General features: G+C 62.9%; 60 protein-coding genes. 42 read left to right on the forward strand and 18 right to left on the reverse strand.

Annotated elements, in window-relative coordinates:
• Window positions 1–104: 104 nt before the first annotated feature.
• Window positions 105–1,004: a lipid A hydroxylase LpxO gene (gene lpxO, locus DXK93_RS01400; protein WP_054451172.1), complete on the reverse strand. Its 900-nt coding sequence runs from the start codon at window positions 1,002–1,004 to the stop codon at window positions 105–107.
• Between the two features lie 140 nt (window positions 1,005–1,144).
• On the opposite strand from lpxO, the gene dnaE reads away from it, so the two are divergent.
• From dnaE to DXK93_RS01435, 7 genes are read left to right on the forward strand one after another with little or no spacing between them, the layout of a single operon-like run.
• Window positions 1,145–4,639, forward strand: a complete 3,495-nt coding sequence (gene dnaE, locus DXK93_RS01405) for a DNA polymerase III subunit alpha (protein ID WP_054451173.1) — start codon at window positions 1,145–1,147, stop codon at window positions 4,637–4,639.
• Window positions 4,636–5,736, forward strand: coding sequence for a glycosyltransferase family 4 protein (locus DXK93_RS01410; RefSeq protein WP_054451174.1), 1,101 nt, complete (start codon window positions 4,636–4,638; stop codon window positions 5,734–5,736). Before dnaE ends, DXK93_RS01410 begins: the two co-directional genes overlap by 4 nt.
• Window positions 5,733–6,581, forward strand: a complete 849-nt coding sequence (locus tag DXK93_RS01415) for a polysaccharide deacetylase family protein (protein WP_119449140.1) — start codon at window positions 5,733–5,735, stop codon at window positions 6,579–6,581. Before DXK93_RS01410 ends, DXK93_RS01415 begins: the two co-directional genes overlap by 4 nt.
• Entirely contained in the window at window positions 6,578–7,330 is a 753-nt protein-coding gene (locus DXK93_RS01420) for a glycosyltransferase family 2 protein (protein ID WP_054451176.1), read from the forward strand. The genes DXK93_RS01415 and DXK93_RS01420 overlap by 4 nt, the downstream gene beginning before the upstream one ends.
• A complete protein-coding gene (locus DXK93_RS01425) occupies window positions 7,327–8,436 on the forward strand; it encodes a glycosyltransferase family 4 protein (RefSeq protein ID WP_119449141.1) in 1,110 nt (369 codons plus the stop codon). Before DXK93_RS01420 ends, DXK93_RS01425 begins: the two co-directional genes overlap by 4 nt.
• Before the next feature lie 24 nt (window positions 8,437–8,460).
• The gene (locus tag DXK93_RS01430; protein ID WP_119449142.1) at window positions 8,461–9,186 is read left to right on the forward strand and encodes a polysaccharide deacetylase family protein; all 726 of its coding nucleotides are present in this window, start codon (window positions 8,461–8,463) and stop codon (window positions 9,184–9,186) included.
• A complete protein-coding gene (locus DXK93_RS01435) occupies window positions 9,161–10,309 on the forward strand; it encodes a glycosyltransferase family 4 protein (protein WP_054451179.1) in 1,149 nt (382 codons plus the stop codon). Before DXK93_RS01430 ends, DXK93_RS01435 begins: the two co-directional genes overlap by 26 nt.
• A 30-nt stretch (window positions 10,310–10,339) precedes the next feature.
• Here the strand turns inward: DXK93_RS01435 and DXK93_RS01440 are convergent, their stop codons facing one another.
• The 3 genes from DXK93_RS01440 to DXK93_RS01450 are packed head-to-tail and all read right to left on the reverse strand — an operon-like array spanning window position 10,340 to window position 12,374.
• On the reverse strand, window positions 10,340–10,630 hold the full coding sequence (locus DXK93_RS01440) for a YkgJ family cysteine cluster protein (RefSeq protein ID WP_119449143.1): 291 nt from the start codon (window positions 10,628–10,630) through the stop codon (window positions 10,340–10,342).
• On the reverse strand, window positions 10,621–11,385 hold the full coding sequence (locus tag DXK93_RS01445) for a YdcF family protein (RefSeq protein ID WP_054451181.1): 765 nt from the start codon (window positions 11,383–11,385) through the stop codon (window positions 10,621–10,623). Before DXK93_RS01445 ends, DXK93_RS01440 begins: the two co-directional genes overlap by 10 nt.
• A 20-nt stretch (window positions 11,386–11,405) precedes the next feature.
• Window positions 11,406–12,374: a glycosyltransferase family 9 protein gene (locus DXK93_RS01450; RefSeq protein WP_119449144.1), complete on the reverse strand. Its 969-nt coding sequence runs from the start codon at window positions 12,372–12,374 to the stop codon at window positions 11,406–11,408.
• 107 nt (window positions 12,375–12,481) lie between these two features.
• Between DXK93_RS01450 and msbA the strand changes: the two genes are divergently transcribed.
• From msbA to DXK93_RS01470, 3 genes are all read left to right on the forward strand, one after another.
• Window positions 12,482–14,257: a lipid A export permease/ATP-binding protein MsbA gene (msbA, locus tag DXK93_RS01455; protein ID WP_054451341.1), complete on the forward strand. Its 1,776-nt coding sequence runs from the start codon at window positions 12,482–12,484 to the stop codon at window positions 14,255–14,257.
• 173 nt (window positions 14,258–14,430) lie between these two features.
• A complete protein-coding gene (locus DXK93_RS01460) occupies window positions 14,431–16,233 on the forward strand; it encodes a monovalent cation:proton antiporter-2 (CPA2) family protein (RefSeq protein WP_119449145.1) in 1,803 nt (600 codons plus the stop codon).
• Window positions 16,234–16,740: 507 nt separating this feature from the next.
• On the forward strand, window positions 16,741–18,213 hold the full coding sequence (locus tag DXK93_RS01470) for a sensor domain-containing diguanylate cyclase (protein WP_199728264.1): 1,473 nt from the start codon (window positions 16,741–16,743) through the stop codon (window positions 18,211–18,213).
• A gap of 69 nt (window positions 18,214–18,282) precedes the next feature.
• Here the strand turns inward: DXK93_RS01470 and DXK93_RS01475 are convergent, their stop codons facing one another.
• Window positions 18,283–18,984 (reverse strand): DUF3053 domain-containing protein, encoded by a 702-nt coding sequence (locus DXK93_RS01475; protein ID WP_119449148.1) that lies wholly within the window; start codon window positions 18,982–18,984, stop codon window positions 18,283–18,285.
• Window positions 18,985–19,185: 201 nt separating this feature from the next.
• Entirely contained in the window at window positions 19,186–20,079 is an 894-nt protein-coding gene (locus tag DXK93_RS01480; protein WP_119449149.1) for a LysR family transcriptional regulator, read from the reverse strand.
• A 219-nt stretch (window positions 20,080–20,298) separates the two neighbouring features.
• On the opposite strand from DXK93_RS01480, the gene DXK93_RS01485 reads away from it, so the two are divergent.
• The 4 genes from DXK93_RS01485 to DXK93_RS01500 are packed head-to-tail and all read left to right on the forward strand — an operon-like array spanning window position 20,299 to window position 24,047.
• Complete coding sequence (locus DXK93_RS01485; protein ID WP_225589142.1) at window positions 20,299–20,838, forward strand: TRAP transporter small permease; 540 nt, start codon at window positions 20,299–20,301, stop codon at window positions 20,836–20,838.
• Entirely contained in the window at window positions 20,835–22,106 is a 1,272-nt protein-coding gene (locus tag DXK93_RS01490; protein ID WP_082400714.1) for a TRAP transporter large permease, read from the forward strand. Before DXK93_RS01485 ends, DXK93_RS01490 begins: the two co-directional genes overlap by 4 nt.
• 56 nt (window positions 22,107–22,162) lie before the next feature.
• Complete coding sequence (locus DXK93_RS01495) at window positions 22,163–23,155, forward strand: TRAP transporter substrate-binding protein (RefSeq protein ID WP_119449150.1); 993 nt, start codon at window positions 22,163–22,165, stop codon at window positions 23,153–23,155.
• Window positions 23,156–23,213: 58 nt separating this feature from the next.
• Window positions 23,214–24,047: an NAD(P)-dependent oxidoreductase gene (locus DXK93_RS01500; RefSeq protein WP_054451190.1), complete on the forward strand. Its 834-nt coding sequence runs from the start codon at window positions 23,214–23,216 to the stop codon at window positions 24,045–24,047.
• Window positions 24,048–24,154: 107 nt separating this feature from the next.
• Here the strand turns inward: DXK93_RS01500 and DXK93_RS01505 are convergent, their stop codons facing one another.
• From DXK93_RS01505 to DXK93_RS01555, 11 genes are all read right to left on the reverse strand, one after another.
• Window positions 24,155–24,409 (reverse strand): helix-turn-helix domain-containing protein, encoded by a 255-nt coding sequence (locus DXK93_RS01505; protein WP_119449151.1) that lies wholly within the window; start codon window positions 24,407–24,409, stop codon window positions 24,155–24,157.
• On the reverse strand, window positions 24,409–24,705 hold the full coding sequence (locus DXK93_RS01510) for an ASCH domain-containing protein (protein ID WP_119449152.1): 297 nt from the start codon (window positions 24,703–24,705) through the stop codon (window positions 24,409–24,411). Before DXK93_RS01510 ends, DXK93_RS01505 begins: the two co-directional genes overlap by 1 nt.
• 48 nt (window positions 24,706–24,753) lie before the next feature.
• The gene (locus tag DXK93_RS32235; protein ID WP_233564483.1) at window positions 24,754–25,287 is read right to left on the reverse strand and encodes a hypothetical protein; all 534 of its coding nucleotides are present in this window, start codon (window positions 25,285–25,287) and stop codon (window positions 24,754–24,756) included.
• Window positions 25,284–25,514 carry a hypothetical protein gene (locus tag DXK93_RS01520; RefSeq protein WP_119449153.1) on the reverse strand — a complete coding sequence of 77 codons (231 nt, stop codon included), beginning with the start codon at window positions 25,512–25,514 and terminating at the stop codon, window positions 25,284–25,286. Before DXK93_RS01520 ends, DXK93_RS32235 begins: the two co-directional genes overlap by 4 nt.
• A gap of 10 nt (window positions 25,515–25,524) precedes the next feature.
• On the reverse strand, window positions 25,525–27,519 hold the full coding sequence (locus tag DXK93_RS01525) for a ParB/RepB/Spo0J family partition protein (RefSeq protein ID WP_119449154.1): 1,995 nt from the start codon (window positions 27,517–27,519) through the stop codon (window positions 25,525–25,527).
• A gap of 8 nt (window positions 27,520–27,527) precedes the next feature.
• Window positions 27,528–27,746: a hypothetical protein gene (locus DXK93_RS01530; protein ID WP_119449155.1), complete on the reverse strand. Its 219-nt coding sequence runs from the start codon at window positions 27,744–27,746 to the stop codon at window positions 27,528–27,530.
• Window positions 27,743–28,255, reverse strand: coding sequence for a hypothetical protein (locus DXK93_RS01535; protein WP_119449156.1), 513 nt, complete (start codon window positions 28,253–28,255; stop codon window positions 27,743–27,745). The genes DXK93_RS01530 and DXK93_RS01535 overlap by 4 nt, the downstream gene beginning before the upstream one ends.
• Window positions 28,256–28,268: 13 nt before the next feature.
• Window positions 28,269–28,487 carry a hypothetical protein gene (locus tag DXK93_RS01540; RefSeq protein WP_147400205.1) on the reverse strand — a complete coding sequence of 73 codons (219 nt, stop codon included), beginning with the start codon at window positions 28,485–28,487 and terminating at the stop codon, window positions 28,269–28,271.
• A gap of 5 nt (window positions 28,488–28,492) precedes the next feature.
• A complete protein-coding gene (locus tag DXK93_RS01545; protein ID WP_119449158.1) occupies window positions 28,493–28,816 on the reverse strand; it encodes a hypothetical protein in 324 nt (107 codons plus the stop codon).
• Between the two features lie 2 nt (window positions 28,817–28,818).
• The gene (locus DXK93_RS01550; protein ID WP_119449159.1) at window positions 28,819–29,133 is read right to left on the reverse strand and encodes a hypothetical protein; all 315 of its coding nucleotides are present in this window, start codon (window positions 29,131–29,133) and stop codon (window positions 28,819–28,821) included.
• Between the two features lie 221 nt (window positions 29,134–29,354).
• On the reverse strand, window positions 29,355–29,720 hold the full coding sequence (locus DXK93_RS01555; protein WP_199728265.1) for a helix-turn-helix transcriptional regulator: 366 nt from the start codon (window positions 29,718–29,720) through the stop codon (window positions 29,355–29,357).
• A gap of 85 nt (window positions 29,721–29,805) precedes the next feature.
• On the opposite strand from DXK93_RS01555, the gene DXK93_RS01560 reads away from it, so the two are divergent.
• A complete protein-coding gene (locus tag DXK93_RS01560; RefSeq protein WP_119449161.1) occupies window positions 29,806–30,066 on the forward strand; it encodes a YdaS family helix-turn-helix protein in 261 nt (86 codons plus the stop codon).
• A gap of 7 nt (window positions 30,067–30,073) precedes the next feature.
• Here the strand turns inward: DXK93_RS01560 and DXK93_RS31755 are convergent, their stop codons facing one another.
• Window positions 30,074–30,280, reverse strand: a complete 207-nt coding sequence (locus DXK93_RS31755; protein ID WP_147400206.1) for a hypothetical protein — start codon at window positions 30,278–30,280, stop codon at window positions 30,074–30,076.
• Between the two features lie 149 nt (window positions 30,281–30,429).
• Here DXK93_RS31755 and DXK93_RS01570 point away from each other — a divergent pair, with 149 nt between their 5' ends.
• From DXK93_RS01570 to DXK93_RS32245, 27 genes are all read left to right on the forward strand, one after another.
• Entirely contained in the window at window positions 30,430–30,990 is a 561-nt protein-coding gene (locus DXK93_RS01570) for a phage regulatory CII family protein (RefSeq protein WP_119449163.1), read from the forward strand.
• A gap of 314 nt (window positions 30,991–31,304) precedes the next feature.
• Complete coding sequence (locus DXK93_RS31760; protein ID WP_147400207.1) at window positions 31,305–31,685, forward strand: hypothetical protein; 381 nt, start codon at window positions 31,305–31,307, stop codon at window positions 31,683–31,685.
• 316 nt (window positions 31,686–32,001) lie between these two features.
• The gene (locus DXK93_RS01580; RefSeq protein ID WP_119449165.1) at window positions 32,002–32,478 is read left to right on the forward strand and encodes a hypothetical protein; all 477 of its coding nucleotides are present in this window, start codon (window positions 32,002–32,004) and stop codon (window positions 32,476–32,478) included.
• Entirely contained in the window at window positions 32,475–32,858 is a 384-nt protein-coding gene (locus tag DXK93_RS01585) for a hypothetical protein (RefSeq protein ID WP_076814316.1), read from the forward strand. Before DXK93_RS01580 ends, DXK93_RS01585 begins: the two co-directional genes overlap by 4 nt.
• Before the next feature lie 716 nt (window positions 32,859–33,574).
• Window positions 33,575–34,228 (forward strand): hypothetical protein, encoded by a 654-nt coding sequence (locus DXK93_RS01595; RefSeq protein WP_147400208.1) that lies wholly within the window; start codon window positions 33,575–33,577, stop codon window positions 34,226–34,228.
• Window positions 34,229–34,567: 339 nt separating this feature from the next.
• The gene (locus tag DXK93_RS32240) at window positions 34,568–35,053 is read left to right on the forward strand and encodes a hypothetical protein (RefSeq protein WP_233564484.1); all 486 of its coding nucleotides are present in this window, start codon (window positions 34,568–34,570) and stop codon (window positions 35,051–35,053) included.
• Between the two features lie 176 nt (window positions 35,054–35,229).
• Window positions 35,230–36,768 (forward strand): terminase large subunit, encoded by a 1,539-nt coding sequence (locus DXK93_RS01600; protein WP_233564485.1) that lies wholly within the window; start codon window positions 35,230–35,232, stop codon window positions 36,766–36,768.
• Window positions 36,768–38,060 (forward strand): phage portal protein, encoded by a 1,293-nt coding sequence (locus tag DXK93_RS01605; RefSeq protein WP_119449169.1) that lies wholly within the window; start codon window positions 36,768–36,770, stop codon window positions 38,058–38,060. Before DXK93_RS01600 ends, DXK93_RS01605 begins: the two co-directional genes overlap by 1 nt.
• Entirely contained in the window at window positions 38,050–38,739 is a 690-nt protein-coding gene (locus tag DXK93_RS01610) for an HK97 family phage prohead protease (protein WP_119449170.1), read from the forward strand. Before DXK93_RS01605 ends, DXK93_RS01610 begins: the two co-directional genes overlap by 11 nt.
• An 11-nt stretch (window positions 38,740–38,750) precedes the next feature.
• Window positions 38,751–40,037, forward strand: a complete 1,287-nt coding sequence (locus DXK93_RS01615) for a phage major capsid protein (protein ID WP_233564486.1) — start codon at window positions 38,751–38,753, stop codon at window positions 40,035–40,037.
• Window positions 40,038–40,090: 53 nt separating this feature from the next.
• Window positions 40,091–40,372 carry a hypothetical protein gene (locus DXK93_RS01620; RefSeq protein ID WP_147400209.1) on the forward strand — a complete coding sequence of 94 codons (282 nt, stop codon included), beginning with the start codon at window positions 40,091–40,093 and terminating at the stop codon, window positions 40,370–40,372.
• Window positions 40,356–40,664 (forward strand): head-tail connector protein, encoded by a 309-nt coding sequence (locus DXK93_RS01625; protein ID WP_119449172.1) that lies wholly within the window; start codon window positions 40,356–40,358, stop codon window positions 40,662–40,664. Before DXK93_RS01620 ends, DXK93_RS01625 begins: the two co-directional genes overlap by 17 nt.
• A complete protein-coding gene (locus tag DXK93_RS01630; RefSeq protein WP_119449173.1) occupies window positions 40,665–40,997 on the forward strand; it encodes a phage head closure protein in 333 nt (110 codons plus the stop codon).
• Window positions 40,990–41,454 (forward strand): hypothetical protein, encoded by a 465-nt coding sequence (locus tag DXK93_RS01635; protein ID WP_119449174.1) that lies wholly within the window; start codon window positions 40,990–40,992, stop codon window positions 41,452–41,454. Before DXK93_RS01630 ends, DXK93_RS01635 begins: the two co-directional genes overlap by 8 nt.
• A 9-nt stretch (window positions 41,455–41,463) precedes the next feature.
• Window positions 41,464–42,078, forward strand: coding sequence for a hypothetical protein (locus tag DXK93_RS01640; protein WP_119449175.1), 615 nt, complete (start codon window positions 41,464–41,466; stop codon window positions 42,076–42,078).
• Window positions 42,065–42,256 carry a DUF2635 domain-containing protein gene (locus DXK93_RS01645; protein ID WP_119449176.1) on the forward strand — a complete coding sequence of 64 codons (192 nt, stop codon included), beginning with the start codon at window positions 42,065–42,067 and terminating at the stop codon, window positions 42,254–42,256. Before DXK93_RS01640 ends, DXK93_RS01645 begins: the two co-directional genes overlap by 14 nt.
• Window positions 42,253–43,746: a phage tail sheath subtilisin-like domain-containing protein gene (locus tag DXK93_RS01650; protein WP_119449177.1), complete on the forward strand. Its 1,494-nt coding sequence runs from the start codon at window positions 42,253–42,255 to the stop codon at window positions 43,744–43,746. The genes DXK93_RS01645 and DXK93_RS01650 overlap by 4 nt, the downstream gene beginning before the upstream one ends.
• A gap of 68 nt (window positions 43,747–43,814) precedes the next feature.
• Window positions 43,815–44,162, forward strand: a complete 348-nt coding sequence (locus tag DXK93_RS01655; RefSeq protein ID WP_119449178.1) for a phage tail tube protein — start codon at window positions 43,815–43,817, stop codon at window positions 44,160–44,162.
• Window positions 44,159–44,506 carry a phage tail assembly protein gene (locus DXK93_RS01660; protein WP_119449179.1) on the forward strand — a complete coding sequence of 116 codons (348 nt, stop codon included), beginning with the start codon at window positions 44,159–44,161 and terminating at the stop codon, window positions 44,504–44,506. Before DXK93_RS01655 ends, DXK93_RS01660 begins: the two co-directional genes overlap by 4 nt.
• 89 nt (window positions 44,507–44,595) lie before the next feature.
• Window positions 44,596–46,899, forward strand: coding sequence for a phage tail tape measure protein (locus tag DXK93_RS01665; protein ID WP_119449180.1), 2,304 nt, complete (start codon window positions 44,596–44,598; stop codon window positions 46,897–46,899).
• A 1-nt stretch (window position 46,900) separates the two neighbouring features.
• Window positions 46,901–48,223 (forward strand): DNA circularization protein, encoded by a 1,323-nt coding sequence (locus DXK93_RS01670; RefSeq protein WP_119449181.1) that lies wholly within the window; start codon window positions 46,901–46,903, stop codon window positions 48,221–48,223.
• Window positions 48,207–49,331 (forward strand): phage baseplate assembly protein, encoded by a 1,125-nt coding sequence (locus DXK93_RS01675; protein ID WP_119449182.1) that lies wholly within the window; start codon window positions 48,207–48,209, stop codon window positions 49,329–49,331. Before DXK93_RS01670 ends, DXK93_RS01675 begins: the two co-directional genes overlap by 17 nt.
• Complete coding sequence (locus DXK93_RS01680) at window positions 49,328–49,861, forward strand: phage baseplate assembly protein V (RefSeq protein ID WP_119449183.1); 534 nt, start codon at window positions 49,328–49,330, stop codon at window positions 49,859–49,861. Before DXK93_RS01675 ends, DXK93_RS01680 begins: the two co-directional genes overlap by 4 nt.
• The gene (locus tag DXK93_RS01685) at window positions 49,861–50,271 is read left to right on the forward strand and encodes a phage GP46 family protein (protein ID WP_119449184.1); all 411 of its coding nucleotides are present in this window, start codon (window positions 49,861–49,863) and stop codon (window positions 50,269–50,271) included. The genes DXK93_RS01680 and DXK93_RS01685 overlap by 1 nt, the downstream gene beginning before the upstream one ends.
• Window positions 50,261–51,304 carry a baseplate J/gp47 family protein gene (locus tag DXK93_RS01690; RefSeq protein WP_119449185.1) on the forward strand — a complete coding sequence of 348 codons (1,044 nt, stop codon included), beginning with the start codon at window positions 50,261–50,263 and terminating at the stop codon, window positions 51,302–51,304. Before DXK93_RS01685 ends, DXK93_RS01690 begins: the two co-directional genes overlap by 11 nt.
• On the forward strand, window positions 51,295–51,891 hold the full coding sequence (locus DXK93_RS01695; RefSeq protein WP_119449186.1) for a YmfQ family protein: 597 nt from the start codon (window positions 51,295–51,297) through the stop codon (window positions 51,889–51,891). The genes DXK93_RS01690 and DXK93_RS01695 overlap by 10 nt, the downstream gene beginning before the upstream one ends.
• Before the next feature lie 8 nt (window positions 51,892–51,899).
• Window positions 51,900–52,596: phage tail protein (locus DXK93_RS32245; protein ID WP_233564487.1), on the forward strand; the 697-nt coding region annotated here is incomplete at its 3' end.

Genomic DNA, 52,596 nt, shown 5'->3' on the forward strand with positions numbered 1-52,596 from the left:
AGATGTGTATAAGAGACAGGGCATACGCGGTGTCTTGCGTTGTGGCGGTGGGCGCTTGCGCGATCTGGCTGACGGGGGGCGCCCGGATGTCCGGGCGCCTTTTCTTACAGGGCCAGGAAGCCCACGACCACCAGGGCGATCAGGCCGTACTTGGTGGCCTTGTAGACATTGCGGTTCCAGGCCTTGAAGGCCTTGCGCTTCTGGTCGATGACCCAGTGGGCGTGGGTCAGCTTGTTGATGGCGCCGGTCTGGTCGCCGCCGTCGTTGGGCGAGCTGGCGGCGGACATGACGACGCGGCCGAACCAGCGGTTGAAGGCTTCGGCCCAGCGCCACTTCAGCGGGCGTTCGACGTCGCAGAACAGGATGATGCGGTTCTGGTCGGTGTGGTTGTAGGCTTCGTGCACGTAGGTTTCGTCAAAAACCACGCTTTCGCCGTCGCGCCAGCTGTAGTGTTCGCCGTCGACGATGATGTGGCAGCCGTCGTCGTTCGGGGTGACCAGGCCCAGGTGGTAGCGCAGGGACCCGGCGAACGGGTCGCGGTGCGGGTTCAACTGGCCGCCCGGCGGCAGTTCGGCGAACATCGCGGCCTTGACCTTGGGCAGGGTCTTCAGGATGGCGACGGTCTTGGGGCAGAGTTCTTCGGCGGACGGGTGGCGCGCGTCGTACCACTTCAGGTAGAAACGCTTCCAGCCGTACTTGAAGAAAGAATTGAAGCCGATGTCGTTATGAGTGTCGGCGGCCTTGATGCGGCGCAGCTCGGCCATCTGTTGGGCTTCTTCGCGGATCGTTTCCCAGTTGTCGTCCAGCACCTTGAGTTCGGCGATTTCGCTGGTCGTCAGGTAGGGCGTGGTGGGAACCCGCGAGGTCAGCACCATGAAGGCGTTGACGGGGGCTAGCAGTACGGAATGGTCCAGCAATTGGCGGCCCAGCGGCAGCTTGACGCGGCCGCGGAAGTGCGCAAACAGGATGGCGCTCAGCCAGATCCCGGGAATTAGCCATTTCATAGGTGAATCTCGTGCGTAAATCTCATGTCAACAATGGAAGATGACGTGCAACGTGTATTGTTACACAGGCGCTTGCGTAGTCCTTTGCGCGAGCGCACAGGCCTCGGCTTGGACCGCATTGACTAGGTACAATTCCCTTTATGTCCGAAGAAGCCGTAACGACCCCGTCCCCATTTGTTCACCTGCGCGTACACTCCGAATTTTCGGTCGTGGACGGCATCGTGCGCATCCCCGACCTCATCAAGCGCGTGGCCAAGCTGGGCCAGCCCGCCGTCGCCTTGACGGATCTGTCGAACCTGTTCGGCCTGATCAAGTTCTACAAGGGCGCGCGCGGCGCCGGCATCAAGCCGATTGCCGGCTGCGATGTCTGGCTGTCCAACGACGACGACCCCGCCAAGCCTTTCCGCTTGCTGCTGCTGGTGCGCAACCACCAGGGCTACCTCAATCTTTGCGAACTGCTGACCAAAGCCTTCCTGACGAACCAGGGCAAGGGCCGCGCCGAAATCCGCCGCGAATGGCTGCAGGGGCAGGAGGGCCTGATTGCCCTGTCGGGCGGGCGCGGCGGCGACGTGGGCCAGGCGCTGGACGCGGGCAATGCCGTGTCGGCGCTGGCGCTGGCGCGCCAGTGGGCGCACCTGTTCCCGGGCAGCTACTACATCGAGTTGCAGCGCGCCGGCATGGACGGCGACGAAGCCTACACCCAGGCCGCCATGCGCCTGGCGAGCGAGGCCGGCCTGCCGGTGGTGGCGACGCATCCGGTGCAATTCCTGGACGAATTCGAATTCCAGGCGCATGAGGCCCGCGTCTGCATCGCCGAAGGCGAAATCCTGGCCAACCCGCGCCGCGTGCGCCGGTTCAGCAAGGAGCAATACCTGCTCAGCTCCGAGGAAATGGCGCGGCGCTTCGCCGACGTGCCCTCGGCGCTGGCCAACACGGTGGAAATCGCCAAACGCTGCAACCTCAGCCTGGTGCTGGGCAAGCCGCGCCTGCCCAATTTCCCCACGCCGGACGGCGTGAGCCTGGACGACTACCTGGTCCAGCTGTCGGAAGAGGGCCTGGAAAAGCGCATGGCGTTCCTGTTCCCGGACGAGGCCGAACGCCAGTCCAAGCGCGAGCAGTACTACGAACGCCTGCGCTGGGAATGCAAGACCATCATCCAGATGGGCTTCCCCGGCTACTTCCTGATCGTGCAAGACTTCATCAACTGGGGTAAGAACAACGGCGTGCCGGTGGGTCCGGGCCGGGGTTCAGGCGCGGGCTCGCTGGTGGCCTATGCCCTGGGCATTACCGACCTGGATCCGATCCGCTACGACTTGCTGTTCGAGCGCTTCCTGAATCCCGAGCGGGTCTCCATGCCCGACTTCGATATCGACTTCTGCCAGGACAACCGCGAACGGGTCATCGACTACGTCAAGGAAAAGTACGGCCGAGCCGCCGTGAGCCAGATCGCGACCTTCGGCACGCTGGGCGCCAAGGCCGTGGTGCGCGACGCCGGCCGGGTGCTGGACATGCCGTACATGTTCTGCGACGGCCTGTCCAAGCTGATCCCGTTCAATCCGATGGATCCCTGGTCGCTCGAACGCACCCTGAAGGACGAGCCCGCCTTCAAGGACCGCTACGAGCAGGAAGAGGAAGTGCGCGCGCTGGTGGACCTGGCGCAGCCGCTGGAAGGCCTGACCCGCAACATCGGCATGCACGCCGGCGGCGTGCTCATCGCGCCGGGCAAGCTCACTGACTTCTGCCCGCTGTATTGCCAGCCCGGCCAGGAAAACAGCGCGGTTTCGCAGTTCGACAAGGACGACGTCGAGGCCGCCGGCCTGGTGAAGTTCGACTTCCTGGGCCTGCGCAACCTGACCATCCTGGATTGGGCCGTGCGCTACGTGCGCCAGTTCAACGAGGACAAGCGCGACTTCGACGTCATGGCCCTGGCGCTGGACGATCCGGCCGCCTACAAGATCCTGTGCGACGCCAACACGACCGCCGTGTTCCAGCTGGAATCGCGCGGCATGAAGGAACTGCTGAAGAAGCTGCGGCCCAACACCTTCGAAGACATCATCGCCATGCTGGCCCTGTATCGACCGGGGCCGCTGGAATCGGGCATGGTGGACGACTTCGTCAACCGCAAGCACGGCCGCGCTGCAGTGGATTATTTCCACGACGACCTGGAGAACACCCTCAAGAGCACCTACGGGGTCATCGTCTACCAGGAACAGGTGATGCTGATCTCGCAGATCATCGGGGGCTACTCGCTGGGCGGCGCCGACCTGCTGCGGCGCGCCATGGGCAAGAAAAAGCCCGAGGAAATGGCCAAGCATCGCGAATTGTTCGAGCAGGGCGCCAAGGAAAAGGGCCACGATCCGGACCTGGCGGTCAAGCTGTTCGACCTGATGGAGAAGTTCGCGGGCTACGGCTTCAACAAGTCGCACTCGGCTGCGTACGCGCTGATCTCGTATCAGACGGCCTGGCTCAAGGCCTACCATCCGACCGAGTTCCTGGCCGCGACCATGTCCTCGGACATGGACGACACCGACAAGGTCCAGATCTTCTGCCGCGACGCCCAGGACAACGGCGTCGAAGTGCTGCCGCCTGACGTCAATTTCTCGGGCTACCGCTTCGAGCCGGTCGCCGACAAGCACACTGAAAAAGGCAGGCCGCCGCGCACCATGCGCTATGGCCTGGGCGCCGTCAAAGGCACGGGGCAGGGCGCGGTCGAGGAAATCCTGCGCGCGCGCAAGGAAGCCGGCCCGTTCCAGAACCTGTTCGACTTCTGCCGCCGCGTCAATAAGCACGCCGTCAACCGGCGCACCATCGAAGCCCTGATCAAGGCCGGCGCCTTCGACACCATCGAGCCCAACCGGGCCGCGATGCTGGCTTCGGTGCCCACAGCCATGGAAGCCGCCGAGCAGGCGGCCCGCAGCGCCAACCAGGCCTCGCTCTTCGGCGACGACAGCGGCGACGTAGTGGCGGGCGAACTGGCCAAGGTCGCACCTTGGGACCTGCACAAGAAGCTGACGGAAGAAAAGTCCGCGCTGGGCTATTACTACAGCGGCCACCTGTTCGACGCTTGGCGCGACGAAGTGCGCCGCATCGTGCCCATGCAGCTGGTGCGGGTCGAGCCGCAGCGCGACCTGCAATGGATGTGCGGCGTGCTGGCCAGCGTGCGCGTCATGATGACCCGCCGCGGCAAGATGGTTTTCGCGGTGCTGGACGACGGCACCGCGCAGGTGGAAATCTCGGTCTTCAACGAGCTCTACGAAAAGCACCGCAACCGCCTGCGCGAGGACCAGCTCGTCATCGTCCAGGGCAAGGTCAGCAATGACGACTACTCCGGCGGCATGCGCATCGTCGCGGAACAGCTCTACGACCTGCAGCTGGCGCGCGAAGCCCGGGCCAAGTCCCTGCGCGTCAAGCTCAATGGCAGCGCCGACGCGGCGCGCCTGAGGCAGATGCTGAATCCGTTCCGGGCCGAACCCGAAAACGGCATTCCCGGCGTGCCGGTCGATATCGTCTATACCAAGAATAATTTCCTGTGCACGGTCCGCCTGGGCGAGGAGTGGCGCGTCCGCATGGCCGACACGCTGCTCGCCAACCTGAATGAATGGACCAAGCCGGATGGCGTGGAGGTCACCTATTGATGCCGATGCGTATCGTTCACTCGGAAGCCGCAACCAGCTTTGGCGGCCAGGAAGGCCGGATTTTCAAGGAGATGACCGCCATGCGCGCGCGCGGCCATCACATGGAAGCCATCTGCCAACCCAAGGCGCTCTTGGCTGAACGCCTGTCGGATGCCGGTTTTCCCGTGCACACCCTGGAAATGGATGGCGCGGTGAATTACCTGAAGGGCATCGCCACCATCCGTGGCATCCTGCGCGAAGGGCGCTTCGACGTGCTCAATACCCACAGCCGGCGCGACACGGTCATCGCGGCCGCCGCCGGCCGTCTGGCGGGGACGCCGCTCATCGTGCGGACCCGGCACCTGTCCAACAAGGTAGGGTCGCTATGGTCCTACACCTGTCTGCCGCACAGGGTCACGACGGTCAGTGATCATGTGCGCCAACACCTCATCGACCGCGGCGTGCCTGCTGGCAAGGTAGCCACCGTCTATTCCCCCATCGTGCTGCCGCCGCCCGTGGAACGCTCCACGTTGCGCGAAGAACTCGGCCTGGCCGATGACGACATCGTGGTCGGCTGCGTGGCCGTCATGCGCGCCACCAAGGGCCACAAGGACCTGATCGACGCGATCGCGCCGCTGATGGCCAGCCGGCCCAAGCTGCACCTGGTGTTCGTCGGCGGCGGTTCGCCGGTGTTCGAGCAGACCCAGGCCTATGTGGCCGAACTGGGCCTGCAGGACCGCATCCATCTGATGGGCATGCGGCGCGACGTGCCCAACCTGCTGGCCGGCTTCGATCTCTTCGCGCTGGCCACGCAGCAGGAAGCGTCCGGCACCGTCTACGTCGAGGCGCAGGCCAGCGGCCTGCCCGTCATCGGCACGGACGTGGGCGGCGTGTCGGAAATGTTCCGCGACGGCGAAACCGGCATCCTGGTGCCGCCCAAGAACCCCGAGGCGCTCACCGCCGCCCTGGTGCGCCTGATTGACGACGCCGGTTTGCGGCGGAGCATGGGCGAGGCCGGCCGCAAGATGGTCTGGGACGAGGGCGTGTTCTCGCCCGCCCGCCTGGCGGAAACCACCGAAGCCGTCTATGCCAAATGGCTGGCGGAGCGCGCGGGATGAATGCACCCAACGTTCCGGTGCTGATGTATCACCACGTCACGCCGGCCGGCGGCATGATCGCCGCCACGCCCGATGTGTTCGAGGCGCAGATCTCGCGCCTGGCCCGCGCCGGCTACCAGTCCTTGTCGGCCGATCAGTTCGCGGCCTACCTCGCCGGCGGCGCCGCGCCCGAACGCTCGGTGCTGATCACCTTCGACGACGGCTACCTGAACAACTGGGTGCATGCGCACCCGGTGCTGGCGCGCCACGGCATGCGCGCGGTGCTGTTCACGATCACCGGCTGGATCGGCGACGGGCCGGTGCGCCCGCATGCGGGCCAGGGCGTCCCCTTGCCCGCCACGCCCGACCACGACGCTTGCAAGCAACTGGTGGCGGCAGGCCGGACCGACGAGGCCATGTTGCGCTGGAGCGAGATCGAGGCCATGCAGGCGGCAGGCACGTTCGAATTCCATTCCCACACGCATACCCATACCCGCTGGGACAAGGTCTGCGGCACGGACGTCGACGCCAAGCGCGCCCGCATCGCCCAGGAATTGCAGGATTCCCGCGAGACGCTGACAAGCCGCCTCGGCTCGGTCAGCGACCACCTCTGCTGGCCGCAAGGCTATTTCGACGCGGACTACGTGGCCGCGGCGCGGGCCGCCGGGTTCCGGCACTTGTACACTACCGACCCTTTCGGCCAGAACACCCCCGGCGCGGACCCCGAACACATCTATCGTTTCGCGGTGCGCAACCAGGGCGGCTCCTGGCTGAACCGGCGCATCTGGCTGTCGCGCGATCCCTTCTGGGGGCCGCGCTTTCATGCCTGGAAAGCCTGGAAAAAGCGTCTCAGGAATCGCGGATGAAGCTATCTGTCATCATCATCACCAAGAACGAGGCGGCCAACATCGCCGCCTGCCTCAAGTCCGTGGCGTTCGCCGATGAATTCATCGTGGTGGACTCGGGCAGCACCGACGGCACCGTCGAAGTCGCGCGCGCCCTGGGCGCGAGGGTGGAAGTCACCCCGGACTGGCCCGGCTTCGGGCCGCAGAAGAACCGCGCGCTGGATCTGGCCACGGGCGACTGGGTGCTGTCCATCGACGCCGACGAGCGCGTCACGCCGGAACTGGCCCAGGAAATCCAGGAAGCGCTGCGCGCGCCGCGCGCCGACGCCTACGAGATCGCGCGCCTGTCGAATTTCTGCGGCCGCGACATCCGTCACAGCGGCTGGTGGCCCGATTACGTGCTGCGCCTGTTCAAGCGCGGCACGGCGCGGTTCAACGACGTGGCCGTGCATGAACGGGTGGTGCCGGCCAACGGCAAGCCGCTGCAGATGCGCGGCTATTTCCACCACTATCCCTACGACAACCTGGATGCGCTGATCACCAAGGTCAACCGCTATTCGTCCGATGCCGCCGCCATGATGTACGCCAAGGGCCGGCGCACCTCGGTCTTCGGCGCGCTGGGCCATGGCTTCTGGACCTTTGTGCGGATCTACCTGATCCGGCGCGGCTTCCTGGACGGCAAGCACGGCCTGGTGCTGGCCGTCGTCGCCTCGGCCGGCAGCTTCTTCCGCTATTCGAAGCTGATGTTCCTGGCCGAGAAGAAGAAGTGAAGATCCTCTACACCAACTTCCACGGCGGCAACGGCGGCGGACACGTCACCTACATCATCAATCTGGCCAAGGCCCTGTCCAAGGACCACCAGATCACGATCGCGGCGCCGGCCACCAGCCGCCTGTACCGCTACGCCAAGGCGATTCCGGGCGTGATGGTGGAGGACATGCAATACACCACGCGGCCTTCGTCCTGGTTCAAGGACCGCGCGCAGTTGCGCCGGCTGATCAAGGCCGGCGGTTTCGACATCATCCACGCCAACGGTTCGGCCGACCACAAGCAGGTCATGCTGGCCACGCTGGGCATGCGCCGCCGCCCGCGCATCGTCTTCACCAAGCACAACGACCATCCGCTGGCGAGCCTCGGCCACAAGTTGCGGGTGGCGCTGGCCACCGACCATGCCATCGCGGTCAGCGACTACGTCCATGGCCTGATGCAGCAATCGCCGTATGGCAAGCGTCCCATCACCACCATCCGCCACGGCATCGACACCAATTTTTTCGCGCCGCCGCCGCCGGAAAGCCTGGACAAGCTGCGCGCCATCTTCTTCGGGCCCGACTGGCAGGGCAAGCTGCTGCTGGGCAGCGCGGGAGGCACCGACTACGACAAGGGCTGGCTGGACCTGGTGGCAGCGGTCGCCGCCTTGCCGCCGGAGGACCGCAAGCGCGTGCTGCTGATGGTGGCGGGCGATCCGCCCAACGAGGCCAAGCTTGCCCGGGTGCGCGAGTTGGGCATGATCGACCAGGTCCGTTTCCCCGGTCTGCTCGATGACGTACGGGCGGCGCTGGCGTCCTGCCATGCGGGTTTCGTGCTGTCCTACCGCGAAGCCCTGTCGTTCGCCTGCCGCGAGATCATGGGTTTGGGATTGCCCGCCCTGGTCAGCGACGCGGGCGGACTGCCCGAGAACGTCACCGATGGCGTCGACGGCTGGATCGTGCCCGCGCGCGACGTGCCCGCCATCACGGCCAAACTGCGTTTCATGCTGGACCATCCCGATGCCGTGCGCGCCATGGGCGCCCAGGCACGGGAAACCAGCCTGCGGGACTTCAATCTGGAACGTTTCGCCGCCGCCACACTGGACGTATATCGACGCGCGCTGGGATAAGACCGGGCTTTATAATCTGTCCCTATGTCTATCCCCATACTCATGTACCACCAGATCGGCGAGCCCAATCCCAAGGGCACGCCGTTTCGCGGGCTGACGGTGCACCCCGACAGCTTTGCCCGGCAGATGCGCTGGATGCGCAGGCTGGGCTATCGCGGCCTGTCCATGCGCGACGTCATGCCCTATGTCCGTGGCGAACGCCAGGGCAAGGTATTCGGCATTACGTTCGACGACGGCTATCGCAACGTGCACCACAACGCCATGCCGGTGCTGAACGAACTGGGTTTTACCGCCACCAACTATTTCGTGGCGCACCAGTTCGACGGCGGCAATGTGTGGGATCTGGAAAAGGGTATTCCGTTTTCGGCGTTGATGACCGTGAACGAAATGCGGGAATGGGCGCAGGCCGGCCACGAAGTCGGCTCGCACACGCTGGACCATGTGCACCTGCCCCAGATGTCGCCCGACGAGGCCCGCCGCCAGATCGTCCAGTCCAAGGACGAGCTGGAACAGGCGCTGGGGGCGCCGGTCACCGCCTTCTGCTATCCCTATGGCGACCACGGTCCCGAACACCGCGCCATGGCGCGCGAAGCCGGCTACGACAACGCCACGCTGACCCAGCGCGGCCTGGCCGCGGCCTCGGATGATCCCTACGGGCTGCCGCGGGTCACTGTGTCGCGCTCCACCAACATCATCCGCTTCCTGCAGAAGTGCCTGACCCGGTATGAAGACTCCCGCCGGCGCGGTTGAACGGCGGCTGCGCATCGCGCTGCTGGTCGACCGCTTCGGCAATCGCTTTGGCGGCGCCGAAGCCTATGGCGTGGAACTGATGCGGGTGCTCGGACAGCGCCATGACGTATCCATCGTGGCGCGCGACTTCGACAGCGACCTGCCGTTTCCCTTCCTGCCCGTGCGTTTTCCTGGCTGGCTGCCCAGCTGGATGCGCGTGCTGTACTTCGCCTGGCGCGCCGACCGGCTGACCCGCGGCCGCTATGACATCGTGCATTCCCACATGAATGGCTGGGCCGGCGAAATCCAGGTCATGCACGTGACGCCGGTGCGCTATAACCGGCTGACCCGCGTCAAGCCGTTGCAGCGCCTGACCGCTTGGCTCTCCCCACGGCTGGCCACCTATCTGCTGCTGGAAAAGCTGCGCGTGCGCCAGGCGCCCGCAAGGCGCGTGGTGGCGGTGTCAGGACTGATCATGGACCAGCTGCACCGCAGCTACGGTCCGCAGCTGCCGGTGGACATCATCGCGCCCGGGGTCAAGCTGCCGACCGCGGCGCAAATGGAAGGCCGCGAGGCCACCCGAGCCAGCCTGGGCTGGGGCGCGGATACCATCGGCTGTCTGCTGGTCGCCCGCAATCCCTTGCGCAAGGGATTGCCGGCGCTATTGGACGCGCTGGCGCAACTGCCGCCGCAGTACCGGCTGCTGGTCGTGGGCGCGGACGAACCTACCCGCGAACGCGTGCGCGCGGCAGGCGCCATCGCCAGCCGCGTCACCCTGATCGATCCCACGCCCGACGTCGCCCGCTACTTCAGCGCCGCCGACATCTACGCGCATCCGACGCTGAACGACAGCTACGGCATGGCGCCGCTGGAAGCCATGTCGCACGGACTGCCGGTCGTGGTGAGTTCGCCCGCTTACTGCGGCTTCGCGCAGTACCTGTCGGCGGGCAAGGACGCGCTCATCCTGCAGGATCCGCGCGACGGCGCCCAACTGGCGCAGGCGCTGGAACGGCTGGGCTCCGAACCCGTGTTGCGGGCGGCACTGGCCGAACGCGGCCTTGAGATCGCGCGCGAGCAAAGCTGGGAAACGGTGGCGGCGCGCTACGAGGCGCTGTACCGCCAGGTGCTGCAAGAACGCAGCTGAGAGCTGGGTCGAGCTGGCGCGTGGCCCGGCTCAATGGCCGGGCGCCGTCGCCTGTTCGAGTTCACCCAGCCAGTGGATCGCGTGGTCGCGGTCGGCGCCGCACATCTCGGCCTGAGGCTGCAGCCCGCCGCAGAAATCCGGGCGCGACGGCTGGCCGAAAATCGCGCAGCGCATGTCAGGCAGCAGCTGGATACAGGGTACGCCAGCGGGTTTGCCCTGCGGCATGCCGGGTATAGGCCGGGTGATTGACGGCGCGATGCAACAGGCGCCGCAGCCGGGCCGGCACTCCAGCGCGGCGGGCGCCTGCGGATTCAGACCCATCCGCGCAGCCAATAGATGAACAGGCCGGCGTATTCCTTGAGGATGGAACGGCTGGCGTCATAGGCCCGCTGATTCGGGATCCACAGGGGCACGGAGCCGTCGGCGGGCTCCACGATCTGCGGTGGCGCGGGGGCGGCTATCGCCTCCACGCCCTGCTTGGAAAAGGCCGCCATCGCGCGCGGCATATGCAACGCGGAAGTCACCAGCAGCACCTTGCCGATGCCGCGCGCCTTGAGTTGATCCTCGGTCAAGGCCGCGTTCTCATACGTGGTGCGGCTGGAGTTTTCCAGGATGAGCGCCGTGTCCGGCACGCCCTGCTGCCGGATGGCGTGCGCCATGCCGCGGGCTTCGCTGACGTCGCCTTCCAGCGCGCCGCCCGACAGCAGCACCTTGGGAGCGCGTCCGGCCAGATAAAGCTGCGCCGCCGTGTCGATCCGGACCACGGCGGTTTCCTTGTCATACGGCAGGAACCAGTTGGCGCGCCCGTTGGCGGTGTTGCCGCCCAGCACCACGATGGCGTCGGCGGTCGGGGATTCGGCTGGCGGCAGATGCGGATAACGGTGTTCCAACGCGCCGCCGGCCCAGATCGACGTCGCGGGTAGAGACCAGGCCAGCGACCACAAAAGACCGGCGACGATGAGCGAACCGCCGGTCTTGCGGAACCGGAACAGACCCAACACCAGTCCGATGGCTACCAGGGTCAGGCTCAAGTTGTAAGGAATGATCAGATTTGTGAGATAGCTGGACAAGGGCATCTTGAAAAAAATCCTGATTACTACGTCTCGTCCAGCAGGAGGCGGGCTTGCTGTTCCACCTCCTCGCCGGACGGCCATGCATGCTCCGTGCCTACGCAGACGGCGCGTGGCGACCACGGGCCGGTGCGTCCCGGACGCGTGACGCCGAACAGCGTCAGTTCGCTGGCGTTGGCGGCTGCGGCGACGTGCGAGACACCAGAATCGTTACAAATCACCAGCGCCGCCCGCGCCGTCAACGCTGCGAATGCGCCCAGGGACAGGGGAGGCAGCAGCAGCGCCGTAGGGGCATTGCGCCGCGCCTCCTCGGTTTCGGCCGGAGGAGGGCACATTACCACGGTATGACCGCGGGCCTGCAAGGCCCGGGTTAGTGTATCGAATCCCGGCCACACCTTGATCTTGCCCTTGTGCAGGCCCGTGGCCGTCGGCGCGATCAGCACGAAACGTTGGCCTGCCAGCCCGGCGGCTTCCAGCGCCAGAGCGGCGGCGCTCTGGTGGGCGGACGTCAGTGGCAGGTCCAGGGTCGGACCGGGTTCGGCCGGGCCGCTGGGCAGGCCCCAGCGGGTCAGGGCTTCGCGGGTCAGGTGATGCCAGGACTGGACCGCATGCAGCGTGTCGCTGGGTTTGGCGAAGGGCCAGCGCAACAGGAAGCTGCGCCCGTCGTCGCGATAGCCGGCCGACGGCAGTCCGGCCAGCCGGAATACCAGCGCGCTGGACAGCGAGTCCGGTAGCAGCAATCCGCGGGCGCGGCGCCCCTGGGCGCCCAGGCTGCGCCGGTGGGCGCTGACCGCGGCCCGGTCCGGGCCGACCTTGCCGCGCATGGGGATGAAATCCTGCTTGGCCACGCCGTCCAGCAGGTCGCGGGCCCAGGGGCGGGCGCAGATCACCAGGGGCAGGCCGCTGGCGTGCAAGGCGCGCAGGCTGGGCAGGCTCATGCAAACATCGCCCACCCAATTGGGTAACCGGACGTACAAGCAGCTGATATCGGACATGGAAGGGCGCTGGGCGCGTTAAGGCTGAAGGGGACATGGCCCGGGCGGCGACTTGTCGCGCAGCCGGTACAATTCTGGCCACAATTGTATAAAAGCGAGTGATTCCTTTGAATTCTGCCGCACGCAACGCGCCCGCGAGTTCCCAACCTGTCAAAGCCGAACTCTGGAGTCGGATCTACAGCCGCGTGGGCTCCTACTGGAAGGGATTGTTGCTTGCCGTCCTGCTGATGGCCGGCGCGGCCGCCACGCAGCCCGTCCTGGCAGTCATCATGAAGCCCTTGCTGGACGGCGGCTTTTCGGGCGCCAAGCCATACTACGTCTGGGCGTTGCCGCTGGCGGTGGTCGGCCTGATCCTGCTGCGCGGCATCTGCAACTTCTTCAGCGATTACCTGCTGGCCTGGGTCGCCAACAACGTCCTGCTGGGCATGCGCAAGGATATGTTCGAGCGCCTTCTGGGCCTGCCCGACGCCGACTTCAAGCAGGGCGACACCGGCCGCCTGCTCAATCGCTTCACCATCGATGCCGGCAACGTCACCGGCTACGCCACCGACGTCATCACCGTGCTGGTGCGCGAAACCCTGGTCGTCGTCGCGCTGATCTGCGTGCTGCTGTACATGTCCTGGGTGCTGACGCTGATCATCCTGATCATGCTGCCGGTGTCGGTGCTGATCTCGCGCTTCTTCATCAAGCGCCTGCGCCGCATCAATCGCGAAACCGTCAACATGAACGCCGAACTGACCCGCGTGGTCGGCGAAGGCATCGACGGCCAGCGCGTCATCAAGCTGTTCGACGGCTATGAAGTCGAACGCGGCCGTTTCGATTTCGTCAGCCGCCGCCTGCGCCGCTTCGCCATGCGCACGGCCACGGCGGACGCCGCCCTGACGCCGCTGACCCAGGTCTGCATTTCCATCTCGGTGGGCGCGGTCATCGCCGTGGCGCTCAGCCAGGCCAACCACGGCGCCTTGACCGTGGGCAGCTTCGCGTCCTTCATGGCGGCGCTTGCCCAGATTTTCGACCCCATCAAGCGCCTGACCAACGTCGCCGCCCGCATGCAGAAGATGCTGGTGTCGGCCGAAAGCGTGTTCACGCTGATCGACCAGGTACCCGAAAACGATACCGGCACCAAGGAACTGGCCGAGCCCGTGCGCGGCAAGGTGGAATTCCGCAGCGTCTCGCACCGGTTCCCCGATGCCGACCGCGATACCGTCAATGGCATTTCCTTCACAGTGGAACCCGGCCAGACCGTGGCCCTGGTAGGACGCTCGGGCAGCGGCAAGACCACTCTGGTCAACATGCTGCCGCGATTCGTGCTGGCCGATAGCGGCTCCATCCTGGTGGACGACACGCCGATCGACGAGCTGACGCTGCGCAGCCTGCGCTCGCACCTGTCGCTGGTGAGTCAGGACGTGGTGCTGTTCGACGACACCATCGCAGCCAACGTCGGCTACGGCGCGCTGGGCAAGTCGAGCGAACAGAAGGTGCGCGATGCGCTGGCGGCCGCCAATCTGCTGGAGTTCGTCGAAGGCTTGCCGCAAGGGCTCAATACGCCGGTGGGCGAAAACGCCGCCCGCCTGTCCGGCGGCCAGCGCCAGCGCCTGGCGATCGCCCGCGCGCTGATCAAGAACGCGCCCATCCTGATCCTGGACGAAGCCACTTCCGCACTCGACAACGAATCCGAGCGTCAGGTCCAGGCCTCGCTGGAGCGCCTGATGAAGGGCCGGACCACGCTGGTCATCGCCCACCGCCTGTCCACCGTGCAGAACGCCGACCGCATCATCGTGCTGGATGCCGGCAAGATCGTCGAGCAAGGCCCGCACGCCGAGCTGCTGGCCGCCAACGGCCTGTACGCCTCGCTCTACAAGATGCAATTCCGCGACGATTGATCCGGTCAACCGCCTGTCCCGGGCGGTTGTTCGTTCCTGTCGCATTTCCGGATTGCCAAGCGCCCGGATTGCCGGAAAATGGAGCCGGGCCTGCCGGCAGGCCCGGCTCCCGCCCGCTGCGGGCGGAGCGGCGCCCCGAGGCGCTTTGGTCCGCCGTGCATCTGGAGCGTCCCATGTCCCTGCCTGCCGAAGGCAATCAGCTAGTCAATGTCGTCGTCCTGCTGGGGGCTGCGGTCGTCGCGGTTCCGCTGTTCAAGCGCCTGGGGTTGGGGTCCGTCCTGGGATACCTGGCCGCCGGCCTGGTGATCGGGCCCTTCGGCCTCGGCTTGTTCTCCGATCCCAAATCCATCCTGCACGTAGCCGAATTGGGCGTGGTGATGTTCCTGTTCATCATCGGCCTGGAAATGCAGCCCTCCCGGTTGTGGAAGCTGCGCGGCGAGATCTTCGGCCTGGGCGTCGCGCAGGTGCTGGCCTGCGGCGGGCTGCTGACGGCGGTGGGCCTGCTGGCGGGGCTGTCGGGCCCGGCGGCTTTCATGGCCGCGATGGGCTTCGTGCTGTCGTCCACGGCCATCGTCATGCAGATACTGGGCGAGCGCGGCGACACCGCCAGTGCGCAGGGCCAGCGCATCGTCTCGATCCTGCTGCTGGAAGACCTGGCCATCGTGCCGCTGCTGGCCCTGGCCACCCTGCTGGCGCCGGCCGACACTTCCAGCCGTGGCGATCCGTGGATTCAGTCGGCCATCGCGGTGGCCTGCATCCTCGCATTGCTGGCCGCCGGCCGCTGGCTGCTCAATCCGCTGTTCCGGTTATTGGCCGCCGCACATGCGCGCGAGGTCATGACGGCCGCCGCATTGCTGGTGGTGCTGGGCGCGGCGCTGCTGATGGAACTGGGCGGCCTGTCCATGGCGATGGGCGCTTTCCTCGCGGGCGTGCTGCTGTCCGAGTCCACCTTCCGCCATCAGTTGGAAGCCGAAGTCGAGCCGTTCCGCGGCATATTGCTGGGCCTGTTCTTCCTGGGCGTGGGCATGTCGCTGGACCTGTCGGCGGTGGCGCGCGAATGGCCGCTGATCCTGGCCGCGGTGGTGGTGTTCATGCTGGTGAAATCGGTGGGCGTGTACGTGGTGGCGCGAGTGCTGCGCGCGACCCACGCCGAGGCCATGACGCGCGCGGCCCTGTTGGCGCAGGGCGGTGAATTCGCCTTCGTGCTGTACGGGGCGGCCGCCGCCGCCGGCATCTTCGATGCCCACACCGGCGCCGTGCTGGCTGCGGTCGTCATCATTTCCATGGCGCTCACGCCCTTGTGCGTGCTGGCGTTGCGCTGGCTCCTGCCCAAGCCGCAGCCCTCAATGGAAGACGTGGATGTGGCCAAGGATCTGGAGGGCTGTGCGCTCATCGTGGGCTTTGGCCGTTTCGGCCAGATCGTGACCCAGGCGATGCTGGCCCGCGACCTGACGGTCTCCATCCTGGATACCGACACCGACGCGATCCGGGCAGCGGCCAAATGGGGCGTCAAGGTCTATTACGGCGACGGCACGCGCATCGACATGCTGCGCACCGCTGGCGCGGAAAATGCCTGCGCCATCCTGATCTGCATCGACGATCCGAAGGCGGTCAACCACATGGTCAAGCTGATCAAGGCCGAATTCCCGCTGGTGCGGGTGGTGGTGCGCGCCTATGACCGCATCCATTCGTTGGCGCTGGCCAAGGAAGGGGTCGACTATCAGGTGCGCGAAACCCTGGAGTCGGCGCTGGCCTTCGGCGAGGCCGCGCTGCGCGTGATCGGAGTGCCTCCTGATGAAGCCGCCGAGGTGGTGCAGGATGTGCGCCGGCGCGACACCGAGCGTTTTGACCTGGAGGTGGCGGGCGGCCTGTTCGCCGGCCGCTCGTTGCTTTACGGCAATATGACCAGCGCCCCGGACGGCCGCAACGACCAGCCCGACCGGGAAACCGAGAGGGCGGCCAGCCCGATCGCGTAACCGACTATTTCCACATCGTTGCATTACTTTTCGCATCATGTCATGCGCAGGCGCTGGCGGCTGAGGTAGATTTATCCGCACTGACTCTTCATCCACGACGAGCATTTGCCAGGGGGCTGCCATGCTGCAATCGGATCGGATTTCCACGACGCCGCACGCTGTTGGAGTAGAACTGGCCCGGCGGCAGGCCCGGACCCTGCGCTGCGGATTTTCGGCGGGCTCGATGCGCCAGTTGGTGTCGCATACGGGCGAAGCGGGCCCGGCATGGTCCATCGGCGCGCACCGCGAAGCCGGCAGGGCCAGAGGCGCCAAGGCCTTTCCCTTCCGCATTGCGGCGGTCGCGGCGACTTGAGGAAGCCGTCGCGCAGAAGGCGCCATGCGGGCGTTGCTCGGGTTTTTTTAGGGGCGGATCTTGCGCGGCATGTCCGGCGGCGGCATCATCTGCGGCGTAAATCTCTGCCGGAGTGATCCGCGTCCCCCGGACGTCCCCGGCGTAGGAGCGCCGTATTGAAGTCTCGCGGGTTTGTGCAACGCGCCCTGTATGCGTTGGGGGTGCTCGTCGCAATCGGCATCTGCGCGGCCGCGGTCGCGCTGCTCTGGATCGACCGCCGCGCCACCTGGGAGGCCGCCCACGCTTCGGCGCGCAACATTACCGGCGTGCTTTCCGCGGACATCAGCCGCACCCTGCATGTCTACGACCTGTCGCTACAGGGCATGGCCGAACGCCTGCGCGAACCGGGCCTGGCTCAGCTGGCTCCTGAAACCCAGCGCCGTTTCCTGTTCGACCGGCCATCCACCGCCGAATACCTGGGCGCCGTCGTGGTGCTGGATAAGAACGGCGATATCCGTTACCACTCCGGGGACCTGGACACGCCGGATGTGAGTTTCGCCGACCGGGATTTCTTCCAGGTGCACCGCGATGCCGATGACGTCGGCATGTATGTCAGCAAGCCCTATCGCAGCCGCCTGCGCGGTGGCGACGAGAGCATCGCCGTCAGCCAGCGCCTTTCCAATCCGGACGGCAGCTTCGCCGGCGTGGTGGGCGGTTCGCTGCGCCTGGCGTATTTCCGCGACCGCTTTGCCGAGCTGTCGATCGGCGAGCGCGACGAGATCAGCGTCTTCCGCAACGACGGTCTGGTGCTGCTGCGCGCCCCATATTCCCGGAGCGACCTGGGCAGCGACATCGGCATGGCGCTGGATTTCCAGCAGTTCCTGATCCGCCGCGAAGGCTCGTTCGTTGGGGAGCTGTCGCCGGACGGCGTGAACCGCTACTACACCTTCGCCAGCATCGAGGATACGCCGCTCATCATCGACGTGGCCATGGACGTGGATGAGCTGATGGAGCCCTGGGACCGCCGCGCGTTCTTCATCATCCCCGTGACCACGGCGCTGCTGCTGTCGGTCGTGGCGCTGATCGTGCTGTTCAGGCGCGAGATGACCCTGCGCAAGGCGGTCGAGACGCAGCTGGCTATACAGGCGCGCACGGATGGGCTCACTGGCCTGGCCAACCGGCGCGCGTTCGACGAAGCGCTGGAACGCGAATGGCAGAATGCGCGCCGAGAGCGCGTGCCGCTGTCGCTGCTGTTCCTGGATGCCGACCATTTCAAGCGCTACAACGACCGCTACGGCCATCAGCAGGGAGATCAACTGCTGGCGGCGCTGGCGCGAGTGCTCAAGAAAAAGGCCCGGCGTCCCCGCGATCTGGCGGCGCGCTATGGCGGCGAGGAATTCGTCGTGTTGCTGCCCAATACCAGCCGCCAACGCGCCGCGGAGATTGCGGAAGGCATCAGGCGGGCGGTTGCCGCCCTGAAGGTGCCGCATGCAGACGCCGCCGCCGGTATCGTCACCATCAGCGTCGGGGTCGCGACGGCGGTGCCGCAGGCCGACGACGCGGTCGCCAGCCTGGTAGAGGCGGCCGATGCGGCCGTCTACCAGGCCAAGGAGTCCGGCCGCAATCGCGTGGCAGTGGCCGGGACCTGAGCTTGCGCCGCATTAAAAAACCCCGCCGCGCTCATCGCGCGGCGGGGTTTTTTTTAAGCGCTGCGTGGCTTAGCGGCCGACCATGACGGCCTGCATGCGCGTTTGCGCCTGCTGCACGTTCTTGGCTTGCGCGTTCAGGTCCTGCAGCAGCTTGTTCAGCTCGGTCTGCACGGCGGGATCCTGGACCTTGACGATGGGTCCGGAAATATCGATCTGCGCGGCGTGCGCGGCGACGTAATCGGCGATCTTCAGGCTGCTGTCGAAGGTCGCGTTCAGCTGCGGCAGCACGTCGCGGAAGGTGTCGGCCGGCAGGCTCACGGTCTTCTCGTAGGCCTTGTCGTACACCGCCTTCAGGTCTTCCGGCTGCTTGAGCTGAGCGCGCGCGGCGTCAGCCTTGGCCTGCTGTTCCTTCAGCGCCACGCCCATTTCATTGAGCGAGGCTTGCACGGCCTTGAGGTCGTCGCGACGCGTCACGATATCGTTCAGCGAACGCATGGAGCCCTTCTGCATGATGCCCGACAAGGGCTTCACCGAAGCATCCATGCCCGCATTGAAGTCGGTGATCACCGCATATTGCGCGGCGTAGTCGCCGAAGGACTTCTTCTCTTCATCCGTCAACTGCGGGACGCGCACGCCGGGCTTGTCGACGATGCGGGTCTGCAGGAACTGCGTGAACGCTGCACGCTGTTCGGGTTCCTTGTTGCCGCAAGCGGCCAGCATCAACGGCAGCGCTGCGGCCAATACCAGGAACGGACGGAAAAGGGACTTCATCGCATCGAACTCCTAAAAGCGAAAGAAAGAAATTTTCAGGGTATACCCTGAAGGCGCCCGCAGCTTATCGGGTCGTCCTCGTTGCCGCCATCGCTTTCAGAATTGTTTGCAATCGAATCTTTAAGACACAAAATTCACACATAATGAAGTGAAGTTGCGTCCGCCACCTGTTACGCGTGCGCGCGCGTTTCCGTGTTTCCGCTATTCCTGGACGGCGATTTCCCGCAATGCCGCAGTCAGCAGTTCCGCGGACCTCGACAGCGAGCGGCCCGCGCGCCGCAGGATCCCGATGTGCCGATATAACGGCGGGCTGCTGATCGAAACGCAACGCAGGCGGTTGGTATCGCCTTCGCGGGCAGCCAATTCAGAAAGAATGGCGACGCCCAGTCCCTGTGCCGCCATCGCCAGCACGGTCGAGTTGTAGACGACCTCATAGGCCGCCGGCAGCGAGATTTTCAACTTGTCGGCCGCCGCCTCGATGTGCGTGCGGATGCTGCTCTCCCGCACCGGCAATATCAACGGATGCTCGGCCAGATCCTTGAGCGTCACGGTGTCCGGCGCAGCCCAGGGATAGTCATGCGCCATGTAGGCGCAAAAGCGGTCGGTCACCAGTTCCTCCCAGACCAGCTCCTGATCGCGCTTGATCGGACTGCCGATCCCAAAATCGACCTCGCCGCTGCGGGTCATGTCGTTGACGCGCGAGGCCACGGTGTCCCGCACGCAGACGGTGATCCGCGGGTAGTCGCGGTTCAGCCTGTGGATCGCTTGCGGCAACAGGCCGGCGGCTAGGGAGGGCAGCACGGCAACGGTCACCGTGCCGCGCTCACGATCGCTGGTGTCGCGGGCCTGGGTCACCAGGTCTTCGATTTCAGCCACCAGTTTCTCGATGCGCGGATAGAGCTCCTGGCCCCGTGGCGTCAGGCTGACGCTGCGGTGGTTGCGGTCGAACAGCCGCGTACGCAGATGGGACTCGAGCTGCTGGATCTGTATGGTCAGCGCCGACTGGGAAATATTCAGTTCGTGAGCCGTCCTGGTGAAGTTGCCTAAACGCGCGATCGTGAGGAAAGCGCGTAACTGCTTGAGATCACTCAACATTATCGAAACTCCGGTTCAAGGCGCGAGGGCTCGGCGATCGTTTTTTTTGAAAAGAATGTTCCGTTATTTGAATTTTACGAATCGCATGCCGCTGAGTATATTTCCTATCGAACGCCTGGCTCAAAAAGGCGGCAAATAAATAAATGAGACAAAGAGGGAGGGCTCCGCATGGCCGGGTATTGTGCCTCACACCAGAGGCTTCAATCGCTGCAGCGAATAATGGATTCGATAAATGCTGCGGCTGAAAAGTGCGCCGGACTGTTTCTTATAGGAATGGTCCTGGCTATTTCAATTTCTGTATTTGTACGGCTGCTTTACACCTACACCGGCATTCCATTTTCCACGCCCTGGGCGGAAGAACTGGGCCGTTTCATGATGGTCGGCAGCGTCTTCATTGGCGGCGCGGTCGCGACTTACCGCCTGCGCCTGATCGGCGTCGACGCCTTCATCGGCATGGTGCCGGAGTCGGTCGCGCGCTGGCTGCGTGTTGTTGCCCATATCCTGACCTTGATGCTGGCCGTGCTGCTGGCCTGGAAGTCGATCAGATTGATCGAACTCGGCATGAGGCAGACCTCGCCCGCGATGGAAATGCCCATGGCGTACATCTATGTGTTCATGTTCATCGGTTGCGTGCTGATGAGCCTGAATACCTTCGCGCACGTCATCAAGGAATTGATGAGCGTTGAAGCATCGCAGCAGGGCGGCGAGACGGAAAGAGCCGCCGCCGCCATGCAAAATAGTGAAGGAGGGGCGCTGTGATCCCGGTCCTGTTTTTATCGTTTACGGCGATCCTGATAATCGGCGCGCCCATCGTCACCGCGCTGGGCATGTCCGCCGCGTTCGCCCTGCAGGCGGGCGACCGTTCGCTGCTGATCGTGGCGCAGATGGCGTTCCAGTCGCTCGATTCGTTCAGCCTGATGGCCGTGCCATTCTTCATCCTGGCCGGGCATCTGATGTCCTCGGGCGGCGTCGCTGCCAGGCTGGTGCAACTGGCCAATGCCTTCGTCGGCTGGATCCGCGGCGGGCTGGGCGCGGTCGCGGTGCTGACCTCGCTGCTGTTTGCGACGGTTTCCGGCTCCTCGTCCGCAACGACCGCCGCGATCGGCTCCGTGCTGATCCCGGAAATGGAAAAGAAGGGCTACCCCAGGTCGTTCGCGGCTTCCATTGCCGCATCCTCCGGCGAGCTGGGGGCGATCATCCCGCCCTCGATTCCCATGATCGTGTATGCCCTGACGGCGAACGTGTCGGTCGGCTCGCTGTTTCTCGCGGGCATCCTGCCGGGTCTGCTGATCACCGTGTCGCTGATCCTCACGGTCTGCCTGGTTGCCCGTTTCCAGGGCTTTGACGAAGTCACTGCGGTGAGCTTCACCGCATGGCTGAAGGGTGTGCTGGTCGCCCTGAAGGACGCGACGCTGGCGCTGATGATGCCGGTAATCATCCTGGGCGGGATCTACGGCGGCTTGTTTACCGCGACCGAGGCCTCCTGCATCGCCGTGCTGTACGGGCTTGCGCTCGGGCTGTTCGTCTACAAGGAAATTACGGTCAAGGATCTGCTCGGCATTTTCGCGCGCTCCGCGGTGATGTCCTCCATCATCCTGCTGATCGTGGCGTTCGCGGCCGTGTTCGCCTACCTGCTGACGATCAATCAGGTGCCGCAGCAGGTCGCTGCGATGCTCGGCTCGGTGACGACTAATCCGATCGTGTTCCTGTTGCTGGTGAACGTCATGCTGTTCCTGGTCGGCATGTTCATCGAGGCGCTGGCGGCGATCCTGATTATCGTGCCCATCCTGGCGCCCATCAGCGTGGCTTTCGGCATCGATCCCATCCACTTCGGCATGATCGTCATCACCAACCTGGCGGTCGGCATGGTGACGCCTCCGGTCGGTGTGAACCTGTTCGTGGTGTGTGAAGTCGCCCAATTGAAAATGCACCAGTTGGCGAAGTATCTGGTCATCTTCCTCGCCGTCCTGGTGCTCGACGTCCTGATTATTTCTTACGTGCCCGCCATTAGTACCTTTTTCTTATAAAAACTAGATCGGCTGCCCGAGGACAGTGTCTTCCGGGCGGCTGGAAAACCGAGGAGATGGAAGTGAAGCTATTCAAGAAGATGTTTGGCGCCGGCGTCCTGAGCGCCCTCATGTTTTCTGCGCCGTCGCACGCGTTGAACATGGACGTCGGGCATACGCTCACGACGGACAGCCCTTTTCACGTGGGAGCGCAGAAATTCGCCGAAGTGCTGAAGGCGAAATCGAACGGGAAGATCACGATTTCCGTGTTCCCGCATTCGCAGCTGGGCGGCGAACTGACCATGATCCAGGGCGCGGTAGCGGGTGCTACCGACCTGGTCATCACGGGCCAGCCGACACTGAATGGCATCGTCAAGGAATTCCTGGTCTTTGATTCGCCGTTCCTGTTCGACAGCGTCGAGCAGGCCAATCAGATCCTCAACGGGCCGGCCGGCGACAAATTCATGGAAGTCCTGCCCAAATACGGCCTGGTTGGCTTGGGCTGGTTTTCGGCGATCGAACGCAACGTCTTCGGCAACCGGCCCGTCAATTCGGCCGAAGACCTGAAAGGCATGAAGATCCGCGTCATCCAGTCGCCGGGTTACGTGGAAAGCTACAAGGCCCTGGGGGCGCAAGCCACTCCCATGGCGTACTCGGAGCTGTATCTGGCCCTGCAACAGAAAGTGCTCGATGGCGGCGAGACGACGCCGGACCAGTTCGTCTCGGATAAATTCATCGAAGTCTCCAAGTACTTCAACATGACGCACGTGAACATCCATCCGGCGCTGCTGCTCATGTCCAAGGACCGCTGGGACCGCTTCTCGCCCGCGGAACAGAAAATGATCAAGGAGTCGGCGGACGAGGCCATGGCCTACGCGCGCGACTATTACAAGAAGGTCTACGACGAGGGTATGAAAACGATGCAGGCAAGGGGTGTGTCCATTGTCTATCCCAGCAATCTCGATTCGCTGGTGCAGGCCACGCGGCCGGTCGTGAAAAAGCTCGTCGGCGAAGCCCCCAACGGGCAGGCGCTCTACGACGCCGTGATCGCCGCCAAGCAGAAGCAGTAACCGGCGCAAACGGCATCGGCCCCGGCGCTTTCATACTCAAGAGAAACTGGACAGATTGATGACACCCTTCAACCAACCCGAAAACCTGCGCGTGCTGATTACCGGAGCGGCCGGCAACATCGGCCTTTGCCTGCGTACTCACTTGCGCGGCCGCTATGCCCTGCTGCGCCTGGCGGACATTGCGCCGCAGGAACCGGCGCAAGCCGGCGAGGAAATCTGCACGATGGACGTCCGGGACATCGAGTCCCTGGAACGCTGCATGGAGGGTATTGATTGCGTCATCCATCTGGCCGGCATACCCGGCGCCGATGTCTGGGAAAAAATCCTGCCGATGAATATCGAGGGCTGCTACAACGTATTCGAGGCGGCCCGGCGCCAGAACGTGCGCCGGGTGGTGTTCGCCAGCTCGAATCACGCTATCGGCTATCACCGCCGGGAAAAATTCCTCGATGACACCGTGCAGCCTCGGCCCGACTCGCTGTATGGCGTCTCGAAGGTGTTCGGCGAGGGCCTGGGCCGGATGTATGCCGACAAGTACGGCATGTCTGTCGCCTGCCTGCGGATCGGGACGTTCCGTACGCCCGACCGCCCGAGCGAGGCCCGCCAGCTGTTGACCTGGATCAGCCACCGCGACATGGCGCAACTGGCAGCGCGCTGCGTCGAGCATGCGTCCTACCATTTCACGGTGGTCTACGGGGTGTCGAACAACCTGCGCAACCGCTGGGACAATTCCAACGCGAAATTCCTGGGCTACGCGCCGCAGGACGATTCCGAAGTGTTCGCCCCGGAAATCCTGGCTCAGAACATCCCCGAGGATCCCATCGCGGCCCAGTTCCACGGGGGCTTTTATTGCCCCCTGGAATTCGTCGGGACCACGGACAGGATTTCCTGAAATCAGACCAGGATGATGTCGTATTGTTCGGGGATAAAAGGCTATAGCCTTTATTCATGCGGGTTGGCGGGGCGTTCTTATTATTGGTTCTGCCCCTGGCTACCCATTTAGCTACCCATCTGAGGGGTGCTGGCCTCGTCGTCATCGTCTGACGGCACCATGCGCGCCAGCATAGCATTCAGCGATGCCGCAGTGATGCCGACCGAGCGGGTCTTGCCGATATTCCCCTTGACCAGCTCGCCACGATCGCACATGCGATAGATCGTAGCGACGGACACGCCCAGGGCCTGGGTAGCTTCGTGCACGCGGTAAATCAGCTTCGGCGCCGCGGCCGGTGCTTGGTGTTGGGCTGCGTGTGCCATTACTGCTCCTTGTTGTCGGTGCGCACGCCGATGGCGTAGACCGTGACCGGGTCCGGGCCGAAGTGCGGGTGCGTGATGGTCTTGATGGTGTAGCCCTGCCAGGGCAGCACCAGGCGGCGGTCGTGATCATCTCGGCGCGGGTAGCCGCGGGTCAGGACGATCCGGTCGTACAGGCCGAACGGGCTGGCGAGCAGCTTCATCCAGTACGGAGTGCACAGCCGGTATTCCTCGGTCTTCGTGCCGGCCTTGATGGCGTCGAAGTACTCGCCCTTGAGGGCCAGGTGCAGGTCATCCATTTGTGCCTCCGTCCTTGTGGTCGGGCGGGCGACGGGGGGTGTGGTCGGTCATGCCGCCTCCTTGTGGCGCGCCCATGCGCAGATTGGCCCCCAGCCCTCGGTGTCATGGATCGACAGCACAAACCAGCCAGTCCCCTCGGGTCGAGGTGGCTCCCAATCGCTGACGTTCGGATCCCCGTCGCCACTCCAATATCGAGCGTATGCGGGATGGTCGATCGCTTCGTCCTCCAAGTAGGCGATATGCGTCTCAAGTCCCGCGCCTTCGAGCCACGCGGTGGCTTTTGCCGACTCGCCTTCATCGAGTTCGGGCAAGCTTGGATGACTCCAGTATCCGTCATCGTCGCGCTGCACTGGCGCGGCATTGATAACGACCCGTTGGGCAGTGGCCGTGGGCGGGTGGCTGGCCGATACTTGCTGTTGCCAAGCTCGCCATGCAAGCGCGCTTGTGCCGATCATGGCTACGGCAGAGATAGAAGCGTGCACCGCATTTCTGGTGGTGACGGCGACCACCGCGTTGGCGATCCAAACAACGATGGAAAGCAGCAATGTCCAGTTCGAAACAATGAAGCGGCCTCGGGTCATGACTGAGCTCCTTTCCGCTGTCGCCCGCTCGGCATTCGGTCCAAGCGCTCGACCTCGGCGCGATTGAGTGCATCAGCGACGGCGGCGAGGTCGTCGACCCATGCGGGATACACGGGCTCGCCGCCGGCACTGATTTCCGCGTGATACTGCGTGAGTGCCTCAGCGGCGAGGGTATTGAGTCGCTGCATCGGCCCGACGTGGTCGGGCTGTTGAGTGGCGGTGTGCATCAATGCCTCCTCAATGCCCAGCGGGGAGCGGGTTCGGGAAGTCCCAGCGATCGCTATCACCGGCTGCGCTCTGCGGCTCGCTGGTGGCATCGTGGGGCGATGCCTCGGGCGCTTGGCTGTCCGACGGCGGCGAGCCCTTTGTAGCTCGGCTGCGGGCCGGTTTGGGGCGTGCTGGGGTCTTGGCTTCGTCGACCCCCTGTGTCGCGTTATCGGGTGCCGGCGGCGTAGTAGCCTTGCTCGCGCGCTTGATGACTTTCTTCGTAGGTGCGGCGGGCTCCTCGCTCGGGGTGGCGCTGGTGCCCGCCTGTTCGGCGACCTGGTCGGGCTTGCCCTTCGCGATCTGCTTCTTGCTGGTGCCCTTGCCGGCCTTCTGCGCCTTGGGCTTGGCCTTCTCCCGAGCTTCGGCACGGAGCGCCTTCTTGGTGGCGTTGGGGTCGACGCCGTAGCGCTCGGCGGTGGCGACCAGATAGGTCGGTTCATTCGTGGAGTAGGAGTTGACGGCCAGCTCCGGCGCGATCGCGATCTCCATGAGCAGCAGGGCGAGCTGGCCGGCGGAAAGCCCGTCGATTCCTGCTCGCACCTCGTCGTGGTTCTTGGGGTCCCATCCCCAAAGGCGGCATACGGTCGGCCTGTGATCGTTCCACAGCCGCACCATGGAAGCCTGCGCGATCATGAGCAGATCCTCATGCTTCAGGGTCTCGCCGGCGCTGATGCGCTGAGAGACTGCCTCGTGGATACTTTCGAGCGTCCCACGACGAGAGTCGCGCTCGAGCTTGCTCTTGGCCTCCTCCTTCTTCATCCGTTCCCGATGGTCGTCTTGGCCGGACTTGATCCCCTTGTCCGCCAAGGCCTTGAAAACAGCTTGCTCCGGGACCATAGCGATAAGCTCGCCGCTATGGGGGTTCTCGATCATCACCGCCGGCGGCATTTCGTCGCCGAGGAGCTCGGAATAGGTCTTTCCGCCGGAGCAATGCAGCCATGACGTGTCGCCGGGTTTGACGTAGCCGCGTGGATGCGAATGCTCATGGGGGAAAATCTTTTCAGCGCGATCGCCGCGAATGACTTTGTGACCGGTCTGCTCAGCGGCTTCCGCCAGCTTAGCAAGGTGCGCCTTCTTCTTTTGATCGAAGCACGTCGGGTCGGTGCAGACGTCTGCACTTTCCACATCGGAAAAAAGCTCGGGCTGTGCGCCCGTTCGTTTGATGCAGCTAGTGCAGGGACCGGCCGTGGGAATGAGGTCGGCTTGCGCGATGGGGAAGACTGCGCGCTTGAGCTCGAGCATGTAGTTGTCTTGGATATGCTCAGCTGCGCGGCGCGCGGACATAGGGCCATCGCCCGAGTAGTATTCCTCCGTCTCACCGGTGATGACTTCCTCGAGCGCCTTGAGCTGGAGCTCGCGGACTGGGATGCGCGCAACCAGGAGCGCGACGGAGGCGGTGAGCTTGTCCTCGTAGAACGCCGTGCGTGCCTCGGGCTGCAGGTCGCATAGCTTCAGGCGTGCGTATATGTAGGCGCGAGACTTCTTGAGGATCACCGCCATCTCGTTGACGCCATAGTCGGGCTCGTCCTTGTGAGCCGCGAGTAGCGCCTCGTAGCTTTCTGCCTCCTCGATGGGGTGCAGATCCTGGCGCTGCAGATTCTCGATGATCTGCAGCTCGAGCATTTCGAGGTCGTTGACCGCGATGATGCGAACTGGAATATGCGTCAGCTTGGCAATGCCGGCGGCGCGCCACCGGCGCTCTCCAGCGATTAGCTCCAGCTTGCCGGGCTCGGTCGGGTGTTCGCGGCACAGGATGGGCTGCAGGATGCCGTGCTTACGGAGACTGCCGGCGAGCTCCTGCAGGGCTTCCTGGTCGAACCGCTTGCGAGGGTTGGTCTTGGACGGGATGACGTCATCACGCTCGTACAGGGCCTCCCGGTATTCGCGAGGGCTATCCTCGGTGACTTCCCAATCTGCGGGCTGCTGCGGTTCAGTGGCGAGCGCGGTCGTGGTTTCGGTGGTCATGGTGTGTCCTACGCGTGCGGGTTGGCCGGCGTGGTGCTGGCATAGACGGTGCGGGCGAGACCTTCGGTTTCAACCTCGAGGCGGCGCAGCTGCTGGGCGAGCTCGTCGCGATCATGGGTAGCTGCGCCGGAGCGCAGGGCGAGTGTCTGTAGGGATGCGAGAAAGGCGCGTGCGGCAGAAATCTGGCGCTTGGCCTGGCTACGCAGCTTGTCGGGCTGGGCGGTCATTGGAACGCTCCAGCGGCGGGTGTGTTGAGCTGCGCGCGCATGGCTGGCACGTTCTTGGCGGGGATCTTGATCGTGTGCCCCTCGAACATGATGAGAAACTCGCCGGTGTTCAATAGGCCGAATGCCGGCGATGACTGCTCAGCCTGGCGCTGCAAGTCGCGTTGCGCAGTTGAGTGCATATCCCAGGCGACAGACGATGGAGGCTCTGCTGGCGACGGTTTGACTGGGTGCAGCTGAGCGGCGGCGAGATCATCCAGCGAGCTCGGGGCGCTGGGGCGGGTTGTTTGCGCGTCGGCGAGGATGAGCGACCGGCCGAGCTCAGTCAGGCTGTACGCCGCCAGTCCGTCGATCTCGCCGTCAGTCTGCAGCTTCTTGCTAGTGCGCATGAAGCTCACCAGCTGGGTGGTCTTCTTGGTGTCGTAGCTGATCTTGGCCGCGAGCTGGCGGGTGTTGAGACGGCCGTGCTTGGCGAGTGCCTGGATAATCTGCTGGGAAAAGGTGGGGGTCATGTGCGGTCCTGGTCTAATCGTCGTTGGCGGCGATTGAGCGCCAGTCGGCCCTGCCGACATAGCGCCTGAGCTGCTCCTTGATCGGAGCTGCTCTGCGGCGGGCCAACGCCTCCGCCGTGTTGGTCAGCGCGATCGCAAGGGCGGGGATAGACATGGCCTGCTCCAGGTCGAGCGAGCAGCGTGCCTCGCGCAGCGCGCGCATAAGGTCTTCCCGGCTGGGTTGCGATCGCATGGGGTTTACCTGCGCGCGAGGAGCTCGCCGCTGGTGGGCGGCTCCCAGGCTTCGAGGTACGGCGCGTTCGGGAGGTTCTGGACGAGGGAGTCGCCGTCCGGGTTGGTGAACACGCATGCGTACTCGCCCGTTTGCTGTTCGCGGAACAGCTTGCCGCGAGGCTCGCACGCGCGGGCGATCATGCGTTCGCGCCGCTCGTCATCTGCTTTGAGCATGCGCTGATCGTTGGTCACGATGATCTGTGCGAACGAGAACAGCGCTGCAATGCATGCGACCACGGTAGCGCCAGCGCCGGCCAGGCACACGGAGGCTTTCAGTTTGGTGCTCATGTTCACGGCCTCCCGCTTTCGGCCAGCGCTGCCCACGTGCGGCGGATCAAGAACCTGGCTTCAAAGTGGACGCCGAGGGCCGCGCATTCGATCTTGTCTAGAAAGACGGCGGGAAGCAGGCGCGCGGCGAGTTCCACGAGCGCGCCTAGGTACTGCTGCGTGTCGTTCTCGCTGAAAAGGTGGGGAGTGCACCGATCAAGCCTGCAGCGGATGCAGTGGCGCTGGATTTGCAGACGGCGGGTGCGCACCTCGTCGAGGATGGCTTCCGTCAGCAGCTCGTAGGTGATGGGGACGTCAGGGGCGTTGAGGGGGTTCACGCTGTGCTCCGTTGTTGGATGGTCAACGGCGCGAGTATAGAAAAGCTATCCTTTTTTAGTCAAGAAAATCTATACATAGTGGGCAAGCTCCATTAGCGGGCGGTCCCGCAGCCGGCTTCAATGGGTGTTTTTGAGTGGTTTTGTCCTATTCAGATACACGAAGGACAAATGAATGGCGCCCAAACGGGGCGCCGACGTAGACGTTGCCGATACGACGGACTTTAACGACCTTGGGTTCCGGTCGGTAGAGGGTCGCCGTCGCTTTTGTCATGGCTGCTCTCCCACTCACGGACGACCACTTCGACCATGGCTTCCGCCCGGATGAGCTCCTCCGCCGAAAGGCTGTGCAGCTGAGTGGGGGTGATACGGCGAAATGGCCAGTCGGCAATGCCCATGGATAGGCCTGGCAGCGGTAGTTTCCATCCGGCCCGTTCCGCAATCTTCAGCATTTGTGAGTAGCTCGGCTCGTGGCGGTTGTTCTCCCACGCACTTACGTTGCCTTTAGTGACGCCGAGGGACTCGCCCAACTGTTCCTGATTGATGCCTGCCGCTTTGCGGGCAGCGCGAATCCATTCGCCGATGTTCATGAGGCCAGTGTAAGGAATCCCTATACCTGGAAGGGCTAGAGTTTCTTGACCTTTAAAGTCTAGAGAATCTATACTTTGCGGCATTATGGATACCTCCTCTATTCATCCTCTCGACCGCGCGGCAAAGAATTTCGGTTCGGCCCAAGGGCTCGCGACCGAGCTTGGCGTGTCGAAAGGGGCGCTTCACCAATGGAAGCTCGACGGGCGCGGGACGCCCGCCAAGCATTGCCCAAAGATCGAGCGTCTGACTGGCGTGCGCTGCGAGGAGCTTTGCCCGGATGTTGAGTGGTGGGTACTACGCCGCTCGATCGCAGGCGATGGGGGGCAGCTTGACCTGTTGCCTTAGGAACGTACTAGTGCGTCAGCGGTGGATTGGCGTCGTCGTATCGGAAGCACAGCTGCTCGAAAACGGCCGTCACAACTTGCGGGGCTTCCGAACCTGTCTCCTCAAGCGCGATGCGGTGGGCCAGCCGCAGACGATTGCGCAGCTGCCGCTCGATCGCGTTAAAGACGATCGTCGAATCGGCGGCATCCAAATTATCCAAGACCTTAGAGCTCACAGCGCTACTCCTTCGCTTTCGTTAAGCCAGTGGGAGGAAGCGTACGCCGGGATGTTCGCCATGCATACGAGAAAAAAGGTTGATTTTCGGGTGATCCCAACGGTCGGAAAGTTGCTGCCGGCCAAAAGGACCAACGTCGCGGAGCAACTATGACGAAGCGACACAGTAACGGCCATTGGCGCGGCGCGCTCTACAACGCCCTCCGGCGCGCGTCCGATGGCGTACAGGGATTCTGCGTGTGGGCAGCGGGCAATCGTGATCGCAAGATCGCAGCCAAGACCCTTTACAAGCGCCTTGACGGCACCGCGCCAAATGAGCGCATGTCAATTGAAGACGCTGAACTGATCACCGAATACTTGCTCCGGGATCGCAATGCCGACGAGTACGCGCTCGATTGGCTGAAGGCACTGTGCGCGAGATTCGGCCTGGTCGCTATCGAGTTTGATGCGCCACCAACTGGCGGGCGTTGGCCGTGTGAGATTAATGCCATCGTCCAGAAGGGCTTTGAGCTGACGGAGCAAGGCGGGCTCATATCGGGCGCCTTGGCGCGGGCGATCTCGGATCGCCGTATCGCTCCTCGCGAGGCCGACGAGATCACAGAGATTGCGTACGCGGAGGTGAAACTGCTGCTTCGCCTCGTGCGGAACGTGCAGCGCGCGGCAGACCAAGGTGTGACAGTGCGAGTCGCGCAAGGCAGAGATGATGACTAGCTTCAGCACTGCCTATGGCGCCGTCGAATGGGGGGGGGCCAAGCCATGGCTAGGCCTTTAGGCCCGGAAGCGCAGGCTGTGCTTGCTCGGCTAGCCCTCGGCCCAGCCTCCATATCTCAACTGTCGATAGCCCTCGGCCTGACGTCTGACCGGCTCGACCAGGTGTGCTACCGCCTTCGTGTGGCGGGCAGGATCTCCGTTGCCTCTTGGGGGAAGACGTCCGGATGCTGGCGGCCGACGGCGCTGTATAGCTTGCGACGCGCCGCAAACGTGGGCGCCGTCTCCGTGGTCGCTGGCTGGTTCGAGGTGCGTGCATGACGCGCGACCTGTTCGGCCGGGCGCCAGTTCAGGCGCGTTCGAGGCCCGCCGCTGCAAAGCAGGCAGCGCAACCGCCGCCGGCCCTCGGCCGAGGGCCTCCTGGCCCGGCCGAGTACTTCATGCTCGGAAATCGCTCGATCAGCCGCGACGAGCTGCTGCGCCTTCTTAACTTTGAGCAGGCGTGCATCGACACGCCCGACCACGACGTCATCGCAGTGTTGGAGACCGTCGACGGGCGTTCGCATGCGTACTTGGTCGCGCTGCCACGAAACCATCCATCAAGGTTCGACGCCGCTGGGCGTCGAGATCCTTCACTCGCGCCTTTCTGGCGTCACGGAGAAGTTATGCACATCAAGAAGCAGAGTCAGCCGCCGTAAGCGCACGAGGCTCAGGGACGAAGAGGCTAGATACGCGGTTATCCCTGGGTGCAATGCCCCAAACCGAACCCGAGGGGCAGCGTGGGTGCGAAAGACTAGAGCGCGGGTAGGAGTGCCGGTACGGGTGCTGACAGTCTGGTCGAGTCCTGGGGCGTACATCCGCCAGGACGCCCTGATGCATACCGTCGGCTCCGGCGAGGCAATGCAAGGGTGGGCATTGCTCCCGTTATCCACAACGGGCTAGGGGGAGCTCTGCCCATCGCACCCATCTCACCAACGAAGCAAGGGTGTAACTCCACATATGCATAGGTGTTTCATGACAGAGCTAATTCTGAGCATGCAAGAAAATTTCGCGCACGGCGCGTCCCAAAAAGGCCACGTTGGACCCGACTTTTCCACATTCTGGGCACAGTGGCCCCGCAGGACCGCAAAGAAGGCCGCTGAGCGGGCGTGGGCGAAATTACGAGCGGCGGATCGGCGGGCGGTGTTGCATGTCTTGCCCAATCACCTCGCCTACTGGAAGGCAGCGCGCACCGCCACGGAATTTATTCCGCATCCGGCAACCTGGATCAACGGCGAGCGCTGGAAGGATGACGTGATTATCCCGGCGCCGCGTCCCAAGCGACAGGCTGCGACGGGGCCCGCCTGGTGGACGTCTCATGTGATGATGGATCAAAAGGGCCGTGAGGTCGGGGTGGGCTCCGCTCGCCCCGGCGAAACTTCTGAGCAGTACCGGGCGCGGATACAGCAAGCGATCGCGGAGAGGGATCGTTTCGGAGGGGCGCAAAGATGAGCGAGATTCAGCGCATTCCATGGGTCCGGGAGCGCCTCGACCAATGGGGCCGATGGGTGCTATTGGGCACCGCTCGGCTCGGCGGCTCTGTGTTGGCCCAACTCGCGGACGCGGTAGGGGGAGGTGCTAAGCGCAGCTATGTGCCGGTGGATAGTCTGGAGTGCGAGATCACAGATAGGGCTGTGGCTGGCCTGCCGAAGGAGCTTAAGGACGCTGTTCTCGTTTGGCACACGTCCGAGGGCACGATGGAGGGCATTGCGCAAGAGATAGGCATATCGAAGATAACGTTGCAGAGGCGGCTGGCCCATGCCGACAAGCGCATTGACGAGTGGTTTAGTAGGCGCCGCGATCTGGCCCGGCGCGCGTCGGTAACACTTTGAATTAGATGAGGTAGCCTGAGCCCCCCTAGAATTCGCTACATTCCTGCGGAGCTTGCGACATAAGCGCTCCACCATCAAGGCCCGGCCCTCACGCCGGGCCTTTTCTATTGGTGCTTCCATGCCTGTAGCTCGTCCTCGTCCTTGCCTGCATCCGGGGTGTGCAGCGCTCGTGCGCGGCGGCGGCTATTGCGAGCGGCATGCGCCAGCCCAGCAGGAGGCCGCCCGCGAAAAAGATCGCGAGCGCGGAAGTGCCGCCAGCCGGGGGTACGGTCATCGCTGGGCGAAGACCAGCCAGGGCTTTCTGCGACACAACCCATTGTGTTGTGCATGTTTCGCACGGGACCGGGTTACTGCAGCAGAGGTTACTGACCACATCGTGCCGCACCGGCTGGCGGAGGCGCTGGCGTCCGAGGATGCTGACCGCATCCTCGCTGCCCGTGCCTTGTTTTGGGACCGCAGCAATTGGCAGCCTCTGTGCTGGCGTTGCCACTCGCGCAAGACCGCGCGGGAGGACGGCGCATTCGGGAACCGACGCCACTGACCGCGGCGGCGCATGCTCAGAGGCCTGTACCGGGCCACCCGAATGCGCTGCTAGTAAAATGTTACATTCCTGTGGTCGACATACTACAGAGCGAACTATGGGGTGCGCGTCTACTGATTTTTTGTGCAATCTCAAGCCTTGGCTGGAGGCCCTCTACTTTATCGCTGGAGGCCCGGTGCTCGCCATTTTGGCGGCGTTAGGCCTGCGCCAGATCAAGGCCTTAAAGACTCAGATGCAAATTACGCGGGACATTGAGTCTCGCAGGCTGATGTTCGAAGTTTCAGACTCGTTTCAGAAATGGGTCGAGACGCAGAACACGAAATGGGTAACCCTTGACCAGCCGCCAAGGTTTGCCGAAACACTCGTACGGCTCAAGCGCGATGCCGTAGAGGTTGGTTACGCCGAGGACTATGCGTGCTACGCAGATAATGAGTATGCGGAATTGTGCGATTTTGTTGATGCCATGTACGAGGCGCTGATGGGTTACGCGCCGCAGTTCTACTCGCTCATGAATGAGCGGGGAGACGAGCTTTATCATTTGCTTGGCCCTCAGTTTGTGCTGATGATGAATGTCGTCTGCGTCGTGAAAGTGCCGAGGTGGGTTGCATCGAATGAAGGCAAGCCGCCGGTCGCAAACCAAGTTCTCGCCTTGCATTTCACCTGGGCGAAAAAGATGGGTAAGGCGGAGAAGGCCGTTGCAGTCATGCCGAAAGCTGGAGATGCCGAAATTACTCGTCACGTGCCTGAATGGACAACGAGCTTGCCTCTCGACTTTGACAAAGCTTGGGGGAAAGGAATGTCATTCACGCGGAGCTATGACCTGCGCTAGTGTTGCGTCGGCTTAAATGACATAAGCCGGTTCTTGCATTGTTCGCGAGATTCGTACGTAGCTTGCGACAAGACGCTTTACCTCAGTCTGGCCCGGCCTCAAGTCGGGCCGTTTCTTTTGGTGCGTCCCCGAGGATAGGCGCGTGGGCCTTGCTGGCGCTGCCCGGGAAGGGGTAGGGGGGCCAAAAGTCGAAGCAATTTGCGTCGGGACCGAGCGCCCAGCTGAACTTTTATGGGAAAGGTTCGGAAAAGGGGGGGAGGGGTGAAATAGCAGCCCCTCTGACGCATCGAAATCGCAGCACTCGACTCGCGTGGCCCCTTAATCATTTTTGGAGTCACGATGGACCAGAGAAAGCCTCCGTTGGGGGTCATCCAAGGCGGGGGAGGCGCTGCCCCTTGGCGATCAGCCAAGTTCGGGATTGACCTGCCGATGCCGCCGCCGTCGATCAAGGTCGATGAAGAATGGCGTCGCATCTACATCTGGTTGTGCGATCAGCTGATTGGCAGCAAGCGGGATATCACCGCTGCGGCCATGCAGCTGACGCTGCTTGTCGATTGCATCCGTGCTTGGGCACAGGACCGCGCCCTATGCGAAACCGTGGGACGATATGCGACCTCCAAGGAGGGCAACCGATACGAGCTGCCGCACAGCTACAACGAGCGCAAGGGCGCTGAGCAACTCAAACGGGATCTGCCTGAAGCATGTATGACGGTAATGTCTCAAGTCGAGGCGCGGCTCAAGGAGAGCAAGATCGGGGAGGGCGGACAGGACGATCTGTTCGGCGATCTCGTCGAGCACGGCCGAAGCCGCCCAAGCGCCGCCTAAAGCTCATCCCTCCCGACGATACGTGGGAAACCTGGGATCGCGAGTATGGCGTACCTGTCTTGCGTGGGGAGCTCGTGGTCGGCGAGCTAGTGGTTTTGGCCGTCGAACGGCACTACAGAGATTTGCAGACGTCTGCAAAGAGAGGCCTGTACTTTAGCCCCGCTCACGCCTGGCACATGATCGAGTACATAGAAAAGTACTTCGTTCACGTGAAGGGGCGACTCGCGGGCCAGCCGATCCTGCTCGATCCCTGGCAGAAGTTCTGGACGGCCGTGCTCTACGGGTGGCGAAAAGCCGGCTCGGGATTTCGTCGATTCACACGAGCGTACGAGGAGGTTGCGCGCAAGAACGGGAAATCGACGTGGAAGGCGCCGCAAGGTGCGTACCTGTTCATGATGGACGGTGAGCCTGGTGCTGAGGTGTACGCGGTCGCGACAACGCGTGAACAGGCGATGACGGTTTTCAGGCCCGCGTTTGAGAACTTTCGGAAATGGGCGAGAAAGTCGGCAGGAGTCGCCCGGTCGTTCCGAATTTTCGAAGGCCAGAATCAAGAGCGAATCGAGTCGGGCGCGTCAGTGTTCAAGCCAATTGCGAGTAACGCCGACGCGCAGGACGGCTTCAACCCGTCAGCCGTGCTCTATGACGAGCTCCATGCTCAGCGGTCGCGCGAACAGTGGGATGTACTGGAATCGGGCTTTGGCGCTCGTGAGCAACCTCTCCTGTCGGCCATCACGACAGCAGGCTTCATCCTCGATGGGATATGTACGGAAATTCGGTCCTATCTGATCTCTGTTCTACGTGGCGAGCGAGAGGATGATAGCTTTTTTGGCTATGTGTATACGCTAGATCAGGGCGATGATCCGTTCGATGAGGCCGTGTGGGCAAAGGCGAATCCAGGCTTAGGCCGGTCGAAGACCTTGGACTACATGCGGGACATGGCGCGAAAGGCGAAGGCACTGCCGTCGGCCTTGGCGAACTTCAAAACGAAGGACTTAAACCTCTGGTGCAACGACTCAGAGGGATGGTTAGATCTGACGCAGTGGGATCGAGGCGCTGCAGAGGTAAAGATCGAGCAGCTGCTCGGCCGCAAGTGCTTCGGTGGCATGGACTTGTCCGCTACTCGAGATCTCACCTCTTTCGCGCTCGTGTTTCCACCTACGGACGATGATCCCCGCTGGTATGTCTTGGTGTGGACATACTGCCCTCGAGCCAAGGTGGATGAGCAGTCCAAGGCCGATGCCGCGCCATATGGGAAATGGGAGGCGGCGGGAGCGTTGGACGTCACCGAGGGCGACGTCGTGGACTATCGCCCGATGAAGGAGCAGGTTCTCGAGGCGGCGAAGCTGTTCGATCTTGAGGAGCTGGCTTACGACAAGTGGAACTCGACGCAGCTGGCGAACGAGCTGGCGGACGAAGGGATAACGCTAGTCGAGGTTCCGCAGAATACGCAGGGCATGTACCCGGGGTCAAAGAAGCTTGAGGAGCTTGTCTACAGCGGTCGTTTGGCGCACGGGGGAAATCCTGTGCTGCGCTGGGCAGCGGGGAACGTGTCATTGCTCTACGACTCGAACGGCAACTTTAGGCCGGACAAAAAGCGGTCTAAGCCGAAGGGGCGAATAGACCCGATCGTCGCGGTCGTCATGGCCCTAACGCGCGCTAGTGCGCACAACCAGCAGGATCTGTCGGACTTCCTGCGTAACCCGATCGTATTCTGATGAAACAATCAATCAAATCGGCGGCGGCCTGGCTCGGGCGTGTCGTCGGGCTGCGCACGCCGGGCTTCTGGCGATACTACGCGTCGTCGACGAATTACTCGGGCAAGAGTGTCTCGGCCCAGACCGCGCTGCAGCTCGACGTCGTATGGGCGTGTGTGAGGCTCATCTCTCAGTTGGTGGCCACATTGCCGCTGGCCGTGTATGAAAAGGAGAACGGCCGGCGACGGCAAGCGAGCGAGCATTGGCTTCACACGGTTATCGCCGGCACGCCCAACGCGGACATGACTGCGGCGGACTTTTGGGAGTCGCTGCTTACGGCCATCTTGCTGTGGGGAAACGCCTACGCCCTGATTTTCCGCAATGCTGTTGGTCACATCATCGCCCTGGAGCCGCTACGGCCCGAGCGAATGTCGCCCCGGCTTCAACGAGATGGTTCGTTGTTGTTCGTGTATGTGGACGAGGCCGGCCGCCGTTACGAGTACACCGAGGAGGAGATTCTGCACCTGAAAGGCTTCACCCTTGATGGGCGAATGGGCCTGTCTCCCATCTCATACGCGCGCCATACCCTGGGCGCGGCCATGGCGCAGGAGGAGACGGCGGCAACGATTTTTAGGAATGGACTCCGCCCGTCGGGCTACGTCACGACAGATCAGGTGCTCACGAAGGGCAACCGCGAGGAGGTACGCGAGAGCGTTATTACCCAAGTGGCAAGCGGCACGGAGTCGGGACGCACCCTGGTGCTTGAAGGGGGCATGAAGTACGCGCCCGTTTCCATGAACCCGGAAGACGCACAGCTGCTGGAGAGCAGGGCGTTTTCAATCGAACAATTGTGCCGCTGGATGTGCAACATCCCTCCGGTGTTGATTGGACACGCCTCGCAGGGGCAGACCATGTGGGGGTCGGGTGTAGAACAGTTGCTGATGGGCTGGAAGGTGACAGGACTAAACCCCCTGATTATCAAGATTGAGCAGGCGTTGAATGCACTTTTCCCGCCGAAGGATCGGGGGCGCTTCTACGTCAAATTCAGCTTGCAGGGCCTGCTGCGCGCAGACGCGAAGGGGCGCGCCGCGCTCTATTCGTCTGGTTTGCAGAATGGATACATGAGCCCGAACGACATAATCGAGCTAGAGGACGGAGAGCAGTACGAGGGCGGGGATCGGCACTTTGTTCAGGCGAACCTTGTGCCCGTGGACCAGCTCGACAGTGGGGGCAGCTCGGACCAGAAGGCGCGAGAAGTGATGCGGGGTTGGTTGGGTGTGGATTCCAGAGAGGAAAGCAAAGATGAAACGTAAGGACGCGTCTCTGAAAATCAGGGACTTCAATCTCGAAATCAAGGCCGTCAGCGATGACGGCCTTTTTTCTGGCTACGGCAGCGTGTTCGGCGTGGTCGACAGTTACGGCGAAATCGTCGAGCCCGGCGCCTTTACCGAGACTCTGGCCGCGATCGCAGCCAAGGGACGGGCGGTGCCGGTCCTGTGGCAACACCGCAGCGGCCAGCCCATCGGCGTTTACACGAGCATGAAGGAGGACGACCACGGCCTTTGGGTTGAGGGAAAGCTGCTGAAAGACGATGTGCAGCAGGCCAGGGAAGCATATGCGCTGTTGCGAGCTGGCGCCGTGTCGGGTCTCTCGATTGGCTACTACGTGCGTGACGACTCGTTCGACCAAAAGGATGGCGTGCGTCGGCTGAAAAAGCTGGATCTCGTCGAGGTCAGCCTGGTCACGTTTCCGGCGAACGAAGAATCTCGCGTTGACGCGGTCAAGTTTGCTCTGAGCAAGGGCACGCTGCCCGATCTTCCAGGATTTGAAAGGCTCCTGCGTGAGGCAGGGTTCTCCAAGTCCCAAGCCACGGCGATCGCAAGCCACGGCTTTAAGCACCTGCTCCGGAGCGAGTCCGAGGGCAACTCTGCGATCAATCTGCAGCCGCTATCCGAGCAGCTGCGTTCGTTTTCTCTACCTGACTTTACTTAACAAGGGATCACATGAAATCCAACATGCATGAGCACAACGCTTTGATGCGTGCCGTTGGCGGCGCGCTGGGCGAGATGGGCAAAAAAAGTGGTGGCGCCGAGGACCAGTCCGGCCAGGCTGAAGTCAAGCAGCTGCTCAAGGACTTGGCGCAGCGCGACGAGATGATCAAAAATTTCGCCGCGAAGGCGGCCGAGGAAATCAAGTCTCTCGGCCAGATTTCGACCGAAACGAAGAGCGCTCTGGAGAAAATCGCTAGCGATGGCGTCGAGGTGCAGAAGCGACTGCTCGACCTGGAGCAGAAAATGGCCCGCCGCGCTGGCGGCGAACAGCCGCGCGTGAAGACCTGGGGCGAAGTTGTCGCCGAGTCCGAGGGCTACAAGAGCCTCGTCGAGGGACGCGCGTCGCGTTCGGGTCGCATTGCGGTGAAGGCTGTGACGAGCGCCGCAAACTCGGCTGGCGTCCTCGTTCCCGCTGAGCGGCTGCCCGGTATCGTGGTCGCGCCCGAGCGCGAGCTGGTGGTTCGCGATTTGCTGCTGCCGGGCCGTACTACCAGCAACTCGATCGAGTACGTGCGCGAGAACGTCTTCACCAACAACGCCGGGCCGGTGGTCGAAGGGACTAAGAAGCCCGAGAGCAATATCACCTTCGAGCTGGCGAACGCCGGTGTCAAGACCATCGCCCACTGGATCCCGGCCAGCAAGCAGATCCTCGACGATGCGCCGCAGCTGCAGACGTACATCGACATGCGCATGCTCTACGGCCTCAAGCTGGCCGAGGACCAGCAGATCCTGCTGGGCGACGGCACCGGTCCGAACATGCTGGGGATCATCCCCCAGGCCGCCGCGTACCAGGTGGCGCGCAACAAGGACGGAGACACCATGATCGACGTGGTTCGTCACGCGCTGCTGCAAGTCCGGCTGTCGCTATATCGGCCGAGCGCGATCGTGATGCACCCCGAGGAGTGGGAGGCGATCGAGCTTACCAAGGACAAGAATGGCACGTACATCTGGTCCAACCCGACGCTCTACAACGGCAAGAACCTGTGGGGCTACCCGGTGGTCGAGTCGATGGCCATGGCGTCCGGCGACTTCCTGGTCGGCGCATTTAACGCAGGGGCGCAATTGTTCGACCGCGAGGACGCGACGGTCGAGATCTCGACCGAGGACCGCGACAACTTCGTCACGAACATGCTGACGATTCGCGCGGAGGAGCGCGCAGCGCTGGCCGTGTACCGACAAGCGTCGTTCGTTCACGGCACGTTCCCGACGGCCAACGCCGCGCCGCCGTCGGGCGAGTAAAGCGCCAGGATCTTACCGGTATGGAGGGCGGCGGTGTTCCGCCGCAGAATGCAATGAAAGCAATCGCACTCAGTACGTTCGAGAACGATATCGAGGGTCTCGTGCGTCGCGGGCAGGTCTTACCCGACCTTGACGCGCGCCGTTTCAAGGCACTGCAGCAGGCCGGCCTGGTGGACGAAGAGTCGGAAGGGCGCAAGAAGCTCGACGCGGCCCAGGCCATGCCGGGCCGCAGTTCGTCCGGCCAAAGGCTGGCACCCAAGCCGAGCGACAGGATGGCTCGGGAACCTCAAAACAAGGGCCAGGGGAGGGGCGGTGCAAATGGCCGGGGTTCCTGACCTGGCCGAGGTAAAGGAGCATCTTCGGGTGGATGGTGATGATCTCGACCGGATCCTCGGCCGGCTTCTCAGTGCTGCCATCGGTGGCGTGTCTCAAATCCTCGGCCGGCCCGTGCCGTGGGCCGAGGTTGGGTCTGACGGCAACGAGACCACTGTTTGCCCTGATGAGGTCGCGGCCGCGATCCTCCTGCAGGTCGAGGCCCTGTACGGGCCGAAAGGCAGCTCTCCCGATGTGAATAGTCGCGCTGTGCTGGCGCTGCTCACGCCTTATCGCATCAATATGGGGGTGTAGATGGACTATCCCGAGGCCGGCGAATTGGACAAGAGGGTGACCTTCCGCCGCCTGCAGCACATGCCCGCTGCGGGCGGTGGGATGACGGATGAATTCCCTGCGTCGTTCGATCGCTGGGCGAAGATCACTCCGGTGGGGACGGCAGCCTATCTGGCGGGCATGCAGATCGACGCCAAGGTGACGCATCGGATCGTGGTGCGCTTTCTCGAAGGTGTCGAGCGTGACTTCCAGATCGTGCACCGGAACGTCACCTATCGCGTTGAGCGCAGCGCGCCCCTCAAGGGTGGTCGCGAATTTACCGTCTTCGAGGTGGAGATGTTGATAAATGGCTAAGACTTCTGGCGTGCGTGCCGCAATGCATGTGGACGGATGGGATAGCTACAGGCGGCTGGACTTTGATCGCAAGGAGGTGCGCAAGGGATTCAGGCGTGTGGGGCGCCTTGTCCAGATCGCCGCCCGGAAGAGGATCCGGAAAGGTGCGGCGCTGCGAGATTATCCCGCTCGGCGTCGGGGCACGCTGGCGCGCAGCATCACCGTCAAAGTCAGCCGTCCGGGGTTTCTTGTGCGTGTGGCGCCATTCAAGACGCCGGCTATGGGTGAGGACTTCTACCCTGCATATCTCTTCTACGGGGTGACGGGCAAGCCCAGACGCAGAGACCGTCGGTCTCAGGCCAAGAATGGGAAGTGGCGTGTTAAGCCGCGCGGCAACTACATGACGGATGCTCTGGAGGAGCAGACCGGAAACATACGGTCGGTGCTCTCTGCAGCACTGGAACAAGCACTCAAGTAGGGGGGCGAAATGCGGATTTCTCCGGTGGTCGAGCACGTGAGGCAGCACGTACCGGCATTTGAGGGTCGCGTGGCCGGAGGGCTCGACACTGATGTGGTGATGGGTTCGGCCCACATGAAGCCGCCGGCGGCGTACATCATCCAAGCCGAGGACGATGCAGCCGAGCTGCAGTCGCAGACTTCGTATCTTCAGGAGATCCGCGATTCGATCGATATTGTGGTTGTTCTTGCCACGCGTAATGAACAAGGAAACCTCGAGGCCGAGTTGCTACACGAGATCCGGCGTCAGCTCTTCCTTGCGTTGGCAGGGTGGGAGCCTCACGAAGGATACGACGGCCTGATCTACAACGGCGGGGAATTGGTCCAATTGGACCGCTCGCGTTGCGTCTATCGATTCTCCTTTTCGGCAGCATTTACGCTCGGTCGCGCCGCCTTTGATGACAGGTCGGGACAGCCTGCGGAGACCTGGGAAGAATACGAGCGCGATCGGCTACCGCGATTTGCAGGTGGCACCCTGCATATCGACGCCATCGATCCAATGGCCGATCCGAACCTCAATAAGCCCGGCCCTGATGGCCGGATTGAACACGAAGTAAGAATGGAGTTGCCACATGGCGAAACCTGAAATTCACGTGGTGCCCGCGCCTGGCCGGACCGTTCCGGATCCTGCGCGCGGCGACTATCTGCCCATCGAGGGGCGCAAGGTGGTGCGCGATCTGTACTGGATTCGGCGCATCGATGACAAGGACGTGACCGTCTCCGATCCGGGGTCGGTCAAGAAGGCTGGGAGCAGCAACAAATGATCTCCTTCAATTCCATTCCCAGCGATCTGCGCGTGCCGCTGTTCTATGCCGAGATGGACAATTCGCAGGCAAACAGCGGCGCGACGCAACTGCGCCGCCTCATCGTGGCGCCGGCAAATGATAGCTCCACTGCCTCGACCGAGCTCGTCATCGCCAGTCAGGAAAGCGAGGTGCGTGCCCTGGCCGGCGTCGGATCTCCCCTTGCGCAAGCATATTCGGCGTGGCGCCGTTGCGATCCGATGGGCGAGGTCTGGGTCCTGCCGGTGAAGCTCGCGGCCGGCACTGCGGCGGCCGGCAAGGTGGTCGTGTCTGGCGTAGCCACAGAAGCCGGGGTTTTGAGCATCTACGTTGGCGACGAGCGCGTCCAGATCACGGTCGCCAGTGGCATGGCCGCGGCGGCAGTCGGCAGCGCGATCGCCTCGGCAGTAAACGGGAAGGGGCTGGGCGTGCAGGCGTCTGCATTGCCCGAAAGCGGCTCGGAGGTTACGCTCACTGCCACCTTCAAGGGGTTGCTCGGGAACGACATTCGGCTCGGCGTGAACCTTCGCGGCAGCGCGGGAGGAGAGCGAACGCCGGGCGGGTTGGAAATCGAAATTACCCAGCCCTCGGGCGGTGCCGGTGTCCCCGATGTGGAAGAGCTGCTCGCAAAGGTGGGTGATGCGGAGTTCGAATTCGTGTTCCAAACCTTCACCGATCCTGCTTCGCTCGACGCGTTCAAGACGTGGATGGACGACAGCAGCGGCCGCTGGTCGTGGAGCAAGATGCTGTACGGTCATGTCTACACTGCCCGACGAGGCACGTTGGGCGAGTTGGTCACGGAAGGTCGCGCCCGAAACGACCAGCACCTTACGGTTCATGGTTTTGAAATGCAGACGTCTGCACCGGCGTGGAAAGTCGGCGCCGCTTACGCGGCTCGCCAGGCTGTATTCATCACCGCTGACCCCGCCCGTCCAACGCAGACCGGCGAATTGACCGGAATTGCTCCACCCGCTGAGGGAAAGCGATTCCTGCTGACTGAGCGGCAGTCGCTCCTGTGGGCTGGGGTTGCGACGTCATACTGCACGGTGGACAGCGTGCGGATCGAGCGAGCCGTCACGACCTATCAGCGAAATGCGTATGGGCAGCCGGACGACTCCTATCTCGACAGCGAGACGATGCATCAGTCGGCGTACATCATTCGCTTTCTGAAGGGGCGCATTACGAGCAAGTACGGTCGGCATAAGCTTGCGAACGATGGGACCCGGTTCGGTGCTGGCCAGGCCATTGTGACGCCAAGCATTATTCGCAACGAGCTGATCGCGGCGTACAGTGCGCTCGAGCGCATGGGCATCGTGGAGAACATGGAGGCGTTTCAGGAGCATCTTATCGTCGAGCGCGACGCGCAGAATCCGAACCGTGTGAACATCCTGTTCCCGCCCGACTACGTCAACCAGCTGCGCGTCGTGGCGCTGCTCAATCAGTTCCGCCAGCAGTATCCCGACGCGTCGTAGACGCACGCAGTGTTTAGCAAAGGCCCGCCGAGCGCGGGCCTTTTTTTATTTGAAAGAGGAGTTTGACCATGGGCCAGAAGGTTGCCGGTACCGTCTATTTCAAAGTGGACGGCGAGCAGATTGAAGTAACCGGCGCGGCAGAAGCGCCGACCACGAACATCACGCGTGAAAGTCTGCGGCCGGGGTATTTCTCGGAAACGGATCGCGTGCCTTACCTGAAGGTTGACGCGCTGCATACGCCGGCGCTTTCACTGAGGAAGCTGCAGGACGCAACAGATATGACCGTGACCTGCGAATTCAAGAACGGGCGTACGTACGTCCTGTCGGGGGCGTACCAGGTCGGCGAGCCCGTGTCCACCGGTGATGACGGCAAGGTCCAACTGCAATTCGACGGAGTGGAAGGAGTCTGGCAATGACCGAAAACTTCGATCTGGCAAAGCCGATCAAGGCTCACAACGATGAATTGCGGAGCCTCAGTCTGCGCAGCTTGACGCCGGCAGACGCTCGAGCGGTCAAGGCGTTGCCGTACTACGTCGCGCCGGATGAGAGCGTGCGCATCGAACCGGAAGCGGCGTCGAAGTACATCGTGCGCATGGCAGGAATTCCGCTTAGTTCGGTGGATCAGCTGGATATGGCGGACTTCAATGCGCTGGCGTGGAAGGTGGCCGGTTTTTTCTTGAACTCGGCGTCGCAACATACGACCAGCTCCGACGCATCGTCTACGACGTCGCCTATTTCTGGCGGATCGACCCGGAAGTGACGATGGCGCGTCCGCTCGAGCTATTGCTCGAGCACGCGCTCGAGTGTGATCGGATCGCTAAGCCGAGTGAGGGGCGGGAGGGTTAGCACATGGCGGGAGAAAAGTTTCAGCTCAAGGCGCTGATTACGGGCGTGGATAAACTCTCGCCTACCTTAGCTGGCGCCAGAAAGAACGTGGCAGGATTTCGCAAGACGCTCGAATCGAGCAGTCTCGCGAAGGGCTTTAGTTTGGGTGATATAGCGAAGGGTGGCGCATTCGCGGCTCCCTTCATCGCCGGCGCAAAGGCGGCGATTGAATTTGAATCGGCAATGGCTGATGTGCGCAAGGTCGTCGACTTTGACACGCCGTCTCAGTTCAAGGAGATGGGGCAGGACGTCATTCGCATGTCGACGCGCTTGCCGATGGCGGCGAAGGATATCGCCGCTATCGTTGCTGCGGGCGGGCAGGCTGGATTGGCTCGAGGAGAGTTGACGAGGTTCGCCGAGGATGCAGTCAAGATGGGTGTCGCGTTCGACAGCACGGCTGAAGAGTCCGGCGACATGATGGCGAAATGGCGGACATCGTTCCGTATGACGCAGGACGAGGTCGTTGCGCTCGCCGACAAGATCAATTACCTGAGCAATAACGGCCCGGCATCCGCGAAGCAAATCTCTTCAATCGTTACGCGGATTGGTCCGCTGGGCGAGGTGGCGGGGCTTGCCTCCGGTCAGATCGCTGCGATGGGCGCGACGCTGGCGGGGATGGGCGTGCAGGAGGAGGTGGCGGCCACCGGCATGAAGAACTTCATGCTTACGCTGACTGCTGGTGCATCTGCAACAAAGCAACAGCAGCAGGTTTTCAAGGCGCTGCGAATGGACGCCAAGAAGGTCGCCGTAGACATGCAGAAGGATGCGCAGGGGACGATCGTTCGAATCCTGACAGCGATCAGCAAAGTCGACAAAACAAAGCAAGCCTCGGTTTTGCAGACGCTTTTTGGACGCGAGTCGATCGGCGCAATTGCCCCGATGTTGAACAACTTGGACTTGCTCAAGCGAAACCTCGCCAACGTCAGCGCTGAGACTGAGTATGCCGGCTCGATGAACAAGGAATATGAGGCGAGGGCGGCGACCACGGCGAACAACATTCAGCTCCTGCAAAACCGAGCGGTGGCTTTAGGGAACTCAATCGGTTCGGTACTGTTGCCGCCGATTAACGGCTTCATCGGGGCTGCGGGTCCGATGATAGATCGGGTGACGAGCCTGGTCCAACTGAATCCCTGGATGGTCAAGGGGGTTCTCGGCGCGGCACTGGCGTTCGGTGTCATTCGCGTCGCGATGGTCGGGGCTGCGTTCGCAATGAAGGCGCTCAATGCAGTCGTTGCGATGAGTCCGCTCGGCATGGTCGTACGGGGAATGGCATTGGCGGCTGGGTTTTTGCTCGCCAACTGGTCGACTGTGGGGCCTTGGTTCGCTGACCTATGGGGCAGCATTGAGGGCTTTGGAAACGCTGCCTGGCAAGGAATCCAGGGCGTTTGGTCTACGGTGGCGGGATTCTTCGATGGAATCTGGAGTGCAGTTGTCGCAGGTGCCGGCCTCGCGTGGGAAGGCCTAAAAGGAGCATTCCTGAACGCGACGCCGCTTGGCCTGGTTATGAAGAACTGGGAGCCGCTGGTCGGTTGGTTTAAGAATCTATGGGAACGCGTCAAGACCTACATTGAGCCGATAACTGGCGGTCTGCAATGGCTCAAGGACAAGGTGGGTGGGCTGTTCGGCGGCGGGGAAGCCGAGGCTGCAGCGCCGGCGAAGAACCGCGATGCCGCACGCTCTGGAGTCGGCGAACCTGACGGTATCAAGTTCGGCGAAAGCGTGCCGACATATAACGCACCTCGCGATGGCGGTATTGACGCTGGCTTAGACGCGCCAAAGATGGGCGAACGCTTGCCGGCGTATGAGGCCCCCCTAGAAGCCAAGGGCGGCGATGGAATGGCGGCGCGGGATCTTGGCAAAGTTGCACCGCCGACTTACACGGCTCCGAGTGAGGAAAGTGGTGGTGGACGGCAGCTGGGGCGAGTGGGGCAAAGCGTCGCTGCTCACCTGGCGGCCCGCGACCGCAGTGTTGGATTCGTCGCGGCTGGCCAGTATGCGCTCCCTCGGGAAATAGGTGGTGGTGGTGGCCAGGTGACGAAGGAAGTCGGCGAAAGCATGGCGGCGTACCTGGCTGCTCGAGAGCGCGGCGGCGGGGCCGGCCTGGCGGGTACGGTTAGTACTGCACAGCCTGCCAAGCTCGACGGAGATTTGCGGATCCGCTTCGAGGGCGCGCCGCAAGGTATGCGGGTGGAGAGCGTCAAAACCAATCAATCTGGCCTTAGCGTCACTCCGTCCGTCGGTTATCGAACGCTTGGCGAGGTAGGTTGATATGGGCTGGAAGGATGAAAAGCAAGAGGCCTCCTTTCGCGGGGTGCGGTTTCTAGTCGATCAGGATAGCGGACGGCGCGGACGCCGCACTGTGTTGCACGAGTACCCGAAGCGGGACGTGCCTATGGTGGAGGACATGGGCCTGGCAACGCAGAACTTCAAGTTTTCGGCCTGGGTAGCTGGGTTGGATTGCTTCAATCAACGTGACGCGTTGCTTAAGGCGCTCGAGGAGCCGGGGACTGGTGAGTTGGTGCATCCCTGGTACGGCCGCGTGGAGGTGGTGTGCACGAGCGTCGATGTGTCGCATTCGGAGGCCGAGGGCGGCGTAGTTCGATTTGATCTCGAGTTCGTCAAGGGCGTGTCTACGGCGTTTCCTGTTGGAACGGCCAACACGGCTGTGCGCACAGACCTCGCAGCGACCGGCGTGCAGACGTCTGCACTATCGCGCTTTCTGACTGCGGTAAGGACACTCAACCTTGCAAAGGCCCGAGTGAAGCTTGTGCTTGGGGCGCTGTTGGAAGTTCGAGAGTTTTTCAATCAGACGAGCTCGCCTCTGCGGGCGATCTTTCAAAGCGCTCAGCAGGTCTATGCGGAAGTCGCGACGAGGCCGGATACGTTCGCAACGCGCATCTTCTCGCTGGTGAATGACGCATCGAGGGAGTTCGGTGGATTCGGCAGTTCGGCGAAGGGTGAGGGTCTGATTTCGCTGCAAGGGATCGTTACGAAGAGCGACTCGGTTCGCGGACTAGGCGGTGTCAACCGTTCAAGCGAGCCGGTGACGGCGGCGCTGATTGGAAGCATTGTGGACCTAGCGAGGGATGCGCTCATTGTGGATGCGGTGCGTGACGTCTCCGTGTTGCCGGCCGGCAGCCCGCCACGACGCCCCTCTGTGATGGTCGCGGTCGACGCGGTGAAGCAGGACGCGGTTCGTGCGGATTCGAGCAATGGTCTAGAGCTGGCGGAGATTTTGCTTGGTGACCGGGTGCGTGACCTTCCAGTCGTGGATGACGTGAGAGTCGCCCGGGACGAATTGGCGGGTGCTATCTGGGGCGTGGCTCTAGACGCACCCCCTGGGCACTATGAGGTGCTGGCGGCAGCTCGCCAGTCTGCTGGTCGCCATTTGGATGTGGTGGGATTGAGAGGTCTACGGCTGAAGAGCTATGTGCCAGTGTCGATCATGCCAGGGCTTGTCCTCGCGTATCGCGAGTACGCAGATGCGACACGAGCTGGAGAGATTGTTGCGCGCAACCGGGTTGCGCATCCGGGCTTCTTGCCCGCGCGAGAGCTAAAGCTAATTGGAGGTGGGCGTGGGGGAGCACGTTGATCCGGAGAATTTGGTCACGTTAACGGTGGATGGTCAGGACTACAGCGGTTGGAAAGAGATCCAGATTGGCGCCGGGATCGAACGCCTAGCGCGTGATTTCACACTGTCGATTACCTGGCGTTGGCCTGGCAGTACAGAGAGGCCGATTCGAATTCGACAGGGCGCGCGGTGTGAGGTGAGGATCGGGCGTGATCTGGTTCTGACGGGATATGTTTTTGCTACGCCTATTCGGTACTCCGCTACGGAGGTAACTGTGTCAGTGGCCGGACGCTCACTGACAGCCGATCTTATCGATTGCACGGTGGACGAGAAGCCTGGACAGTGGCGTGGGCAATCCGTAGCCGAAATCGTGCGGTCGTTGGCTGGTTCGTATGGTGTCGCGGTGGTTGATGAGATACGAGATGGCGCGGTGGTCGCTGACCACAGCGTGGAGCCGACCGAGACGGTCTTCGAATCAATAGACCGTCTGTTGAGCCTATCTGAGCTCTTTGCTACCGACGACGGCAAAGGGCGATTGGTCATGGCTCGGCCTGGCAGTGAAGGGCGAGCTACCGACGCTTTGATCCTGGGCGAGAACATCAAGGAGGGGGATGCGGGGCTTGACTTTGCCAACCTGTATTCGGAGTACCGATGTGTCGGTCAGAGGTCGGGATCCGATCAAGAGTTTGCTGCAGCTGCATCTGAGGTTTCGGCTCGTGTGACGGATGGGCGTGTCGAGCGTCGCCGCATGCTCAAGGTGAATCCGAGCGGACAGATTACGCCAGCTCTAGCGCAGCGCCGGGTCGAGTGGGAGCGGGACTACCGACTTAGCCGGGCGCTGAAGGTCTCCTATGTGGTTCAGGGGTGGCGGCAGAGTGATGGTTCCCTGTGGCGGCCGAATCTCATCGGGCGCGTGCGGGACGACCTGATCGGCTTTGATCGCGACATGCTGATCGTCGAGGTCTCTTACGTGCTCGGGGACGGGGGGATGGTGTCGCGTATGACGTTAGCGCCGCCCGAAGGGTTCATTCCTGAGCCCACGCATAAGAAGGGAAGGAAACGCAAGAAAGGCAAGGGCGGCGACGCCTTCGAGTACTTGCTGGCAGAAGATTGGGAGGAATCATCATGAGCGCCCTAGGTGACGCATTGAGGAATGTTGTGGTGCGCGGAGTCGTGGCCGTGGTGGACGCTGGGCGAAAGTTGCAAGCCATTCAAGTTCGGCTCACTGCCGGCGAAGTGAAGGGCGACGTTGAGCATTTTGAACCGTACGGTTGGTCCTCGCACCCGCACCCCGGCGCGGAGGCGGTCGTGGCCTTTATTGGTGGAGACCGCTCTCATGGTGTGGCTCTTTGTCTGGCAGACCGCAGATATAGGCTTGTCGGATTGGAGGCGGGTGAGGTGGCGATATTTTCGGATGAGGGCGACTCGGTCGTGCTCAAGCGCGGGCGCGTCGTTGAGGTCACAACCGAGACGTTTCGACTTAACGCGACGCGCTGTGAGCTAAATGCGCCAGAGGGAATCGTGTTGAACACGAAGCTCGTCTCGGCCACGGGGGGGGTTAAAGCAGTTGAGGACATTGTGGCCGGCAAGACGAGCGTTCAAGACCATCGGCATACGGACGTGCAGCCCGGTTCCGGAACGAGTGGAGGGCCAGTGTGATGGATATCCGACTCGTATCGGGCGTTACTACCCCGCTCGGGCGGGCCGTCGTGATTAGCCTTTTTACCTGGCGCCGCGCGCTGGACAGCGACCCGGTCGACGATTCCGATCTGCAAGGCTGGTGGGGTGACTCGTTCCCGACCCGCGCAGACGATCGCATCGGGTCGCGTCTCTGGCTGTTGCGACGGCGTACGCTGACCGATCAGACGCGCATTGACGCGATCGCCTATGCGCGCGAGTCGCTGCAATGGTTGATTGAGGACAGCATCCTCGCCAGTGTCGAGGTCGAGGCTGAACGGCAGGGACGGGAGCGCCTGGCGATGCGCGTCGTTGGGATGCGTATCGACGGCGGCCGCGAGTTGCTCGCTGACTTCAACGATATTTGGCAGGTGATAAAAAATGCCTTTTGATATTCCTTCGCTTCCCGTGTTGGTGTCGCGTACGGACGGCGATCTGTCGGCGCTGGCGGAATCTGCGCTTCGTCGGTCAGACCAGCAGGTACTGTCACGCTGCCATGCCGGTGCGACGTATGGCCTTTATGGCTACTTGGGGTGGCTGTCGCGCCAGATCTTGCCGGACACATGCGATGAGGATGTCCTAGCGCGGTGGGCGGCTATGAAAGTAGTGCCGCGTACTCCGGCGTCAAGTGCCTCCGGCAATGTGATGATGCGTGGCGCTCCTCAGTCAGTGCTTGACGCTGGCGCGCTTCTTCAATCCCAAGATGGTCGGCAATACGCCACGACCCAGACGGTAGTTTTCACGTCCGAGCTCGAGCACGTTCCCGTTCGTGCGGTAGTTCCTGGAAGTGCAGGGAATGGGCCGGCCCGCATGGCGTTGTCATTGGTATCGCCAAATGTTGGGGTGCGGGACCAGGGGGAAGTCGCGCCAGAAGGATTGACTGCTGGGACAGATGAAGAGCGGCTCGAGGCTTGGCGAGCGCGAGTAATTGCGGATTTTCGGCGCGTGCCTCATGGCGGCGATGAGCAGGACTACGAGAGCTGGGCAACGGAGGTGCCTGGGGTTACACGCGCATGGGCGCGTGGCAATCATCTGGGGCTCGGCACGGTCGCGGTGTTCTTTGTTCGTGACAACGACACAGACCCGATCCCGGGCATGGAGGCCATTGCTGCGGTTCAGGCGCATCTTGAGTCAAAGCGGCCGGTAACTGCGGAAGTCTATGCGCTCGCACCGCAATCGTTACCGGTCCACTATCGAATCGCGCTCACGCCTGACAGCGCAACGCTCCGCGCGAGAGTCGAGGCGGCGCTTCGGGATCTCCACCTGAGGGAGGCGGATTTGGGCCAGCGATTTGTCTGGACGCACATTGGCGAAACGATTAGCGGGACGCCAGGGGAAGAGGATCATCGGCTGGTGGCTCCGGCGGCGGACGTAGTGCCGGCGGAAAACCAGCTGCCGACGTTCGGGGGTGTGGAATGGCTGTGAGGTCTGAGCAGGACTATCGAGCGCAGCTCCTCGCCCTTCTACCGCCCGGCCCTGCGTGGGACCTCGAGGCTGTGCCCGAGCTGGTCGCGGTACTCGAATCTCTCGCTCAAGAGTTCGCGCGGGTGGACGCTCGTTCGGGGGACTTGTTGGGGGAGATGGTGCCGTCTGGGGTCCGTGAGCTTCTGTCGGACTGGGAGCGCGTCCTGGGCCTTCCCGACCCTTGCCTCGGTGCGGAGGGTGGGTTCGCAGAGCGACGGGCAGAGGTTGTCCGGCGCTTCGGGGAGGTTGGTCGACAGGACCCTCTCTACTTCGTAGAGCTTGCACGCAAGCTCGGCTATCCCGCCGCTTGGGTCGAGGAGTACAGAGCGCCAAGATTTGGGCGCTCGATCTTCGGGCTTGCGCGGTTCGGAACCCGCCGCCAACAGTTCATGTGGAAATTTCACCTCGGCGAGCGCCGACCTGGCGGTGCGCGGTTTGGCATTACGCAGTGGGGCGAGCGCTTCGGGGCCAATCCCAACAACATCATTGAGTGCATTGTGCGGCGCTACAGGCCCGCGCATACGCACGTCATATTTGAGTATCAGTGAGGTAACAGATGGATTATCCGAAAAGTGTCCCTGGCGTAGGGTTGGTTGCCGGTAAGTTCGTGAACGAGGACCCGGTCGCCGGCAGGGCTGGGTCATTGATTCCGGCGGAATGGGGAAATGCGACAACGGACGAGCTGTTGGCGGTGATCGCGGCGGCAGGGCTGCAGCCCACGGAGGCGGACAACGGCCAGTTGTTCAAGGCGATCGATCGCCTCATCGCTATGTCCGTTGCCAGTCGACCTTTGGTGTACTCGATCAACCAGCTGCCGAATCAGAACGTGGGGCCGGTGGTGGTGGCCGAATGTGCCGCAGTTTGGATCTGGTCGGCGTCGGGCTTCTTCACTGGCTACCGGTCGCCGCTGTGTGGCCGGCCGGTGGACGGACATACCGCGATTCCGCTGGTAAGCGAGGTGGACGCGGTCGGCGGCGTGCTGTCCAAGACAGCGTACGCCCGGCTTTGGGGGTATGCCCGGGAAAACAACCTGGTCGTTTCACAGGCGACCTGGTCGGCGAATGTGGGCGCGCACTACTTCGTGGACGTCGACGCCAACACCTTCCGGGTTCCAGATCTGCGCAATATGTTCCGCCGTTTCACCGGAACTGACGCTGACACTGCAAATGCGAGAGCGCTGGGTAGCCTCCAAAGCTCGCAGCTTCAGGCTCACGCGCACAATCTTCGATACAGCAATACGGCGGCGAACTGGG

Source organism: Achromobacter sp. K91 (genome assembly GCF_003576205.1).
GTDB classification, from domain to species: Bacteria; Pseudomonadota; Gammaproteobacteria; order Burkholderiales; family Burkholderiaceae_B; genus Achromobacter; species Achromobacter aegrifaciens.

Excerpts from the sequence above, each read along its gene's own strand:
- DXK93_RS01505 (WP_119449151.1), bottom strand. The coding sequence starts at position 24,409 with ATGGCACACGCAGCCCAACACCAAGCACCGGCCGCGGCGCCGAAGCTG.
- DXK93_RS01530 (WP_119449155.1), bottom strand. The coding sequence starts at position 27,746 with ATGACCGCCCAGCCCGACAAGCTGCGTAGCCAGGCCAAGCGCCAGATT.
- DXK93_RS01655 (WP_119449178.1), top strand. The coding sequence starts at position 43,815 with ATGGGCCAGAAGGTTGCCGGTACCGTCTATTTCAAAGTGGACGGCGAG.
- DXK93_RS01435 (WP_054451179.1), top strand. The coding sequence starts at position 9,161 with ATGAAGACTCCCGCCGGCGCGGTTGAACGGCGGCTGCGCATCGCGCTG.
- DXK93_RS01445 (WP_054451181.1), bottom strand. The coding sequence starts at position 11,385 with ATGCCCTTGTCCAGCTATCTCACAAATCTGATCATTCCTTACAACTTG.
- DXK93_RS31760 (WP_147400207.1), top strand. The coding sequence starts at position 31,305 with ATGACGCGCGACCTGTTCGGCCGGGCGCCAGTTCAGGCGCGTTCGAGG.
- DXK93_RS01645 (WP_119449176.1), top strand. The coding sequence starts at position 42,065 with ATGGCGAAACCTGAAATTCACGTGGTGCCCGCGCCTGGCCGGACCGTT.
- DXK93_RS01420 (WP_054451176.1), top strand. The coding sequence starts at position 6,578 with ATGAAGCTATCTGTCATCATCATCACCAAGAACGAGGCGGCCAACATC.
- DXK93_RS01495 (WP_119449150.1), top strand. The coding sequence starts at position 22,163 with ATGGAAGTGAAGCTATTCAAGAAGATGTTTGGCGCCGGCGTCCTGAGC.
- DXK93_RS01540 (WP_147400205.1), bottom strand. The coding sequence starts at position 28,487 with ATGCGATCGCAACCCAGCCGGGAAGACCTTATGCGCGCGCTGCGCGAG.
- DXK93_RS01685 (WP_119449184.1), top strand. The coding sequence starts at position 49,861 with ATGGATATCCGACTCGTATCGGGCGTTACTACCCCGCTCGGGCGGGCC.
- DXK93_RS01660 (WP_119449179.1), top strand. The coding sequence starts at position 44,159 with ATGACCGAAAACTTCGATCTGGCAAAGCCGATCAAGGCTCACAACGAT.
- DXK93_RS01610 (WP_119449170.1), top strand. The coding sequence starts at position 38,050 with ATGAAACGTAAGGACGCGTCTCTGAAAATCAGGGACTTCAATCTCGAA.
- DXK93_RS01695 (WP_119449186.1), top strand. The coding sequence starts at position 51,295 with ATGGCTGTGAGGTCTGAGCAGGACTATCGAGCGCAGCTCCTCGCCCTT.
- DXK93_RS01625 (WP_119449172.1), top strand. The coding sequence starts at position 40,356 with ATGGCCGGGGTTCCTGACCTGGCCGAGGTAAAGGAGCATCTTCGGGTG.
- DXK93_RS01570 (WP_119449163.1), top strand. The coding sequence starts at position 30,430 with ATGACGAAGCGACACAGTAACGGCCATTGGCGCGGCGCGCTCTACAAC.
- DXK93_RS01650 (WP_119449177.1), top strand. The coding sequence starts at position 42,253 with ATGATCTCCTTCAATTCCATTCCCAGCGATCTGCGCGTGCCGCTGTTC.
- DXK93_RS01580 (WP_119449165.1), top strand. The coding sequence starts at position 32,002 with ATGACAGAGCTAATTCTGAGCATGCAAGAAAATTTCGCGCACGGCGCG.
- DXK93_RS01440 (WP_119449143.1), bottom strand. The coding sequence starts at position 10,630 with ATGGGTCTGAATCCGCAGGCGCCCGCCGCGCTGGAGTGCCGGCCCGGC.
- DXK93_RS01480 (WP_119449149.1), bottom strand. The coding sequence starts at position 20,079 with ATGTTGAGTGATCTCAAGCAGTTACGCGCTTTCCTCACGATCGCGCGT.
- DXK93_RS01415 (WP_119449140.1), top strand. The coding sequence starts at position 5,733 with ATGAATGCACCCAACGTTCCGGTGCTGATGTATCACCACGTCACGCCG.
- DXK93_RS01520 (WP_119449153.1), bottom strand. The coding sequence starts at position 25,514 with ATGCACACCGCCACTCAACAGCCCGACCACGTCGGGCCGATGCAGCGA.
- DXK93_RS01635 (WP_119449174.1), top strand. The coding sequence starts at position 40,990 with ATGGCTAAGACTTCTGGCGTGCGTGCCGCAATGCATGTGGACGGATGG.
- DXK93_RS01450 (WP_119449144.1), bottom strand. The coding sequence starts at position 12,374 with ATGTCCGATATCAGCTGCTTGTACGTCCGGTTACCCAATTGGGTGGGC.
- DXK93_RS01640 (WP_119449175.1), top strand. The coding sequence starts at position 41,464 with ATGCGGATTTCTCCGGTGGTCGAGCACGTGAGGCAGCACGTACCGGCA.
- DXK93_RS32240 (WP_233564484.1), top strand. The coding sequence starts at position 34,568 with ATGGACCAGAGAAAGCCTCCGTTGGGGGTCATCCAAGGCGGGGGAGGC.
- DXK93_RS01485 (WP_225589142.1), top strand. The coding sequence starts at position 20,299 with ATGGATTCGATAAATGCTGCGGCTGAAAAGTGCGCCGGACTGTTTCTT.
- DXK93_RS01605 (WP_119449169.1), top strand. The coding sequence starts at position 36,768 with ATGAAACAATCAATCAAATCGGCGGCGGCCTGGCTCGGGCGTGTCGTC.
- DXK93_RS01500 (WP_054451190.1), top strand. The coding sequence starts at position 23,214 with ATGACACCCTTCAACCAACCCGAAAACCTGCGCGTGCTGATTACCGGA.
- DXK93_RS01460 (WP_119449145.1), top strand. The coding sequence starts at position 14,431 with ATGTCCCTGCCTGCCGAAGGCAATCAGCTAGTCAATGTCGTCGTCCTG.
- DXK93_RS01545 (WP_119449158.1), bottom strand. The coding sequence starts at position 28,816 with ATGAGCACCAAACTGAAAGCCTCCGTGTGCCTGGCCGGCGCTGGCGCT.
- DXK93_RS01560 (WP_119449161.1), top strand. The coding sequence starts at position 29,806 with ATGGATACCTCCTCTATTCATCCTCTCGACCGCGCGGCAAAGAATTTC.
- DXK93_RS01585 (WP_076814316.1), top strand. The coding sequence starts at position 32,475 with ATGAGCGAGATTCAGCGCATTCCATGGGTCCGGGAGCGCCTCGACCAA.
- DXK93_RS01510 (WP_119449152.1), bottom strand. The coding sequence starts at position 24,705 with ATGGATGACCTGCACCTGGCCCTCAAGGGCGAGTACTTCGACGCCATC.
- DXK93_RS01680 (WP_119449183.1), top strand. The coding sequence starts at position 49,328 with ATGAGCGCCCTAGGTGACGCATTGAGGAATGTTGTGGTGCGCGGAGTC.
- dnaE (WP_054451173.1), top strand. The coding sequence starts at position 1,145 with ATGTCCGAAGAAGCCGTAACGACCCCGTCCCCATTTGTTCACCTGCGC.
- DXK93_RS01475 (WP_119449148.1), bottom strand. The coding sequence starts at position 18,984 with ATGAAGTCCCTTTTCCGTCCGTTCCTGGTATTGGCCGCAGCGCTGCCG.
- DXK93_RS01535 (WP_119449156.1), bottom strand. The coding sequence starts at position 28,255 with ATGACCCCCACCTTTTCCCAGCAGATTATCCAGGCACTCGCCAAGCAC.
- DXK93_RS01665 (WP_119449180.1), top strand. The coding sequence starts at position 44,596 with ATGGCGGGAGAAAAGTTTCAGCTCAAGGCGCTGATTACGGGCGTGGAT.
- DXK93_RS32235 (WP_233564483.1), bottom strand. The coding sequence starts at position 25,287 with ATGACCCGAGGCCGCTTCATTGTTTCGAACTGGACATTGCTGCTTTCC.
- DXK93_RS01525 (WP_119449154.1), bottom strand. The coding sequence starts at position 27,519 with ATGACCACCGAAACCACGACCGCGCTCGCCACTGAACCGCAGCAGCCC.
- lpxO (WP_054451172.1), bottom strand. The coding sequence starts at position 1,004 with ATGAAATGGCTAATTCCCGGGATCTGGCTGAGCGCCATCCTGTTTGCG.
- DXK93_RS01430 (WP_119449142.1), top strand. The coding sequence starts at position 8,461 with ATGTCTATCCCCATACTCATGTACCACCAGATCGGCGAGCCCAATCCC.
- DXK93_RS01615 (WP_233564486.1), top strand. The coding sequence starts at position 38,751 with ATGAAATCCAACATGCATGAGCACAACGCTTTGATGCGTGCCGTTGGC.
- DXK93_RS01620 (WP_147400209.1), top strand. The coding sequence starts at position 40,091 with ATGAAAGCAATCGCACTCAGTACGTTCGAGAACGATATCGAGGGTCTC.
- DXK93_RS01670 (WP_119449181.1), top strand. The coding sequence starts at position 46,901 with ATGGGCTGGAAGGATGAAAAGCAAGAGGCCTCCTTTCGCGGGGTGCGG.
- DXK93_RS01555 (WP_199728265.1), bottom strand. The coding sequence starts at position 29,720 with ATGAACATCGGCGAATGGATTCGCGCTGCCCGCAAAGCGGCAGGCATC.
- DXK93_RS01690 (WP_119449185.1), top strand. The coding sequence starts at position 50,261 with ATGCCTTTTGATATTCCTTCGCTTCCCGTGTTGGTGTCGCGTACGGAC.
- DXK93_RS01630 (WP_119449173.1), top strand. The coding sequence starts at position 40,665 with ATGGACTATCCCGAGGCCGGCGAATTGGACAAGAGGGTGACCTTCCGC.
- DXK93_RS01600 (WP_233564485.1), top strand. The coding sequence starts at position 35,230 with ATGATCGAGTACATAGAAAAGTACTTCGTTCACGTGAAGGGGCGACTC.